Origin of the sequence: uncultured Bacteroides sp. (assembly GCF_902491285.1) — a bacterium.
Classification (GTDB): Bacteria; Bacteroidota; Bacteroidia; order Bacteroidales; family Bacteroidaceae; genus Bacteroides.
In genome coordinates this window covers 1-43,621 of sequence record NZ_CABUHK010000051.1, presented here as the reverse complement: position 1 = coordinate 43,621, position 43,621 = coordinate 1, and the positions used below count along the sequence as shown (strand labels likewise).

The 43,621-nt window shown below is 43.6% G+C and carries 36 protein-coding genes and 1 tRNA gene; 14 read left to right on the top strand and 23 right to left on the bottom strand.

From position 1 onward, the window contains the following. Positions 1-1,418: 1,418 nt before the first annotated feature. The 4 genes from RDN93_RS13875 to RDN93_RS13860 all read left to right on the top strand — a co-directional run bounded on the left by RDN93_RS13875 (position 1,419) and on the right by RDN93_RS13860 (position 5,606). Positions 1,419-3,236, top strand: coding sequence for a DUF3945 domain-containing protein (locus RDN93_RS13875; RefSeq protein WP_308746056.1), 1,818 nt, complete (start codon positions 1,419-1,421; stop codon positions 3,234-3,236). A 46-nt stretch (positions 3,237-3,282) separates the two neighbouring features. Then, on the top strand, positions 3,283-3,558 hold the full coding sequence (locus tag RDN93_RS13870; RefSeq protein WP_308746055.1) for a DUF4099 domain-containing protein: 276 nt from the start codon (positions 3,283-3,285) through the stop codon (positions 3,556-3,558). Between the two features lie 94 nt (positions 3,559-3,652). Then, on the top strand, positions 3,653-5,413 hold the full coding sequence (locus RDN93_RS13865; RefSeq protein WP_308746054.1) for a DNA topoisomerase: 1,761 nt from the start codon (positions 3,653-3,655) through the stop codon (positions 5,411-5,413). 22 nt (positions 5,414-5,435) lie between these two features. Next, entirely contained in the window at positions 5,436-5,606 is a 171-nt protein-coding gene (locus tag RDN93_RS13860) for a hypothetical protein (RefSeq protein WP_308746053.1), read from the top strand. Between the two features lie 72 nt (positions 5,607-5,678). On the opposite strand, the gene RDN93_RS13855 is transcribed toward RDN93_RS13860, so the two are convergent. Beyond that, complete coding sequence (locus tag RDN93_RS13855) at positions 5,679-5,894, bottom strand: hypothetical protein (protein WP_308746052.1); 216 nt, start codon at positions 5,892-5,894, stop codon at positions 5,679-5,681. A gap of 36 nt (positions 5,895-5,930) precedes the next feature. Between RDN93_RS13855 and RDN93_RS13850 the strand changes: the two genes are divergently transcribed. Genes RDN93_RS13850 through RDN93_RS13825 form a run of 6 tightly spaced genes read left to right on the top strand, consistent with a single transcriptional unit; the run spans position 5,931 to position 10,144 of the window. Beyond that, on the top strand, positions 5,931-6,140 hold the full coding sequence (locus RDN93_RS13850; protein WP_004323219.1) for a hypothetical protein: 210 nt from the start codon (positions 5,931-5,933) through the stop codon (positions 6,138-6,140). Between the two features lie 19 nt (positions 6,141-6,159). After that, a complete protein-coding gene (locus RDN93_RS13845; RefSeq protein ID WP_308746051.1) occupies positions 6,160-7,242 on the top strand; it encodes a PRTRC system protein E in 1,083 nt (360 codons plus the stop codon). Positions 7,243-7,263: 21 nt separating this feature from the next. Continuing rightward, on the top strand, positions 7,264-7,485 hold the full coding sequence (locus tag RDN93_RS13840; RefSeq protein ID WP_004323222.1) for a PRTRC system protein C: 222 nt from the start codon (positions 7,264-7,266) through the stop codon (positions 7,483-7,485). Positions 7,486-7,529: 44 nt separating this feature from the next. Then, positions 7,530-8,636, top strand: a complete 1,107-nt coding sequence (locus RDN93_RS13835) for a hypothetical protein (protein ID WP_308746050.1) — start codon at positions 7,530-7,532, stop codon at positions 8,634-8,636. A 12-nt stretch (positions 8,637-8,648) separates the two neighbouring features. Continuing rightward, a complete protein-coding gene (locus RDN93_RS13830) occupies positions 8,649-9,350 on the top strand; it encodes a prokaryotic E2 ligase family D protein (RefSeq protein ID WP_308746049.1) in 702 nt (233 codons plus the stop codon). Then, positions 9,347-10,144, top strand: coding sequence for a PRTRC system ThiF family protein (locus tag RDN93_RS13825; protein WP_308746048.1), 798 nt, complete (start codon positions 9,347-9,349; stop codon positions 10,142-10,144). The genes RDN93_RS13830 and RDN93_RS13825 overlap by 4 nt, the downstream gene beginning before the upstream one ends. Positions 10,145-10,479: 335 nt before the next feature. Here the strand turns inward: RDN93_RS13825 and RDN93_RS13820 are convergent, their stop codons facing one another. Then, a complete protein-coding gene (locus tag RDN93_RS13820) occupies positions 10,480-10,782 on the bottom strand; it encodes a helix-turn-helix domain-containing protein (protein WP_113748226.1) in 303 nt (100 codons plus the stop codon). Between the two features lie 347 nt (positions 10,783-11,129). On the opposite strand from RDN93_RS13820, the gene RDN93_RS13815 reads away from it, so the two are divergent. Continuing rightward, the gene (locus RDN93_RS13815; protein WP_308746047.1) at positions 11,130-11,417 is read left to right on the top strand and encodes a helix-turn-helix domain-containing protein; all 288 of its coding nucleotides are present in this window, start codon (positions 11,130-11,132) and stop codon (positions 11,415-11,417) included. A 10-nt stretch (positions 11,418-11,427) separates the two neighbouring features. Continuing rightward, positions 11,428-11,721, top strand: a complete 294-nt coding sequence (locus tag RDN93_RS13810; protein WP_004323236.1) for a helix-turn-helix domain-containing protein — start codon at positions 11,428-11,430, stop codon at positions 11,719-11,721. A gap of 587 nt (positions 11,722-12,308) precedes the next feature. Here RDN93_RS13810 and RDN93_RS13805 read toward each other — a convergent pair. The 10 genes from RDN93_RS13805 to RDN93_RS13760 all read right to left on the bottom strand — a co-directional run bounded on the left by RDN93_RS13805 (position 12,309) and on the right by RDN93_RS13760 (position 31,757). After that, the gene (locus tag RDN93_RS13805) at positions 12,309-14,369 is read right to left on the bottom strand and encodes a SusF/SusE family outer membrane protein (protein WP_308746046.1); all 2,061 of its coding nucleotides are present in this window, start codon (positions 14,367-14,369) and stop codon (positions 12,309-12,311) included. Between the two features lie 57 nt (positions 14,370-14,426). Then, a complete protein-coding gene (locus tag RDN93_RS13800) occupies positions 14,427-15,608 on the bottom strand; it encodes a metallophosphoesterase (RefSeq protein ID WP_308746045.1) in 1,182 nt (393 codons plus the stop codon). 16 nt (positions 15,609-15,624) lie between these two features. Continuing rightward, positions 15,625-18,774, bottom strand: coding sequence for a beta-glucosidase BglX (bglX, locus tag RDN93_RS13795; protein WP_308746044.1), 3,150 nt, complete (start codon positions 18,772-18,774; stop codon positions 15,625-15,627). Positions 18,775-18,793: 19 nt separating this feature from the next. Continuing rightward, a complete protein-coding gene (locus tag RDN93_RS13790; RefSeq protein WP_308746043.1) occupies positions 18,794-21,457 on the bottom strand; it encodes a RagB/SusD family nutrient uptake outer membrane protein in 2,664 nt (887 codons plus the stop codon). Between the two features lie 26 nt (positions 21,458-21,483). Beyond that, positions 21,484-24,312: a SusC/RagA family TonB-linked outer membrane protein gene (locus tag RDN93_RS13785; protein WP_308746042.1), complete on the bottom strand. Its 2,829-nt coding sequence runs from the start codon at positions 24,310-24,312 to the stop codon at positions 21,484-21,486. 29 nt (positions 24,313-24,341) lie between these two features. Then, positions 24,342-26,099, bottom strand: coding sequence for a RagB/SusD family nutrient uptake outer membrane protein (locus RDN93_RS13780; RefSeq protein ID WP_308746041.1), 1,758 nt, complete (start codon positions 26,097-26,099; stop codon positions 24,342-24,344). 5 nt (positions 26,100-26,104) lie between these two features. Then, a complete protein-coding gene (locus tag RDN93_RS13775) occupies positions 26,105-29,527 on the bottom strand; it encodes a TonB-dependent receptor (RefSeq protein ID WP_308746040.1) in 3,423 nt (1,140 codons plus the stop codon). A 148-nt stretch (positions 29,528-29,675) separates the two neighbouring features. Then, entirely contained in the window at positions 29,676-30,848 is a 1,173-nt protein-coding gene (locus RDN93_RS13770; protein WP_308746039.1) for a FecR domain-containing protein, read from the bottom strand. Positions 30,849-30,910: 62 nt separating this feature from the next. Next, positions 30,911-31,456, bottom strand: a complete 546-nt coding sequence (locus RDN93_RS13765) for a sigma-70 family RNA polymerase sigma factor (protein WP_308746038.1) — start codon at positions 31,454-31,456, stop codon at positions 30,911-30,913. Positions 31,457-31,526: 70 nt separating this feature from the next. Beyond that, the gene (locus RDN93_RS13760; RefSeq protein WP_308746037.1) at positions 31,527-31,757 is read right to left on the bottom strand and encodes a hypothetical protein; all 231 of its coding nucleotides are present in this window, start codon (positions 31,755-31,757) and stop codon (positions 31,527-31,529) included. A gap of 521 nt (positions 31,758-32,278) precedes the next feature. Here RDN93_RS13760 and RDN93_RS13755 point away from each other — a divergent pair. Continuing rightward, positions 32,279-32,351: transfer RNA gene (locus tag RDN93_RS13755), tRNA-Pro, on the top strand. A 108-nt stretch (positions 32,352-32,459) separates the two neighbouring features. Further along, positions 32,460-34,097 (top strand): alpha-galactosidase, encoded by a 1,638-nt coding sequence (locus tag RDN93_RS13750; RefSeq protein WP_308746036.1) that lies wholly within the window; start codon positions 32,460-32,462, stop codon positions 34,095-34,097. Between the two features lie 82 nt (positions 34,098-34,179). On the opposite strand, the gene RDN93_RS13745 is transcribed toward RDN93_RS13750, so the two are convergent. From RDN93_RS13745 to RDN93_RS13695, 11 genes are all read right to left on the bottom strand, one after another. Then, entirely contained in the window at positions 34,180-34,983 is an 804-nt protein-coding gene (locus RDN93_RS13745) for a hypothetical protein (protein ID WP_308746035.1), read from the bottom strand. Between the two features lie 13 nt (positions 34,984-34,996). Next, positions 34,997-35,365, bottom strand: a complete 369-nt coding sequence (locus tag RDN93_RS13740) for a GntR family transcriptional regulator (protein ID WP_308746034.1) — start codon at positions 35,363-35,365, stop codon at positions 34,997-34,999. 10 nt (positions 35,366-35,375) lie between these two features. Next, positions 35,376-36,206 (bottom strand): hypothetical protein, encoded by an 831-nt coding sequence (locus tag RDN93_RS13735; protein WP_308746033.1) that lies wholly within the window; start codon positions 36,204-36,206, stop codon positions 35,376-35,378. Positions 36,207-36,212: 6 nt separating this feature from the next. Then, on the bottom strand, positions 36,213-37,058 hold the full coding sequence (locus tag RDN93_RS13730; RefSeq protein WP_308746032.1) for an ATP-binding cassette domain-containing protein: 846 nt from the start codon (positions 37,056-37,058) through the stop codon (positions 36,213-36,215). A gap of 172 nt (positions 37,059-37,230) precedes the next feature. Further along, on the bottom strand, positions 37,231-38,697 hold the full coding sequence (locus RDN93_RS13725) for a tetratricopeptide repeat protein (protein WP_308746031.1): 1,467 nt from the start codon (positions 38,695-38,697) through the stop codon (positions 37,231-37,233). 21 nt (positions 38,698-38,718) lie between these two features. Further along, positions 38,719-39,666, bottom strand: coding sequence for a substrate-binding domain-containing protein (locus RDN93_RS13720; RefSeq protein ID WP_308746030.1), 948 nt, complete (start codon positions 39,664-39,666; stop codon positions 38,719-38,721). 4 nt (positions 39,667-39,670) lie between these two features. Then, positions 39,671-40,486, bottom strand: coding sequence for a TonB family protein (locus tag RDN93_RS13715; RefSeq protein ID WP_308746029.1), 816 nt, complete (start codon positions 40,484-40,486; stop codon positions 39,671-39,673). A 26-nt stretch (positions 40,487-40,512) separates the two neighbouring features. Continuing rightward, positions 40,513-41,166, bottom strand: coding sequence for a biopolymer transporter ExbD (locus tag RDN93_RS13710; protein WP_308746028.1), 654 nt, complete (start codon positions 41,164-41,166; stop codon positions 40,513-40,515). Positions 41,167-41,181: 15 nt separating this feature from the next. Continuing rightward, positions 41,182-41,787 (bottom strand): biopolymer transporter ExbD, encoded by a 606-nt coding sequence (locus RDN93_RS13705; RefSeq protein WP_308746027.1) that lies wholly within the window; start codon positions 41,785-41,787, stop codon positions 41,182-41,184. A gap of 29 nt (positions 41,788-41,816) precedes the next feature. Further along, positions 41,817-42,620 (bottom strand): MotA/TolQ/ExbB proton channel family protein, encoded by an 804-nt coding sequence (locus RDN93_RS13700; RefSeq protein ID WP_308746026.1) that lies wholly within the window; start codon positions 42,618-42,620, stop codon positions 41,817-41,819. 163 nt (positions 42,621-42,783) lie between these two features. Continuing rightward, positions 42,784-43,224, bottom strand: a complete 441-nt coding sequence (locus tag RDN93_RS13695) for a hypothetical protein (RefSeq protein WP_308746025.1) — start codon at positions 43,222-43,224, stop codon at positions 42,784-42,786. Positions 43,225-43,621 lie beyond the last annotated feature (397 nt).

Here is a 43,621-nt window from a genome sequence, read left to right as displayed (position 1 = left end):
AAATTTCAAAATGACAAAGAACGATTCGGACCAAATGGGCCAAGTTTATTTAATGCGTCCCAATTTTAATGGGACACTAATGGATCCAAATATAGTATAAATTCGATATAGTTCAAAAAAGAACAAGTTATCGGTCCTTGATAAAACATACATTAATGGCAGACTTCTTTTCAAAGAAATAAATCGCAATAGCAGAGAGTATTGGCAATAAGGTTGTTGAATGAAAAATGTCTAGAATGTTCAATCTGTAGGAGTAATGACCATCTTCATTCTAAATATTAAAAAGAATACTCAAACTAAGATAAGACAGCCCTCAGTCCATCTTACCTTTAAAATAAAAAGCCTTTCTAGTCCAATAGATAATTCCTAACCACCAGCATAGAAAATGTTACATATGTATAAAATCTATCATACTATATGCACCTTTGAAGGACTAATTCATAAAACGATAGAGTAACAAAAAAAGAAACCTTTTCAGTGCCCTCATGACAATTCCACATAGTGGTTGCAGGATACACAATGAGGGAAAAGTAGAATCAAAAGCTGCAGGCATATTCCTTATAATAATGTTTAAAATACCTAAATTTACCCGAATGTAACAAGACAAGGATGCTATTATTTCGGTATCACTCATATGGTTTGATTTGTTCAAATAATTATGAGTACTATCTTCGACCATATATTTCTTCTGTTGCAATGTAAATACCTTGCAGAAATTATCTACCATATAATAAATCTCTGTAAATTTAGTACTTGAGAACATAACGGTAATCATTTAAGTGTTATAAATTTAATATTTTTATAACTATGTTCCCGATTATTTTATCGACTTTAGCCGTCTGATAAACATCAGGTAATATTATTACAATTACATTTCTTTTTGAATAACACTGTTATTCCCCATAATAAAGATAAATCAAAAACGTCTTGTCTCCACGTTCCGGCTTACGTTTTTCAAAGAAGTTTTCTTCGCGACTTCGTCGGAGAAAATTCCTTTGAAAAAAACGCTCCGACCACGTTTTTGATTTAATGGAAGGATTATAGGGACTAACTGCGACCGACGTGACGCATAGATCACATTTCCACCATTCCCTTTCTTTTTACCAACATCTCTACAATATTACACAAACTAACTACACAGTTCCCAAAGTAAATTCATAATTAAAGAAAAACTGTCCCCAATAAAGACAGGGACTCCGGCTCCCTCTGTTCTACATAAATTTCTCTCACTTTATTAACCGGCCTGTGTATTTCTTTTCTTCCTTATTCCCCTTTTTCCACCATCATCCTTTTTTGATTGACATCTGCTGACATCTAACGACACGTGATGTCACCGTTTTGAGAATCAGCATTTTATTCAATCTCAGCCACTATTTTTGAGCTGTCAAACGAAAACATTAATCTCAAAATGATGGATCATGGCACAAGAAAAAGAAGTGAAAGAAAAACCGAAGCGGACGCGCAAAACGCAGAAATCCGCCAAAGAAAAGCCCTATGTGGAACAAATCAACGAACTACTGTTTGTCCACAACAAGGAGGACCCCAAAGCCGGTGTGCAAGCCGTCAGCGAAATTAACGGGGAAGGAAAGGCCAGAACGGTTCCCGCCGAGGAAAAGAACGAAAACTCCTTTCTGAAATTCGAGAAAAACTCCAGTATCCTCGAAAACTTCATCAGGAACTTCTGGAGCCAGCTCAAGGAACCGACACATTTCAGGCTCATACGAATGACCATCCATGATTACAAGCAGAACAGGCAGGCAATCAGGGATTTGTCACAAGGTAAGGAAACGGACGCAGTAAAAAAGTTCCTCAAACGCTACGAAATCCGGCCGAGAGAAAACAAGGAACAGAGTAAAAACGAAAAAGAAACAGAAACGATGGCAAAGAAACAAAAACAAAACCCGCAGGAACAGGTACCACAGCAGGCACCACAACCGACAGTTTCAACAGGACAACCACAGGAACAGCAGGCACCACGCTACCGTTATGACGAGAACATGGTAAACTGGGACGCACTGGAAAAGATGGGCGTCTCCAAAACTTCCCTCGAACAACAGGGACTGCTGGATTCCATGCTGAAAGGATACAAAACCAACAAACTGGTTCCCCTGACACTGACGCTGACAGGTGCCAGGGTCAAACTGGACGCACGCCTCTCATTCATCACCATGCCGGACGGGCAGATCGGTCTGGGTATCCACGGCATCCGCAAGGAACCGGAGTTGGAAAGGCCCTATTTCGGACACATTTTCACGGAAGAGGACAAGAAGAACCTCCGTGAGACAGGAAACATGGGACGGGTGGCGGAACTGAACCTGAACGGGGGATCCTATACACCCTGTCTCATCTCCATTGACAAGAATACCAACGAGCTGGTTGCCGTACGGCAGGAAAACGTGTACATACCAAGTGAAGTGAAAGGCATCAGGCTGACAGCGGATGAAATAAACGCGCTGAAGGAAGGACAACCGGTATATGTGGACGGAATGACCTCAAAAAACGGAAAGCCGTTCGACGCCACACTCCAATACAGCGCGGAACGCAGAGGACTGGAATTCATCTATCCGGAAAGTAAGGGATTCAACCAGCAGAGCCTGGGAGGCGTACAACTTTCACCCAACCAGATCAAAATGCTCAGCGAAGGACATACCATCCTTGTAGAGGATATGAAACGCACCGACGGAGCGCTGTTCTCCTCTTTCGTCACGCTGGACAAGGTGACCGGCCGACCGCAATATACACGACATAATCCGGAGAACGGGGAAATATACATCCCGAAGGAAATCTGCAACGTGCTACTGACTCCCGAGGACAAGGAGGCGCTGCGCAAGGGACAACCCGTCTTCCTTGAAAACATGATCAACCGCAAGGGGGAAGAGTTCTCCTCCTTCGTCAAACTGGACATGAATACGGGCAGGCCGCAATACTCGCGTACACCGGACGGTTTCAGCGAGCGCCAGGTGCCGGTCGTTCCGGCGGAAGTATACGGGCATGTATTCACGGCACAGGAACGGGCCAACCTGCAGGACGGAAAAGCCATACTCGTATCGGACCTGAAAAGCGCCAACAACAAGACATTCAGTTCCTACCTGAAAGTGAACGCAAATTCCGGACAGCTGCAATACTTCCAGGAAAATCCCGACATACGCCGCAATACGGCCCGGCGTGCCGCACAGGCGGACGACACGCAAAACCGGCAGCAGGAACAGAAGAAAGGAAGCAGACAGGCCGTATAAAAAGAATACAAAAAAGAATCATTAACCATTCATCAGAAAAAAAGACATGAATCAGAATGACAACCGGATATTCAGAAAGGAAGACCTTGACTGGAAAGAACTGGAGAACATCGGTATCCACAAAGAAGAACTGGAAAAAAGCGGGGACATGGAACTGCTCCTGCAAGGGGAGGAAACGGAAACCGTCCCATTGAAAATCCGCACTTCCGCACTCCGCTTAACAATGGACGCCACCCTCAGGATCACGGTGGGGACGGACGGAAAGCCGGTAATGGAAATCAACGGGATCAGTCCCGAAGCGGAAAGCGAAGCCGGCGGATAATCCCTGCCCCATACAGACAGAATCAAAAGTATACACAATTTCCCCGTACCGGTTTTATTGCGAAGGTACGGGGAACATCAAATGGAAAAAGAACATGATTGCGATATTGACAGACAAGCCCAATGTGGGAAAAGAGATAGCAAGAATTCTGGGAGCACATACCAGAGAGGACGGATACATGAGCGGGAACGGGTACATGGTAACATGGACCTTCGGCAACATGCTTTCGCTGGCCATGCCGAAGGATTACGGGATGGACCGCCCGGAACGCGGGGACTTCCCGATAAATCCCGCCCCCTTCAGACTGATGGTAAAACACATCAAGACCGATACGGGATGGATACCGGACATCAACGCAGTCCTCCAGCTGAAAGTGATCGAGAAAGTATTCGCCGCCTGCGAGAGCATTATTGCGGCCACCGACGCCTCCCGGGAGGGAGAAATGGTGTTCAGGTACCTTTACCAGTATTTGGAATGCAGGAAACCCTACCGTCGTCTATGGATCTCGTCACTTACGGACGAAGCCGTACTGGAGGGAATGGTCAACCTCAGGCCCGGCAGCCTGTATGACCGCATGTTTCTGGCAGCGGACAGCCGCAACAAGGCGGACTGGGTACTGGGACTCAACGCCAGCTATGCCCTCTGCCAGGCGACCGGAACGGGAAACAACTCACTGGGACGGGTGCAGACGCCCGTACTGGCAGTCATAAGCAGCCGTTACCGTGAACGTGAGAACCACATTGCCACGGACACCTTTCCGGTTTTTATCAGCCTGTGCAAAAATAACACCCTGCTCAAAATGCGCTGTACGGAAGAATTCACAGACCGGGAGGCGGCTGCACGGCTTTACAGTGACTGCAAACTGGCCGGACATGCACGCGTCACCGCTGTCAGCAGACAGGTCAGGGAGATAGAGCCTCCAGCCCTCTACAACCTGACCGAACTCCAGAAAGACGCCAACAACTATTACGGAATGACTGCCGGAAAATCGCTTGAAATCGCACAGAAACTTTATGAGAAGAAACTGATTTCCTATCCGCGAACTGCCGGACGTTTCCTTCCACGGGACGTTTACGACAAACTGCCCCGTATCATGGAGAAAATCCTGAACAGGAAGGAATTCCGACCGTATGTCAGAAGCATGGGGATCAACATATTCGACCTGCCGGACAAGGTTGTCGACGAAGGACAGGCGGCGGAACACCACGCCATCATCATTACCGATACATATCCGGAAGGATTAAACCGGGAGGAGATGCAGCTGTACATGATGATTATCGGACGGATGCTGGAAGCCTTCATGCCCGCATGCAGGGCGGAATACACCACTGTGGATGCCGTATGTGCCGCACGAAATTTCCGGTGTCATGCATGCCGCATCATTGAAAAGGGATGGTTCGGCATATTCGAAAGGGAAAGCGTCATTGCAAGAAGGGAATACGGCTTCTCCCCCATCCCGCAACTGGAAAACGGGGAGACGGCCGCTGTTACCGGATGCAGCCTGATACACAGGAAGGACCTGCCCGTATCCGCATATACCGACGCGGAACTGATCACCTACATGGACACTGCCGGACTGGGAACGCCGGCCACGCGTACAGGAATCCTGCAGACCCTGATTGACCGCAAATATGTACGTTATTCAGGCAAATACATCATCCCCACACGAAAGGGGCTTTACATATATGAGACGGTACGGAACATGAAAATAGCGGGAACCGCACTGACTTCGGGCTGGGAAGCGCAACTGGCACGAATGGAAAGAGGAAAACTTACACAGGAAGAATTCATGAAGGGGGTACTCAAACTCTCGGGAGAGGTAACGGAAGATATCTTCCGGAAATGTGAAAGATAGAAGCTATATATAGGAACGGGAAATGCAGGCTGAAAAGTCTGCATTTTTTATTTATCAGGCATCTGTTATGCCGCTTTTAGGCGGCAAAGGTACCGGATTACCCCGTATTCGTGTCAAGGCAGCCCTGCGGGCCGGTCGGCTGAAAGAAAATCATCCTCGCTACGCTCCGGTATTTTCTTTCGCCAAGCCTTGACACAAAAGGGCAATCCGGGAAACGAAGGCCTGTAAAATCGGGAAAACAGATCCCGAAGGGATAATCATACACTCATAAAAACAACAAGGACATGAAACAGAAATCCATCGCAAGCATCTGCAAGCCGGCGGTCACACTGCTGGCAGCCGCAGCAATACTCCTGCTATGCCGCAAAGGCATAATTCCGGTACATACCATCCTGTTACTGACAATGGCGGAAGGCATAATCCGTATTTTGCTAAGGTTCCTCCCGTTCCTGGCGACAATTCTCACCATTCTGATCCTCATCGGAATGATATTATAAACCCTTAAATAACAAATGAAATGGAAACAAGAAAATTCACCCCGTCAGCTCCGGTCGCACCCGCACTGTGGCCGACAACGCGCAGCATCAGGCCTGCAAAGAGAAGATTTCCCAATACGGTTGATGAGCCCAGAAACATCGGGTATTATCTCAAGCCACTGCTTGACATCACGAAGCGACCGGACAGAGACGAAATTCTGAAGACATATCTCAAGGAAACCTATGTATAACAATAAAAAAACAACCATTATGTTTTTCCAATCAATTTATCAGATAATGTCGGCAGGCACAGACCTGAACATCAACATCAGGAGAACGGACGGAAAACTGTCCGTAGCGGTAATGCCCAGACGTACAACACTCAAGGATGAAGCCGGACAGGCCATCGTGCCGCTCATACTCAACGGCACCCCCATGGAACTGGACGGACAATTCCTGCAAATCATCACCACACCGCTGCAGAAAGCGCAGGGAATCCTCACCAACCTTGAAACCTTCGAGCAGCAGGCACGGCTCGCCGCAACACAAGACAAGGCGGCCGGAACCGCCAACGACAAGAAGACAAAAGAGGCACGTGAAAAACAGGAAAAGATGGAAAAACTCCTCAAACGTGCGGAGGAGGCGTTCACGGCAGGAAGATACTCGGAAGCGACAACCTGCTTCAGGCAGGCCAAGGTACTCGCAGATACGGACAGACAGAAACAGATAGAGGCAAGGATACAGGAAGTGCAGAAGGAGTCGTCACAGGGCTGCCTGTTTCCTGAAACGGATACACAGCCGCTCCCACAACAGCCGCCCGCAAACGGTACGGCGAACGGAAACCGGCCTGACGGACAAATGCGGATGTTCACGTCACAACCTCCACAACAGCCTGTACAGCAAGCAATCCCGCAACCGGTACAACAACCGATGCCCCGACCGCAGATAGTACAGCCGCAGCCCGTACCACAATATTATCCGGGAACACCGCAACCACAGCCAATGTACGAAGGATACTGCCGGAATCCCGCAAACGGCAGTCCGCAACAAACAGCGGAACAACCCCAAACGTACTTCCGCCAGCCCGGCGGACAGTACCCACAGACACAATCATGGCAACAGCCGCAACCCGTTCCCCTGCAGCCGCAGGCAACCGTCATACAGACAGCCCGGGAAAATACGGGCAGGGAATACCAGTCATCGCCACAACCGGCCACAGAAGCGCTCACTTTTGACAAGGACGATGAAAGTGACAGGGAACTGTTGCGCGAAGACCCGTATGCGGAATACATAGACTTCCCGCAGGAATGCCGCATGAAGGACGAGACACAGGCGGAGCTTATATGTTGTTAAACCATTAAAACTTTAAATAATATGGCACTTGATATCAAAGGACTCAAAAGAGTATTCATCCTGAAAAAAGGAAATGACACCCTGACACTGGAAGATCCGGACAGCAGAATGTCCCTTTCCGAAGTGACGGACTTCTATTCCATGAACTATCCGGAACTGACCACGGCAACCCTGCACGGGCCGGAACTCGAAGAGGACCGCGCGGTATACCGGTTCAAAACCACCATAGGAACGAAAGGATAAGCTATGGCAAAGAAAACAAACCCTAAGAAAAAGGAGGAGACAACATGCAGACAGTTATCGGAACTACAAACGGAAGCCCTGGCACGACTTATTATCAGCGAGGCCGGATGCACAGACATCAGCCGGGGAACCGGCAGCAGAAAGAAAAGAAGGCTGCCGCCGGCAGGAACCGTAATGATTTTCTAACGGGGAGAATTCTCCCCGTTACCCCCGATTACTGTATGGAGATCCGCGCGGGAGAGAAAGTCAATCTTACGACAAGGGAGAATTTTGATTTCCTGTACCGATCGGCACTCAGATACAGCGCACTTGTCGACCTCAGGCTTCCTTTCCGTCCGACCGGGAAATCACCGAGGATGAACATCGTCAAACTGTACCGGGCAATGGACACCATACTCCCGGAGCATGTCAACCTGGAAGAGGAGAACGGAAGGCTGTACTTCTGCCTCTACCGGTTCCATGAGTGGCCGGAATATAAACTGTTCTGGATACCGCTGGAATTCACGGAGAGACTGCCGGAGAAACTCGGAAAGATAGCACTGGAATTTATCCGGCAGCTCGCCCGGCACCATGGCATACCCAAAAGCACGGATACCAGCTACTACGAAATGGCACACGATTACCTGGAAGACTACAGGCTCTACGACGAAGAGGCGACGGCAGGAGAGATCAGACGCAAGGCCGCACTTGCCAGACTGTATGAAAAAGGGAAGGCGCACCGTATACTGGAGAGAATGGACAATCCAAAGGGATTTCTTGCGGATCTGGAGGGGGAAATACGGAAATACCATACGAAGAAGAACAATGAGCGGGCATTGCTGGAACTGCTCACGGAAGGTACGGCATACATTTCACACGGCAACCCGAGCATCATGCAATACTCCTACGACTGGGCATACGAGGAGGCAGCAGATTTCAGGCCGGTGGGACTGGATACACAGCTCATGGTCACCTGGTCGGTAAAGGACGCCATGAACGACGAAATGGAAAACTATTTCAACTCGGACTATCAGGAATCATATGTGATCACACCTGTCACGACATTCCACCTGACACCGGACACGGAAAAGCCTTTCTCCATGGATGACTTTCCGGAGCGGTTTTCCCAATGGCTCACATGCTTCATCAAACTCATTACAAATAACTTCTAATAAAACAGGAAAATGAATGAACTGACAAAACAGATGCAGCAAATCATGCATCCCAGAGCGGTACTTGTCGCCTATGAATGCGAAACGACAGATTACTCAACCCCGCGAAGTTATCTCGAACTCAGGCCCGTCAATGAGAAAGGACGGATGGGGGCCGGCATTCCGGTAACCTATGAGTTCATGAACTCACTGGTGGAATCATACACGGAAAGCATGAGCGGAATCCCGCACGGACGCATCCCCGGGAACATGCTCCTGTGCGACTCCAGAAAAGGGCGCGAAAGGTACATATGGTACAATCCGCCACAGAAGAGAAAAATGTACTTTCAGGACGGGCTGCACATTACAGACGGGACATTCAACGTACCGGGCGTCATCTACATGGTGGAAAGGGAATGCATGGACATACACGCCTTCAAGGGAGCAATCCCCGAAGAGCGGACAGAACTGTATCTGGCGCCGTTCTTCAATGTAACCGGGGCGAACGTCTGCCTGGGCAGTTCATCGCTAAAGAAACCGCAGGACATGGATTTTCTGGAATTTCAGGAATACTGGGAAAAGCGTTTCTGGATGAGCGAGTTCTCACATTTGGGAGGTAACAGGAACCCGACCCGCAGCAATCTGGTTTCCGTAACGGAACATGCCCGGAACAATCCGTTTGATTACAGCGAGTTACAACAATCCGGAAAGAAACTTAAAGACATACTGGCATGAAAAAGATTCATTACACGGACAGCTACCTGCTGAAACCTTACCATCCCGTCACTATCCATGTTGCGGGTGCAGGGGGCACGGGATCACAGGTCATAACCAACCTGGCACGCATGAACGTCGCGTTGCAGGCACTGGGACATCCGGGACTGCACGTCACCGTATTCGATCCCGACATTATCACAGAAGCCAATATAGGACGCCAGCTCTTCAGTGAGACGGAACTGGGGCAATGCAAGGCGACGGCGGCCGTCACACGCGTCAACCGTTTTTTCGGAACAACATGGACGGCGGAAAACTGCCGCTATCCCGTACGGAAAACACAGGAAAACGGGGATGACAGGACAAGGCCGGCGAATATCATCATCACCTGCACGGACAATACCCGCTCACGACTGGAACTGTGGAGATTCCTGAAAAAATACAGGGAGGCCTCCGTAAACAATGAAAGGGCGGTTTATTACTGGATGGATTTCGGGAATGCGCAAACCACCGGACAAGTCGTCATAGGCACTGTCCGCAACAAGATACGGCAGCCGACATCAAAAGAATTCATGCCGGTACCCGGAATGAATGTCATCACCGAGGAGGTGAACTATTCCACAATAGAAGAGAAGGACTCCGGACCGAGCTGCTCACTGGCGGAAGCACTGGAAAGACAGGACCTGTACATCAACTCCATACTGGCACAAGTCGGCTGTGACATCCTATGGAGGATGTTCAAGGAAGGAAGAACCCTGTACCGGGGGGCATATATCAATTTGGACACACTCCGGGTTAATCCGATACCAATATAGACTATGTGAAACAGACAGTTTTCCTTGCCGAAGCTACAGCTGTCGGCAAGGGAAGCATCTGCAATTTTCTTCCAATCCGTATAAAACCGGAACCGGATTCAGGATTTAATCCGCATTAATCCGGACCCCCTTCCCTGTTTTAACCAGTTTCCATTTGTAACAACAGAAAATAAGCCTATAATACTCACACAATAGTAGTCTCATAACAGGATACGAACCAGGTTACATTTCATCTTAAAAAGCATTCTCTATGTCAATCATAATTACAAAAAATAGATATTTTTCATACCAGTTCCTTCAGATACAAAGAATATCACAGACCCTTGCCTGACAGATCACTGAGCTGATTTTTTCTTTCCCCTCTGTCGCAGAAATTCCTGTATTTCCGAACTACGATAAAAGTTCTTTCCATTCTCATCCGTCTGATAGTAACGGATGAGTCCCTTTTCACGATAACGGGCGATGGTCCGTTGCGTCACGCCCAGAAGCTGCGCAAGGTCACAGTTATCCAGCAAGGTGTCGCCGTCCAGGCAGTCTTTCAGGCGGTTCATACGATCAAGTTTCTTTTCAAGGCGATTAAAACCTTCCACCATAGTCATTATCATTTTCTCAAGTACCTCATTATCTATATACATCATGGCATATCCTCCATTGTTTTAAAAAGTGATTACCTGAATACTCTTCCTGTGCGCACTACAAGAGTATATTACACTATAATGAAAATTACATGCCGGATTCAAAAAAACGAATCCATCTTTTTACATAACATTCTAATTCACAAAGAAATATAAAATAGAAAATTACAAAAAGCACTGTAAAATGTAATCCCGGATGTTGTAAAGTTCGGGTACAAATTGTAAATACGATTTACAATTTGACCAACTATCCGTGAAATCTGACGACATCTGCTGACACCTGTAGTCAGAGACTTGGAAACAAACTTACCGGCAGCATACCTTTGCATCGGACAAAAAATCAAAAGCTTATGGAAGTGATCAGTATCGAAGCCACAACATTTGAAGAAATGAAGCAGGCGTTAAGCTCAATCATCCGGGATATCCGGACAGGAAGAGGAATACGGCAGGAGGAAAGACTGACGGAATGGATGGATAATCAGGAAGCATGCATTATGATGGATATCTCTCCAAGGAAGTTGCTTACTTTGCGCAGCACGGGAAAAATCCCGTACAGCAGGATAGACAGGAAAATCTATTACCGGAAAAAAGACATCGTCACATACATGGAAGGAGTGTTACAAAAAGGAAACAATTAAACAAAGAAATATGGCACATGACTTACTGACAAGGGAAAGTCCAGAAATTATCCGGTTCTTTCAGGACATTGGACACATCACTGAACTCTTAAGAAGCGAACCGGACAGATACAGACCTGTCCTGAACGGTGACAGGTACATCACCGAAGCTGAACTGTCCGAATCACTGAAGATAACACGCCGGACACTGGTTGAACACAGGACAACCGGGCTTATCCCCTATTACCGGCTGGGAGGCAGGATACTTTATAAAGAGAAGGATATTATAAAACTGCTGGATGAAAACAGGCTGGAAGCTTTTTAAAAGCCGGCAGTATAGAAGAGAACGTCTTCGGAAATTTTCCTAAAGACGTTCTCTTCATATATATGCCATTCATTCCAGCATAAATGAATACATTATAAAGTTTTCTGTAATTTTATGCCAATACTATTTGGAGGAATCGAACCTTTTCCATATCTTTGCACCGTCAAAAAAATGACAGCGATAAAGATTGAAATAATTGAAATTAGGAATATGGCTAATTCAATGGTTTTGATTTTAACGATATAAGATTTAGTGCTGTTTATCAGGACTTTAAAAACAAAGAACTTTAAATGTTCGATTCCTGGTGGCACCACTTTAAAGAAAAGCAAAAAACAGTAAAATCCTGATTTCCAAATGAAATCGGGATTTTTTGTTTTCCGGCGGAACGCAAAAAACGGCAGAACAGGAACCGGAACGCAACAGGAAGCTGCATGAGATATCCGGAAAATTGATGAACCGGGTAGAAAATAGCTAAAACGTAAAAAACGCTAATCATAGAATAAAAAAAAATTACAGTTGTTTGCCAAATAAAAGGAAATCCGGCAAACAACTGTTAGAAAATGAATATAATATTGAAGCAGATCAGGCTAAGGAACTACTATTGTTCCTTTCGCTGCCCTGAAATCAAGGGTTATTATAGTATTGGCAGCCCATACATAATCTTTGTTCGGTTCATTCATGCCCTCTTTGCGCAAATAGATTTCAAGAGTCTCCGGATTAACAGCATATTCGCGTTTCCAAGCGCCAAATGAAGGATTAAGATTATCAAAAGCAGGAATATAAGGATTTATTCTGAAACGTCCTTCATTAGGTAAAGTAACAGAAAATGTTTTCCCGTCGCTACTTTCCGTAAAAGGTAAGATCTTCTCGTTGTTTCCTCCGGCTGCCGTTCCGTAACCATAGATTACAGGCTTTTGAATGGAAATGGTCTTCGAACCTAAATTAACGAAAATGATATAAGTACCACTCTGGGGGATAACCACTAGCCCTTCGTCAGAGATTTCGAAGCCCACATTATTAGTCAGTCCGGTAAACTCTCCATCACCAAATATCTTGGATGTAGAGAAACGAATTTTAGTTCCGGCATTGAAATAATTAATATGTATCCATCGGTCGGCACTGTTCCAAACCTTATCCAATGAGATGACCCCATCCGAACCCCAATTCATGTTTCCAAATTCATCGCCAACCATGTAAATAGCTTTCGCTGTTGAGGGGACATCACTCGGAGAGGCAAAAGTTACAGCGATTTTACCTTTATCTTGAGAGAATTCAAGTTCTATTGGTATATTAGAAGTAACAGGAACCGATTCCAGTGCAGCACCTACACCACGATAATAGATTTGTCCATTATAGATGTTGAATTCCATACTGTTCCAGTCTCTATTGTTATAGTCGGAAGTTGCATACATCTGAAGGTTACCTTTTGTAGTAGTGACAGCAGAGAATTTCTGCCCGGAAAGCTCGAATGATACTTCTTGCCCGTCAAAGCACTCACCTATTCCATAGACGGCAGGTTTCTCAAAAGCTATGAGATTACGGTTCATATCTACATATACCAAATACAGGCCGCTTGTTTCTACCATCGCTCTTCCGTTACTGCCTACAACATAATTGATATTTGTACCCAAAGAGGCAAAACTTTCCGCATCAGATTTTTCCGATGCCCATTTGATTCCCTGCCCAGCATTGAAATACTTGATAGTCCAAAATGCACCATTGCCAAGCTGTCCCACAGGAACCATCTCTACCACATTTGTCGAACTCCAGTTCCAGTTTCCAAATTCATCGCCAATCATATACAATTTCTCCGGATACCCCTCCGGTTCGGGTTCTATGATCTCATTACCCGTCATCTTCGCAAAGAATCTTCCTGTCAAGACTTCATATTGAAGTGTAACTTTATACTCACCTTTGTTCTTTAGATTGAGTTGCACTTGCGACTGGTTGGTTAGTTCAGCATATTCTTCAGTTAAAACATTCATTTTTATACTTCCTCCCGTTCCGGTGTACATAGAAGAGAATGTATATTTCTCCGTATCCGTCTCCTTCACATCAAAAGATGTATTATCGGTATAATTAAACGAAAACTCTGCCGGCAATATAACTTCTAACTTGTCACTAGACACCCAGGTAACCACATGATTAATATGATCGTAAAACGGTTTTTGAAGAAAGAGTTCGTTTTCACCGTCTTCTGTCAGTTCGAATTTACTCGTCAAACGGAATTTGAATGGGACGATATTAACCTGTTTCAATAAGGGATTCACAATTATCTGATACAATCCATCTTCCATTACTCTGAAACCGCCGGCTCCAGAAGCCAAAGAATAAGTTGATATCTCACTGTCGTCGTTTTGTAAAAGCGCTCCCTGTCCATAATAAACAGGTTGTCCATCCGGTCCGACTAAAGAGATATGAAAATCCCCGCTGGATGTCAGCCATGTGTTCAATGCGACCAAAGTGCCCTCTTTTATCACGTTCATCTTACCATTGATTGCCTCTACCGAGAATTGGGATGCGCTTCCCGTCAGATAGATACCTTCGGGAACATTGATTTCCCGTTCATAGTGTATCCCGTTGTCGGCACAACGACAGAAGATAAGTGGCAACGAAAATACAAATAATAATTTTATTATAGTCTTCATCTTCATGATTACATTAAATTATAAATAACTATACTATTGGAATCTAATGGTATCTGACTAAAATTTCACATCAAACTGATGTTGTTTCTTATCTTTTCCATTCGTTCCTACCACATCAATCACCATTTTTCCATCTTTTATCTTACAAAGCAAATAACTGTTATTATCATTGACAAGGATGGGAAAGTTGGCTTTATCGGGTTCTGATTTACGGAAATAATATTTATGAGTGTGTCCGGATAACATCAAATCAATTCCAGCCGTATTTAAAACGGGCAACAAGGTTTGCTGTAAATGATAGTTTCCATGCCAGTTGCCTATCGTCGGCGGGATGTGCAGGAATGCGACCCGAAGGGATGATTGCTTAAAATCGTTTTCTTCCACCACACTCTGCAACCATCGGGTTTCTTCTTCCCGATAATTGTCATAGTCGGCGATACCGGCATACTCCAAATCCGAATCCGGCTTATCCTCACCGGAATCAAGAACAAGAAAACAAGCTTTACCTATATTGAAACGATAATAGAAAGTTCCGGCAGACGTAGGAAAATACTTTATCAACGCATCGGAATAAACTCCACGTGTTTCATGGTTTCCCCGATTGAAAACAATAGGCACCTCGGACGCAAACAATTCGACACAAACATCAATATAATCCTTACATATCTGCTCCTGCCCCTCTACCCATGACGACATATCTCCATTAAGCAAAACGAAATCAAGGGATTTGAAATCTACTTCCCGGCACAGGGACTTCATATAGTCACTCCGCCCGTGAATATCATTTAATACCAGAAAGGAAATCTCCTTCTTCCTGTCGTTGAAGGTTCTAAACCTGAAAGGTTCTTGCTTGTATACATTTGAAGCAGCAATCGATCCATAAGTCACCCAGTCGCTCGAAGGCCAGGAGACAACTTCTCTCGAAAAGATCCGGTATCTGTATTCCTTGCCGGGTTCCAAATGCTTGATGCGTACACGGTGGATTGTATCATTGGCCCGCTTACGTCCGGACTCCGTATCGTAAAACCTCGGACGTTCCTTCCCATAGAAATGATCTTCACCGGTAGGCGCCACTTCCACCCACGAAAGAGCAGGTTTGTTTGTAATCCATACCACTGTCACGCCATCGGTACTCATATCACACAGATAAGGACCATGTGTGATCTTTATATTGTCACCATCATGTGCGGAAAGCCGGGCGGCAAAGATGACAAAAAATACAATTATCCAATTTCTCATAGAACGGTTCCTCCTTCTAATTTATTAGTTTAACCGATATGGCTTGTAAATCATTACTATTACAGCCAGTCATAATTTCAAATTCACCGGGTTCTACCACGTAGTTCATGGCAGCATCATAAAAGCCTAAAGCTAAAGGAGAAATGTCAAACTGAATGGTCTTTGACTCTCCCGCTTTCAAGAATATTTTCTTGAATGCCTTCAATTCCTTTACAGGACGCACAACAGAAGCAACTTTATCATTCACATATAGTTGCACAGTCTCTTCACCATCTCTGTCTCCGGTATTGGTTACTGTCACCAAAACGGAGATAGTCTCCTGTCGCGTATATTCCTTTTGGGTACTCCGTGGAGCTGAATAACTGAATGTGGTATAACTCAAACCGTATCCGAAAGGATAGAGCGGAGCATTCGGGACATCAATATGCCGGGTGGTTGAGGAATGGGGCATATCTCCCGGACGTCCGGATTTCTTATAGTTATAGTAAACCGGTACTTGTCCCTCCACCCGTGGAAAAGAAATGGTCAATCTTCCGGAAGGATTATAATCACCAAACAGTATATCAGCGATAGCAGTTCCTGCAGAAGTACCTAAAAACCAAGTTTCGAGAATGGCCGATACGTTCTTGTCCACCCATTCGATAGATAGCGGACGCCCATTCATCAATACGACGACAACGGGTTTCCCTGTGGCAACAAGTTCTTTTATCAATTCTTCCTGCACACCCGGCAAATCCAGTTGGGCACGGCTTCTCGATTCACCACTCATCAAAGCTTTTTCACCGACAACAGCAATCACCATATCACTTTTGGAAGCCAATCTCACCGCTTCTTTGAATCCTGACTTATCTTCTCCGTCAAAATCGCAACCACGAGCATATCCAATTTTCGTATTGTTATTGGCAATTTTATTCTTTATTCCCTGCAACACAGTCGTCACATGGCGCTCTTCACCTCTTGCTCTCCACGAACCCAGCAGTTCAGTCTGATTATCAGCCAGCGGACCTACCACCGCAATGGAACGGACATTTTTTGCCAGCGGTAATATGTGATTGTCATTCTTCAACAGGACAGCCGATTTATGAGCCATGTCCAGTGCCGCATCCAGAAATTCTTTTTTCATGATTGTCTGCGATTCGTATTCTTCATTACAGAATCTATATGGATCAGCAAACAGTCCCAAAGCATATTTGATATGAAGAATCCGACTGACGGAATTATCCACATCTTCCATGCTGATTTTGCCGGCTTCTATCAGTTCTTTCATGTATTTATTATAGAGTCCATCCGTCATATCCATGTCTATGCCGGAATTGAAAGCCAGGCGGACAGCATCTTTATCGTCTTCCGCCACTCCCTGCGCCACCAGTTGTTTCACAGCTTCCCAATCACTTACCACAAAACCATTGAAATTCCATTGCCCTCTCAATAAGTCTTTGAGCAGAAACGGATGTGCGGATGCAGGAATACCATTTATATCATTGAAAGCACTCATAAAAGTAAGTACCCCCGCATCAATGCAAGCCTTAAAAGGAGGCAGATAGATATCAAACAAAGTCCGTTCTGACATATCCACCGGAGCATAATCTCTTCCAGCCTGAGGAAGTCCGTAAGCTACCCAATGCTTTGCACACGCCAATACTGAATTATTCTCCCAAAGATTCCACTGAAAACCATTTACTCTTGCTTTAGCTATTTCGCTTCCCAGATAGGTGTCTTCTCCTGCTCCTTCCACCACCCTGCCCCAACGGGCGTCTCTTGCGATGTCGACCATAGGAGCGAACGTCCAATGTAGTCCGGCTGCCGAGGATTCAATCGCAGCAATCTTGGCAGCACGTTCGATCGCTGCTAAATCCCAACTACACGATTCCGCCAAAGGAGTCGGAAAGATTGTCTTATATCCATGAATCACGTCCATACCGAACAGAATCGGTATCTTTATCCGGGAATGACGCATATTCTTTTCCTGCAAATCACGCAATGTCTTTGCACCGGATATATTCAAAACAGACCCTACAAGTCCGCGTGCTATCAATGAATCGTTCAAATATTCTGATTCAGGACCGGTTAAAAGCGTACGGCCTACGTATTGGGATAACTGGCCGATCTTCTCTTCCACAGTCATCCGTGAGAGCAAATCCTTAACAAAAGAATCCGCTTCCGGAGTGTAAGGTAATTTACTATTTCCGACAATCCGGGTATGCGGATCGCGAACATAGACCCTTACCCAGTCAATATCAAAATCAAATTGCTGCAATTCCTCCGCAGGATAGCCAACGTCCAACTTGTCAAATGCTCCTACCTGCCCGGTGATAGCAATATCCCAAACTCTGTCCAGCCGTTTCTCATTACGAGCTTTAGTGATAAAATCAGTATATGCATCTCCCAACTGTGTACGGGTATGTATCTGGTAGTTGACTTTATTATCTATCAAAAACGTAATGATAGCATGATTGTTATCAACAGGATCAGGATCTATCTGAACCGCATATACATGGAAATTATCTCCCGGCTTATCGTCTCCGATTTCAGTATATCGTATCTGGCCTTTGGGTAGATTGATTCCCAACTTTTGCGTTTCCGAATTAAACAAATGCAAGGTTTGATTCGCTTTGGCCGGATAGGGATTCTCCCCGAAAGCTTTGGTGAAAAACTCCAGTATATCTATTTCGGCCACTCCAGCTCCTTTATAATGCCTCAGCCAAAGTGCATTCCAAAGCCCATATAAATATGGGACTTTGGCTTTGATCTCTATGCGGCAAAAAAGCGGATAATATTTCTCTGCATCGGCATCCCTGCTGGACAATGCTCCCGACCACCATCCCGTCTTATTCTTTACACTGGAATGAACGGGACTGGGCGCATCTTTACTTTTGAATGAGCGAATTCGACAAATCTTCTCTCCTGTAGGAAGGGTTTCGATAAAGACCTGATCCGGACGGTATGTCTGAAGCATGGCTTTATTTTTCTGATTATAGGTGGGGCGCCCCACTTTTGGGGAACCATATATTCCCCAATACCGGGAGTCGATCGCATCTCCATTAAACTCATCTCCATCGTAGTAAATCCATCCGGGAGAGATTTCTGATGAAGGAGGAATAACGGCTTGAGCCTTCACCGCCCCGATACAGCAAAATATGATTATTAGAATCTTTATTCTCAACATGATATTTCTTTTTAATAATTTACCAACCGGGATTCTGTTTCCAGTTCTTCAACTGCAGAATCTCACTTTCAGGTATGGGATACCAATACATTTTTGAATCAAACACTCTCTTTTCTACCACAGCACGAGAGTAATAAAACTTCTCGACGGGATATTCCGGTTTTTCAGGAATCTCCGGTTCTATTTCATCCCGGGTAAATACACGCACCCAGTCTACATCCATCGAAACGTTTCTCAAATTGGCATTCCTGTCTTCGGGATAACCGATACCATTTTCATTCTTTCCTCCGATCTGTCCGGTTATCGCAATGTCCCAGGTCCGTTTTTCTCTTCCCTCTGCTATTGCTTTGGTTATAAATGTATTATATCTGTCATCATAATCAATCGTCTTGAATGTATTGGTTACTTTACCATCCAACAGGTAGCTGATGATAGCATGCTTATCCGGAGAAACCGGGTCTGGATCTACCTGAACGCCATACGTATGGAAGTCCGATCCCGGATCAAAATCAAGCACTGTATGCCGTCCGTAACCATTCACGTTGACTCCCAGATTACCTGTTTTATTATCATGCAAGTGTAAAGCCTGGCTAAGCCGCCGGGGTGAAACCGTATTCTCAAATTCCTTGACGAAAAACTCTTCGATGTCAAGTTCCGCAACACTGGCTCCTGCATAATGACGGCACCATGGTCCCATCCATATACCATATATATAAGGTATCTTTGCACGAATCTCAATACGGGAATGCAGAGGATAATATTTCCCCTGATAGCCATATTTGTCGGTATCCCGACTGGATAAAGCTCCCGACCACCATCCTTCTCTCGTACTGGCGGTACTTAATGCCGGAGCCGGTGGATTGTCATCCTTGGTGGCTGCTATCCGGGCAAAGCTCAATCCACCACTCCCTTTCTCAATCGTAATCTGTTTTCTACGATAAGTCTGGATATTCCCGGTGGGTTGCCCATACTGAGAGTTTCCTACTGGAGTGTCGCTTCCATACTGCCCCCAATATGAGTTATTTATGACCAAATCATTGAATTCATCTCCATCATAATAATGCCATCCTTCCGGAATTTCGTTAGCCGGTATTATAGAATTTCGGGTAACAGCTCTTCGAGCCTGACTCTTACGGGTGATTTCAAGCCCTAGCAAATCTCCTCCGAGTGTTTCTTGCGCAATCTTCCACCGTCTTACATCCCACGAACGATGTTCCTCAAATGCCAGTTCGACACGACGTTCACGCCGGATGCGCTCACGCATTTCGTCCTGCGTCAATCCGGAAGGCAGATTAGGCTGTCCGGCACGGCTGCGCACTCGATTGACGTACTCTGCTATATCCGAATTTTCGGGATCACATTCATTCAAGGCTTCCGCATAATTCAGATAAATCTCCGCTAAACGAAACAACGGCCAGATATGTCCCTGACTTCCTCCACCGGTTTGGATATTCACATCTTCATTGAGGTACTTTTTCAGATAGAATCCGGTTTTTGTTGCATTGGTAACGCCCAAACCGTCTTTTCCACCGTCCCAGTTCTCTACCACTGTGCTTTTCCAAGCGGAATCATTCAGCAGAATAGTAGCATTCAACCTGTCATCCCGGTAGAATTGCGGACGAAGAGCATTTTCCTCATTCTCCCAACAAAAATAGCTACCATCTTTCATCTCATAAGAGTCTACCAGATTCAACGAGGGATTGATGCCGCCTATCCCACCATAACTGACAGGAAAGTTATATTTTTCAAAATCGGAACTGTTTCCGTAACGACGCATCAGAATAAACTCGGAATTCTGAAAGTTATTCTTGAATAAGGTGGCATAATTTCCATACAACGAATATACACCCAGATCGATTACGTCTTTCGCAGCTTGTGCTGCAGCTTTCCATTTCTCCATATCGGAAGGAAGATAGCTTTCCGAAAGATTCTGCCAGTCCAAATACAAGGGACTGGCCGCATACAATAAGACTCTGCTTTTCAAAGCCAATGCGGCTCCTTTCGTTGCACGTCCCAAATCCGAATCGATTCCTCGTCCTGGAGTTAAATCAAGTACTTCGGCTACCTTATCACATTCACTGGAGATGAATGAAATACAATCGTCCATCAACGGACGTGGAGTCTCCGAATAATCTGCATTGACAGATAGTGTAGAAGTAATTACAGGTACAGGTCCGAAACGCTTCACCAGTTCAAAATGAAAAAACGCTCTTAAAAAACGGGCTTCATATTTCCATGTTTTCAGGTCATTCAGACGGTTTTGATATTCATTCTGATTATCCGGATCAAGTCTGTATTTATCCAGATTCACCCTGCCTACATTTTCTATAAATTCATTCGCAATGCGAATTCCTGCGTAATACTTATTCCACAAATCATCCGGATTGGACCTTGAATTCCAGGCACCGGTGTTGAAATGTTGGATGTTGCAGGAGGCATTAGCATGCTCGGCATCATCGGTAGCGGCATCCAGCATAGCTTCAGAACCGATACGGTTGAAACCATCGGGCAGATACCGATAAGCATTGACTAGAAATTTGCTTGTACGTTCATAAGAAGTAAAGGTCATCTCGTTGTCAATAAACGAATCATACTCTCTGTCCAGATAATCACTGCATCCGGACAATATGCTGATAGCAGCAAGAGCATTCAATATGATAGATAAACCTACTGGGTATTTCATAATTATTATATTTTTGTTCTTACCTATTAAAAATCAATTTTTATTCCCAAATTGTAGGAACGTGTCAATGGATATGTAATCAAAGAACTGCTTTCCGGGTCGGCCAATCCGTCAAGATGACTCACGGTAAGAAGATTGTTTGCGTTAGCATATACATACAGTCCGGACAGCTTTAACGCTCTTGCTATTGACTGGGGGAAGGTATATCCAATCCGGATATTCTTCATTCTGAAGTAGTTCCCGTTTCTCTTCCAATATGTAGATGTCCGGTAATTGTTTTCAAACGTCCGGGTAGACAAACGGGGATAAGAAGCATTGGGATTCTCCGGTGTCCAACTGTCAAGTGCCAGCTTTGAAGCGGAGCCATTGTCGGTAAAGGAATAAGCCAACGGCCCGCTCAAATAGATGTCTCTATTAGCAACGCCATGGAATAAAGCCTCAACATCTACTCCTTTCCATTCAAAGCCTATTTTCAAAGCATAATTCCACTCCGGAATATTAGAATATCCCACAGGATAGGAATCATTGGAATCGATTACCCCATCACCATTTTTATCAATATATTTTATATCACCAGGTTTTATTTCTCCAAACTGTGGTACCGGTAAATGTGATTTCAAACTTCCATTCGAATCGAAATCACTCTCTTGATACAGTCCGTCAGCAACAAGCACGAAAGGAGTATTCACGGAATGCCCTTTACGATATTGATAATCGTAGAGTTTCACTTCTTCCGCCATATCGACAATTTCGTTCTTTGCATACCACGCTGATGTTTCAACGTAATAGTTAAAGTTGTCTTTAAGGCTGCTTTCGTACCTGATTGTACCCTCGAAACCTTGATTCTTTACTTTTCCTACATTCATATAAGGCAATATGTCGCCATAAGAGGCTCCAACAAATCCGGGAATGGTGGAATACGGCTGCGACAAGATATCATATCTTTCTTTATGGAAATAATCAAATTCTACCGACAGACCTCTCAGTAAAACTGCATCCATTCCAATATTGAATACACGCTCCTTCTCCCAACTAATATCGGGATTGGCAATCATATTTGCACGAAACCCGCCTGTTGATGACGATCCTGTGCCTAAAAAATAAGAGCCGTTACTACTATAAGTCTGGTCGAACAGATAACGTCCATTCTCATTCTGATTGTTTCCAACCAGTCCGATAGATGCTCTTAGCTTCAAATATTCAACCCAATTAATATCTTTCATGAAGTTTTCTTTCGACAATATCCATCCGACGGAGAAAGCGGGAAAGAACCCATATCTTTTTCCGGGAGCATAATCATCACAACCTGTATATGAAGCCGCAAATTCTCCTATGTATTTTTGATTGTAAGAGTAAGTTATCCGCCCCGCATAATTCAAGTATTTAATGTCATCACGACTTCCATATTTCTGATATAAATCAGACAGGAAAAAGATACTGGCAGTGAGTTGATGTTGCTTGAAAATGCGATCATAATCCACCTGTGCCTTAAAGTTCAGACGACTCCAGTCTGTACGGAATCCTTCATCGGATTCCAAAGGAGAATCAGCACCGTAAGGTGTATATAACACCTCTCCCCCTGCTCCTTTAGAAAGAGAATAACGGGCATAATTCTGATCCTTTATAGATGAATCCGCCATGTAGTTATTGTAAGCAATACCGGCACTCACACTTAATCCCTTTGTCAGTTTCTCCAAGTCGTATTTAGGCATAAAAATCAACTGGAAAGTCCGACTGTTTTCTTTATAAAGTCCTCTGCTGACGATATTACCGACCGGGTTAGTAAAAGCGGCATTTCCTCCATACGATCCGTCAGGGTTGTACACCGGAAATGCATTCGGTGCTGTTCTCCATATCGCTCCCAAAAGTCCGTTGGCAGAACTACTGCCTCCGGGAATAGAGCGATTACCCACATTCCCGCTAAAATTAAGGCCGGTAGACAGGTGTTTGCTTATCTGAATATTCAAATTAGACCTGAAATTAAAGCTCGCATAATAGGCATTCGAGTTCTCCCTGCGTTTTTTATCGGTATTTTTGTAGAAACCGATGTTCTGCAAAAGATTCATCATTACATAGTATTGCACAACATCTCCCCCTCCTTTAAAACTTAAATCAGCCATACTTAAAGGAGCTGTATTATTCAATATGGCCTTTTTCCAATTGACATTGGGGTAAAAGTAAGGATCGGTATTGTTCTGATAGGCATTCAATTCCTCTGGAGTGTATAAGCGGGGCAATCCGTCATTCATACGCGCCTGATTGTATAAGGTGGCATAATCATACGCATTGATAGGATCGGGAACACCCAACGGTTGTTGTATTCCCGTTTGCAAACGGATACTGACTTGCGGAGCAGAAACGCATCCTTTCTTGGTAGTCACCAATAAAACACCATTTGCACCACGCATACCATACAAAGCCAAAGCCGAAGCGTCTTTCAATAATGTTACAGACTCGATTTCCGCAGTTGACAGACTTTCAATCGGGGCTTCGAAACCGTCAACATATACCAGCATCTTTTGTCCGTTTGCATAGGATGTACGTCCCCGGAGGTAGAGATTCGCAATAGAGAAATCATAGCCGGGTTCTCCGCTTTGTTGCATCAATGTTAGTCCGGGAAGCTGTCCTTGCAGACTGTTTCCCAAACTTGCGGAAGTGGTTTTCATCAGATCTTCTCCATGTATAGAAGAAATGGCACTTGTTCGCCTCCATTCCGGTTGTTGTCCATAGGCAACTTCTACAAATGCAGAGTCAACTATGTGTTGAGCAAACAAAACGGGAGCATAAAAAGTGAGAATAGTAGTCAAAAGTATAGCATAACGCTTCCCTTTGTATATACTGTTTATTATTGTCATACCTTTTATTTTTAGTTGATTGAACATATTTACCATCCCGGATTCTGAAGCATATACCCTTTATCTATTTCGGTCTGCTTGATAGGATGTAAATAAGAACGGTCACTCCATAATCTGTTTTCAAAGACATAAGGTTTGTAATGTACTTTATCCGGTGCTCCTGTAACAGCGGAGAGCTGCAATCCATACATAGCACCTTTCATTACACCTTCATCATCGGCTATCAGCCAACGTCTTATATCCCAAAAACGATGATCTTCATAAGCCAGTTCCACGGCTCGTTCCCTTCGCAGTTTCTCCCTGAATTGCTCTTTATTCAAAGTGGAAGGAAACCCTGGCATTCCGGAGCGTTCACGAACTTTCAGGACTGCATCGAATGCTTCTTTCGGGGGAGTTTCATAATATTCATTCAAAGCTTCCGCATAATTCAGATAGAGTTCGGCTACCCGGAAAACAATCCAGTCCATGTTAGTGGAGTTGCGCGGAGCCGTTGCTCTTAGTACGCGAGGTACCCATTTGCGAACCAGGTGTTTCGTTTTATCATAGGCTACATTGTGAGCTCCACCAGGCAGAAAATTAAGAATTCCAATTTCTGTATTCCAGTTAGCTCCATGCGCTGCAATGGTTTGCGCAAAACGAGGATCCAGTTCATCGTACTTTTCAAGCAGATCATCGCCACCATCCATATTCCATGTTTGTTGGTTCCCGTCTTTTTTCTCATAGAAACGCACAAAATTAAAGGTTGCAAAAAGCCCGCCATCGCTCCAACTACTTCCTGCCCATGCCGGTATATTGCTCGTTATGGGATGGCTACTTGTTGTGAAATTCCGGTATTTCTTGTTGGCCAAGATAATTTCTTTGTTATCGGGAGCAGTCCACACATGTTCGTAATTTGTTTCAGGTATTCCCTCATCGTACAAGTCGTAATAACCTGAAGACTCTACAGCAGTAATAGCCGCCTTGGCTGCTTTGACAGCCTCATTCCAGCGTTCTTTACTATAGTTTCCATATCCTATCAGGTCATTATTTCCGCTAAAAGGAAGATACGGATCATCGGTATTGAACAAGGGACTCGCCGCATACAGGAGTACTCTGGATTTAAGGGCTAAGGCGGCTATCCTGTTTGCCCGTCCCACTAATATCGAATTCGTATAATAATCCGGTAATATGGAAGCAGCCCGGTCACAATCGATAAGAATAGAATCTACACAATCGGAAAAAGTGTTCCGGGGTAGTTTACCATCTTCCGACGGATTTATCCTACGGTGTATTATAGGCAGTCCACCATATCTATATACTCCTTCCCAAAAGACCAAAGCTCGCATAAAATAGGCTTCGCCTTTGGAACGTTTCTTAAAATCAATGTCTCCCGGATCATCGGGCACTTCATCAATACGTTCAAGCACGATATTGCATTTTCGCAATGTCTGCCAACGGGTGTTGTGACGGGGGTCTTCATCCCAGTCTATGCTGCTGTTGTTATGATTGTCCACGTTCCACGAAGCATTGCCTTTCCCCCAGTTTGCACCTTGTTCAGCTTCATCACACGCACCTGCCAAGGTTGAGGTTGCACACAGTTTACGGTCGATCCCGCTACTTCCCATCGAGAATCCCAACGGCATACCCTCTGCATAAATGCCCGTTATGTATTGTTCTGTCAAAGTCCTGTCGGCAAAGACACCGTCTTCATCTAAATCGACAGAGGGCGGAGCTTCCAAATAGTCACTACACGAAAACATCAATACAGACGACAGAAGTATTGCACATATATATGTTATTCTTTTCATGATTATCAAAAATTTATATTAAGACCAATATTATATACTTTCTGCAACGGATATGTATTGATTTCAACATTCCCGCTTCTCGAAGGTGCTTCGGGGTCAAGATCTACCACATCTGTCCACGTAAATAAATTGGAACCGTTGAAATAAAATCTTACACTATTCAGGTTAAGTCGTTTGACAAAACCTCCGGTAAATGTATATCCCACTTCGAGGTTTTTCAATCGCAAATAACTGGCATCCCGTATCCAAAGAGTAGAAGGACGATAGTTGTGATCGGTTTCTCCGTTAGGATTCAGAGACAAACGAGGAAAGGTTATCTTTTCTCCCGCCTCATACCGTTCCTGTGTCCAACGTTCTTTTATCAAAGATTTCGCACTCTCCTCTCCTTTCGCGAAGGGCCACATTGACCGACCGAAATATTTAATGGATACATTGTCGGCTCCCTGAAATAAGATGGAAAAATCAAATCCTTTATATTGCGCTCCGAATGAGAAACCGTAAATAATCTCCGGTACGGGAGTATATCCTATCGGAACCATGTCGTAATCATCAATCACTCCATCCTGATTGACGTCTACATATTTGACGTCTCCCGGTTGCAACTGATTCCCGCTCCATGAACTTTTAGGACGGTCCAATGCATTGATTTCTTCCCACGAGTTATAGTATCCGTCAAAGATCAGTCCAAAAAACTGGTTCTTTCTTCTCCCGGTACTCATCTGATAATCATATCTCTTCTGCACTTCATCCATGTATATGATTTCATTCCTTGCAAATGAATAATTGAAGCGTGCCCAATAATGGAAATCTTGTATATGATGTCTAAAATTAAGGTCCATTTCCCAACCGCGATTTTCCATTTCTCCAAAATTATATGCAGGAAGATTAGCACCTATGATCATGGGGGATGTTGATCTGTTGGCTAAAATATTATTTCGTTTTTCTTTAAATATATCAAATGAAGCTGTCAGACAGTTATTGAACAGATTAATATCTACACCGGCATTCATCTTTTTCGCTTTTTCCCAAGTCAGCTCAGGATTGCCGATTTTATTTTCAACAATCATCAGTGAAGTATACGGATTGGAAGCCAAACCGAAATTATACTTGTTCACACCCGAATCAGTCGCTGTTCCATAAGAAGACGGTAGATACAAAAATCGATCACCACCTATCTGATCGTTTCCTACCTCTCCGTAGGAGCCTCTCACCTTTAAATATTTAACGATATTGTTTTTCGGAAAAAACTTTTCTTCACTGACGACCCAACCTAGTGAAACAGCTGGAAAAAATCCGAACCGTTTACCTTTGGCAAAATTCTCGGTTCCGTTGTATCCCATATTGAATTCTGCCAAATAACGGGAGGCATATTCATAGGTCAATCGTCCTACCAGCCCTTGATAAGCATTAGGTACATAATATTGAAGGGAGGGAGAATAGTATTTACTCTGATTATACAGAATAAGCGCTGTCGTTTTATGAAGCCCGAAAGTTCTATTATAATCAATTCCGAACTCCATATATACTTTCCGGTTCTTGTCCCATCCGGTACTTACGGACCAGATACTCTCTTCTGATTGGGGGATCAGATAGATATAATCCGGATCTTCCGTATCACGGCGCGCAAAATAGTAAGGAAAGGTTTTCGAATATTTCTTACGGCTATAATAATAGCTATCATACGCGATACTCCCGTGTACAGACAAACCTTTGGTCAAAGATGATAAATCATAATTCAGACGTAACGTTGTATTGACGTTATTCCTGTTATCTTTCTGATAGCCGTTGCTCAATAAGGTTTGCCAGGGATTGACGCTTCCCAGACCATCCTGTATGCGGACAATTTTATTGTCCACCAATCCCGGAGAGCTCAAAGGATTGGCAAAAGAAATAGCTTGCCAAATTCCACTGTTACCGGAACCTGGAGTAATTACCCTGCCTATCTGAGCAGCCATTTGAACGGTTGCCGAAAAGTCCCGCGTTATCTGAAAATCAAAATTAGTTCTGAAGTTATAACGGGTATTACGGGGATTCACGTCATGATCCGAATCTATCTTGGTATGTTTATAGATACCGGTCTGATCGAAATAGCTTCCTGATATAAAGTATTTCACACGTTCTGTACCACCCGAAAGGTTGATGTTGTGTTGGGTGCGGGTAGAAAACGTTCTAAGGAAATCATCTATCCAGTTAGTGTTCGGATGCAAGATTGGATCAAAGCCATTTCTGTACAATTCAATATCTTTATCCGTGAATTTCGGTTGGTAGGTAGACCCCGAAACCCGGGAGTCATTTTCTAAAGCTTCATTGTATAAAGTTGCATAATCAGCACTATTCAGATAACTGGGGAGCTGAGTTGCTTGCTGCAAAGCAAAATTACCCGAATAACTCAACCGAGGACGGCCTCTTTCCCCTTTACGGGTAGTAATTAATACGACGCCGTTAGCTCCCTTTACTCCATAGATCGCTGTTGCCGAAGCATCTTTAAGTATGTTCAATGATTCAATTTCATTCGGATCTATACCATCAAAGTTAGTTCGTTCGATGCCATCGATCATTATCAAAGGAGCCGTGTTGTCTGTAAATGTACTGACACCTCTAATTAACAGACTGGAAGCGTCTTCGCCTGGAGCACCACTTCTTTGAAAAGCAATCAATCCCGGCATTCGTCCTACCAGCATGTTACTAATATTGGATTGTTGTGTCTGTACCAATTCTTTCCTCGAAATAGAAGCGATAGATGCTGTCACACTTTCTTTCTTCTGCTTTCCGTAACCGACAATAACGACCTCCTCCAGACTTTGCTCGGCTTCTTTTATCTCAATAGAAAGTACTTTATTGTCTTTTACAGGTACTGTCGCCGTGACATAACCGATATAACTGATTTCCAAAACCGCATTCGGTTTTACAGATAAGGCAAAACGCCCGTTTATATCGGAAATTACACCGTTAAATGTACCGACTTCCTTGATATTGGCACCGATAATCGGTTCTCCTTTTGTATCGGTAATAGTACCGGTTATTCTCCGAGGTTCCTGCTGGTGTGAAGAAAGATTCTTTTTCACTGCCGCTTTTCTCTTTACAACAATCTGTTTTCCATTTATTTCATATACCAGATTTGTTTTTTCAAATAAGGCTGACAATTTTTCTGTGATTGTCTTCTTCCTGGATAGGTCTACACTGACAACTTGATTTAAACTAGGTCGGATGTCTTTTGAATAGATGAAAACGTAGCCTGTTGCTTTCTCTATATCTTTCAAATATTCCAGTAGAGTCCCTTTCTTTATATCATAAAGTTCGCTCGTTCTATTTCCATTAGCGAGAGTTACATTCGCCATAAATAGAAAAATAACAAAGAATTTCACAAACAGATATGATTTACAAAGAAAATATACCCTATTTGCATGATTGTAATAGGAATTTTCCATATTTTTGCGTATCAATTTTTAGGTTTTTCATAAGTAATTGAAAAATTTAAATCTCACGGGTTCGGAAGAGTTGCCTCTCTTCCGAACTTCTTTTTTACAAAGGCTTCATTTCTGTAGTTTATTCATAAGCATTAAATTTTTGGGGTTATTACTCGATTTTTATACTTCCCGCTTCAATTGTATACTTGACATCGTACAGCAACGAGAAGGTTTTCATGACTTGTTCTATATCATCAAATAAAATAAGTTTTCCCATTGTACACTTTTGCGCAACTTCCGGCGTACATGTTATAGTTACATTATAGTAACGACTTAACCGTTGGATGATATCTTTCATTGTCTCACCCCGGAACTGAAGCACACCATCTTTCCATGAAATATAATCGTAAGCATTTACTTCATCAATGCCGGATATTCCACCACTCAACTTAAAACGCTGATTAGGCAAAAGGACAAAATCTTCATTGAAGTTTGCTTTTACATTTACTTTTCCTTCTACCAACACAACAGACTGCAATGCATCATCAGCATAGGCAGACACATTAAACTTTGTTCCCAATACATTAACCGTCAGTTGGGGTGTCTCTACATAAAAAGGCCGGGAAGTATCTTTGGCAACTTCTATATAAATCTCTCCTTCTACTTTTATCCTCCGTTCGTCCGGAGCAAAAGAAGAGGGGAAACGTAATTTACTTCCCGAATTAATCCATACTTTCGACCCGTCTGCCAATACAATGGATGTATGGCTGCCATAAGGAACTAACAATGTATTTTGTTTTCCGGATTGAGCCTCTCCCTCTTTGATTATCTCCGTTTCCTTACCATCGGATTGAATAGTAATATCACCATCATAAGTAATGACGGCATTATCCTCTATCTGAATCGCTTCCGCATCATCTCTTATCAGCATTACTTTCTGATACAGAGTATCTGCTTTCACATTAACAAGCAAATCATCATCAGTTCCGGACATCCGAAAAGAATGGAGCAACCAGAAAGAAACAATACCTAATAATAGTACACAAGCGGCAGCATAACGGGTAAATAAGATAAAACGGTGCCTCTTATCACGACGCTCCATGCTTGTCTCTATACGCGTCCATAATCTTTCTGATTCTTCGGGTAACCGCTGAACCGGATTCAACCGGGCAGACAACATAATTTTGCGGGCTTCCTGTAAGGATGCCTGATCTTCGGGATGCTCTTTTTGATAATTACCCCACCATTCTTCCGATTCCTGGGTAGGAGCCAGACACCACAATATGAAGTCTTCATTTTGTAGCCATTGTTTTGTCGATTCAGGTATTCGTTCTGAATGCATACGCGTTCTTTTTATTGTTTCACTTTAAAAACACGCAAAGAACAAAAATACCCCCATGAAAATTAAAGAAAATAACCGAAAAGAAAAAAATAAATAATTTGAGGCTGAATTTTACGCATTTGTTCGATAGCCCGATACACTAATTTTTGCGCTGCTTTAGGTTGTATTCCCATCAATTTCCCGATTTCTTCATAGCTAAGTCCTTGGGTATAACGAAGGTATACAGCCTCCCGTTGTCGGTCTGTAAGGCTATCCAGCATTTTTTTCAACTGTTTTTGCATAGCAGCTCTTTCTTTTTCTTCATTTATGAGTTCAAAGCCGTTCACTTCAATAAGGAAACTATAGTTGTCAGAACCTTCTTCCAGGAATTCGGTATTCATTTCTTTTTTCTTAATGGTCCGAATTCGGTTTTTTAAGCAGTTCAACAGATAGAACTTCATATTCTGACTTTCCAAAAGTTTATGCTCACGTTCATATAAATACAAAAAGACATCCTGAATGGCATCTTCCAAAAGTTCTTTACTAATGCCAAAAGCAATGCCGTATGAAAACAAATCGTTCTCATATGTCTCATATAACCATTTATATAAGGATTGCTTATTCTTCATACCATCTTCACAAAAAGTTAGAATCCTATCTTCTAAAGAATATTGAAATAATAATTATCGCCAACCTGTCTCATCCCATCCGACAACATAACACATTATAAAATTTATCTTCCACAGACTGTATCCCCTCTGTCATTTTCACCCAATAGCCCTCTGTGACAAAGCTACGAAGAAAATTGTCATCTGCTATATAAACTAAGCACTGAACGTAATAAGATTCTCTTTCATCATCGCCATTATGACAAGCGACTACCAGCATAGCTAAACACACAAACAAGGAGAAAATTTTTATCTTTTTCATTAGATTTCAAGTTTATTACGAGACAAAGATAAAAAATATGAGAAACAAAGCTCTATCTCTTAATAATATTAACAATTTAACTATTGCTTATGACTCTTCCGATTTCGATGCGATAAATCATATCTTACCAATATTACATCATGACATTTTTCCTTGTAGTAGAACGGACATGACAGGTTACGGCAGGATACTATATAAAAAGAAGGATATTATAAAACTACTGGATGAAAACAGACTAAAGTTTTTTAAAAGCCGACAGTATAGAAATTCCAGTATAAATGAATACATTAGAAAGTTTTCTGTAATTTTATCCCAATAGTATTTGGAGGAATCGAACCTTTTCCATATCTTTGCACCGTCAAAAAAATGACAGCGATAAAGATTGAAATAATTGAAATTAGGAATATGGCTAATTCAATGGTTTTGATTTTAACGATATAAGATTTAGTGCTGTTTATCAGGGACTTAGAAATAAAAAACTTTAAATATCCGATTCCTGGTGGCACCACTTCTTAAGCAATCGGAATGTAGCGCAGTTGGTAGCGCACTACGTTCGGGACGTAGGGGTCGGGCGTTCGAGTCGCCTCATTCCGACAAGACAAAGGGTAGCTTTCTGGAATACAGCAAGTTACCCTTTATTATTTTCAAGCTGCCGGGACGAAATCGGGACAGCCGGACTCAAATCTATCAACCTATTATATCATGAAAAACAGATTCTGCATTTTGACGGCAACCGCCCTCTTCCTGCTTTGTTTCAGTTGCACAAAGACTCAAGTGACTCATTCTGAGAATGAGAAGACAATCACTCCGCCTATCATGGGATGGAGTTCATGGAATGCTTTCCGAGTAGATATCAGCGAAGACATTATTAAACACCAGGCCGACCTTATGGTAGAAAAAGGCTTGAAGGACGCAGGCTACCACTACATCAATGTAGACGACGGTTTCTTCGGCAGACGGGATGACAACGGAGTCATGCAGACCAACGAGAAACGTTTCCCGAACGGCATGAAACCAATAGCCGACCACATACACGGACTGGGAATGAAAGCCGGCATCTATACCGATGCAGGCAACAACACCTGCGGCTCCATCTGGGACAATGACGCAGCAGGAGTAGGCGCAGGCATTTACGGGCATGAGCCGCAGGACGCCCAATTATACTTCGGCGACTGGGGATTCGACTTTATCAAAATAGACTATTGCGGCGGAGATGTACTGGGACTGGAAGAGCAAGAACGCTATACCTCTATCCGCAACAGCATAGACAAGGTAAACAAGGACGTTTCCGTGAATATCTGCCGATGGGCTTTCCCCGGCACTTGGGCGAAAGACGTGGCAACTTCCTGGCGTATCAGCGGAGATATTAATGCACATTGGAACTCACTGAAATATGTAGTCGGAAAGAATCTCTACCTGTCCGCCTATGCCGGAAACGGACACTACAATGATATGGACATGATGGTAATCGGATTTCGCGACGACAGCAAAGTAGGCGGGAAAGGACTTACCCCGGCAGAAGAAGAAGCACATTTCGGTCTGTGGTGTATCATGAGCTCGCCTTTGCTTATCGGCTGCAATCTGGAAAACCTGCCGGAATCTTCTCTCGAATTGCTGAAAAACAAAGAATTGATTGCGCTCAACCAAGACCCGCTGGGATTGCAGGCTTATGTAGCACAACACGAAAACGACGGCTATGTACTGGTGAAAGACATCGAACAGAAACGTGGCAATGTACGCGCTGTGGCATTATACAATCCCTCCGATACAGTATGCAGTTTCTCCGTTCCATTCTCTTCCCTGGAATTTGCTGGGAACGTGAAAGTTCGTGATTTAGTAAAGCATAGCGATTTAGGCAGTTTCTACGGCAACTTTGAACAGACTCTGCCCGCACACAGTGCCATGTTCCTTCGTATGGAAGGCGAAACGCGCCTGGAACCGACATTGTATGAAGCAGAATGGGCATACCTACCTCTTTTCAACGACTTAGGCAAGAACCCGAAAGGCATTATTTACACCAACGACAAGGAAGCATCCGGCAAAATGAAAGTGGGATTCCTCGGCGGACAACCGGAAAACTATGCTGAATGGCGCGAAGTGTACAGTGGAGACGGCGGACGTTACAACATGACCATTTACTATTCATTCGGCAAAGGACGACAATTGGAAGTAGACGTCAACGGCATTATCACAAAAATCAATTCATTGGGAGAAGACGAAACACACAATCAAATCTCCATTCCTGTAGAATTGAAAGCAGGATATAATACCATCCGCATGGGAAACAGCTATAACTGGGCACCGGACATTGACTGCTTCACCCTGACCAAAGCGCTGTAACATTACAACCGATATATAAAAAGGAGCAATAATGAATCTATTTCATTTTGCTCCTTTTCTGTCTAGCCATGTCTAGTTTCTATTACGGATTCACTATTATTTCCGCTTTCTCCCGAAGCGTCATTTGTAATTGGGCATCTTTATCCAATGGAGTCCATACAACACGGTTGCATTCTCCTACCTGTAAGGCGTTATGATGTTTTTTAGTACCTCTAAGATACTCTGTACCTATTTCGCAACTTTCAATCTTCCAGTTCCATGTACTATTCAGGTTCAGATAGAAATTTTCAATCTTACTATCCTTTGCCTTAAATCTCAAATCTTCTCCATCAATACTAAAAGAACGGAACTGGCAAGAATCAAGCAATACTTCCTGATGAAGCACATGTACAAACAAAGAATCCATTTTTACCTCCTTCAAGTTCATCTTTAAACCTTGCGTATAAAAAAGAAGACTGCTTAACGAATCCACAGACAACTGTACATCCATCCCTACCGCATAAATATTGTCTCTATCACGAAACTTGGCAGGAATATTACCATTATTAAAATCAAGTTCCATCAGTAACGTATCATTTACCTGGCTTACTTTTAGATACTGATTCTTTGGATAAACAATCTTTCTTTCTCCTGCCGTAGAAGAGCTTGTCACTGTCACATCACCATTCACATAAATCCACCTATCTTCACCATCCTTATCCCGGTTAATAAACATCTTCACTGCATGTACATTGTCCAAATCCATTTCTACCCGTTCATCTCCTCCTACAAAAAGGCCATTTTGTTTGTATGATTTCCCGGTTGTAGCCACTAAAGCAATAGAGACAACAATAATAATCAACCCGGAGACGATAAGACCTATTAATATATAAGTAGTACGTTTCATAATATTTCGTTTTTTATTTCTGCTTTTTTATAAACTCACGATACATCGCTTCTATCTCCTTCATCGGAATATCCAGTGTATATAACTGGCGAAAAAAATAGTCCAACTCTTCTTTCAAAAAGATTTCTTTGCGAAGAGAACGAATCAATTCCTTAGCTCCCAATGCTACAAAATACCCTATACCGCGTTTATTATAAATAATATTCTGTACCTGGAGATAATCGAAAGAACGCATCACCGTGTTGGCATTCACCTCTACAATAGCAGCATATTCCCTGACAGAAGGAACGCGTTCTTCTTCCGGATATTGTCCCAGCAATATCTCATCACAGATCCTATCTGCAATTTGTAAATAAATGGCTTTACTTTCTTTAAAATTCATAAGCTAAGGATTACATTCGGTTAATAATTTCAGACTCCTTGAAACGGAAATAAGCAAGTATCCAGTTAAACAGAGTAAAGAATATGCAGACAGCAATAAATAATCCCCATATAGCTTCATCAGACATTATAATATTACCCGGGAAAGAATAATTCATATTACTCTGCAACAACATTTTACTCATAAAAGCCCCCACCAAGAAATAAACTATCCCAATACCCATTCCCGATGCAAATGTTTTCAAGAATGAGTTTTTAGGCCATATAGTACTACCTAATATAAATAAAGATTGAACGAAGAAATATCCGGCTATCAATGCTCCGAACTCCCATCCTGTCCTGCACAATGTATAATAACGTTTTCCCTTGCCGACCAAATGAGACAAATCAACAGGAGCTATAAAGTCCTTTTCAGGATAAGCCAGCGAATAAACCATCACCCGCGTATAGTCCGCCAATTTATAGGTAATCAGAAAAACCACCAGGAATACCACCGTAAACACAAACCAGCGTGAAAAGAATCTCTCAAAAGGAGTTACCGGGGTCATTAATGTAGACATGCGACTCGTTTTTGTTTTCATCTTCTCCATCGTGAACGAAGCACTCAAACAGCCGAATACCCATAAAGACCAAATAAACACAACCAAAAGAAATGACCATGCCGGGTCATTCGAACTTTCATAGTCATGCCTATATTCAAAATATCCATTCCAAATTACCACCACCGCCATCACTCCATAAAGCAACACAATACGAAGCACATTCGATTTCCAACTCTCCACCATCTCCTTGCGGCAAAGATTCATAAAACGAGGCAAACTGAAAAAAGTATCTTTTATCATCGTCTTTTATTTTTGAGCGTGAAACAATCGGGCTATCTCTTCAGGAGCAGCCAACGTAGCATTAAACAGAAGTTCCAGGTTAATCTCCGATTCTTCTTTCTCTACATTGGGAAGTATCAGATGGTTACCTTGAATGGTAGGAATCGCAAAGAGAGCACTCTTCGCCAGTTCGCGGTCGTCACTCTCCACAAAGTAAAGTCTGTCGCAGATAGAACTTGTCGATTCATCCAACAGCACACGACTCTCATCCATAATCAGCACATGGTCGAGCACCTTATCTATATCACGTACCTGATGCGTGGAAATCACAATCGTCTTATCATCCGACATACCCGATGCGATAAATTTGCGGAACTGGCTTTTTCCGGGAATGTCCAAACCATTGGTCGGTTCGTCCATCAACAAAAACGAAGTATTCGTAGCAAGCGCGAAACTCATGAAAACTTTCTTCTTCTGTCCCATAGACAGCGATCCGAGATCAATATCAATATTCATCTCAAAACAATGAAGATACTTAATCATCTCCTCCTTACTAAAACGAGGATAGAAAGGACTGTTCAGCTCCACATAGCTGACCAAAGAGACCGAAGGCAATTCAAATTCCTCCGGAACCAGAAACATATCCTGCAAAGTGACCGGCAACCGGCGACGAACGTCCGTATCATGGAACATCACCCTGCCGCTTTTAGGCGTCAACAACCCGGACATCAAATAAAGAAGAGTGGACTTTCCGGCACCATTCTTCCCCAGCAGTCCATATACCCTGCCAGACTCAAAAGAAAGAGAGAAGTCCCGGAGCACCTCACGCTTCGATTTACGATAAGCAAATGAAAGATTTTCTACTGCAATCATAGTACTTTTGTTTAATGAATTAGTTAATTCTAGTGTATTAGTATAATAGTACACTGCAAAAGTAGACAATCTTTTGAATAAAGCAATAGAAAAGCTGAAAAAAGTACAAAAAAAGGAGAAGCTAAGATCACTCTCCACTCCTCCTGTCACGACAAACAACTAAAATTATTCACTATTTGATGCCGTCCAATGCCCTTTTAGCAGTAGCATTAGCGGGGTCTATAGCCAAAATTTTGCTCCAGTATTCCCGTGATGTATCCTTGTTCGCTTTCGCTTCAGCTTTCAATGCCGGGTTTTCGATAGCCAACAGATAATAATATCCGAGATAACTGTAACATTCCACCAGGGCAGCATTGTAATGGGGATCGTTTTTACTTTCCAATAAAGCAGCCACTTCCTCATAGAAAGGCTTCGCCAGTCCCTGAGTCGTTTCGGGGTCAAGTGCGGAATTGGCACGTGCCCGCCAGAAATTGCCCAGATAGCTGTCCGGTGCCGCCACTGCGATAACCTGGAAAACAGAATCGGCAGATGCCAAAGCCTGTTTACGCTCTTCTACAGTGATGGTTAACGAATCAGGTTGTGTACCCGCTCCATAATAAAGCCTGCCAAACTGGAATTGTAAATCCGGAGTTTGTTTTTCTTTATCAAGAGACGAATAATATTTTTGGTAAGCGCTGATCGCTTTCTTATAATCATTCTTCTGCTCGTAAGCAGCAGAGATATTCTTGTACAAATCCGTCTTTGTCGGATCCATTTCAACCGCCTTTTCGTATTGTACTACTGCATCGTCATACTTCTTCAAATTCTCCAGCAAATGCCCGTAATACATATAATCCAAATAAGAATAGTCGGCCTTGTCGCACTCATTAAAGAAGACATCCGCAGCCTTTATCGCTTCGTCAAAACGTTTCAGGTCAGTATAATTATACATTGCCAGCCGGTTGAACGCAGCATGACGGGGATTCTTCTGCAAACCCATGTCAGCCACTTCGAGCGACTTCGCAAAATCATGGTTCAGGAATAAGGCAAACGCATATTTCACCAAATCCTCTTCAGTCGCAGCCGGCCCCGTAGCAAAACGCGAATAGGCGTCCGCTGCTTTACTGAAATCATTCTTTAAATAATAAATCTCTGCCAGTTTTTTGTCTACTGCCGTGTTGGACGGTTCCAGTGCTTTCAACTGGTTCAGCTTTTCGATGGCAAGGCTTGCGCTCGCCGACTTATAAATATCCGCATACTTCAGATAAGCATCCGCACATTTCGGGTCGAAGTAAATAGCCTCTTCATACTTCTGAGAAGCAAGACCCGCATTTTTCTGTTTTACGGCAATATCCCCTTCCAATACGGAAGCCATAGCCGACTTGCCATCCGCTTTCCTCGCAAGGGCAGCATACTCCTGCGCTTCGGTAAGTTTGCCGGCATCCAGATAAGCATCACCGACAGCCACCAGAAGTTCCACATTCTTCTTGTTCTTTCCTTTTATCAGATGTTCAGCTTCTTCGGCAGCCTGTGCCGGGTTCGTCTGAATAGTTTCCTTCAATTTTGCAACGCCTGCCCGCCATTCGGCATCGGGCGATTGCGCGTAGAGCGACCCAACTGCTATAAACGCTCCAGCTAAAAACATTTGTACTCGTTTCATGATAGTCTCTAATTTTAGTTATTATTCGTCTTTCACATGGACAATACGCACCGGCTGAGTAGCCGGAACAAGCCCGGATTTCAATATAATCCGCTGCCCCTTGTCGGATGTCATAAAAGAAGTGAATCCCCAGGGCAGCCCATTGCGGGGATCATTCAGAATTGCGTAAATCGGACGCGCCAACGGATAGTTGCCATAATACAGATAAGCCTGATAAGGTTTATAACTGTTTTCGGGAGTCGCCACATCCTCGGCACTCACCGCCATCACTCTGATTTCTTCCTTGAAAGAAAGATTGGTAGTATCACTGCGGTTGCCCAGCCAGTTTACCCCAATCACACCTATCGCTTCGGGATTCTCCGCTACAAAATCTATCACCTGCTGATTCGTATTCAAGGCACTCACATTCTCCGTAGCCAGCGGTTTTCCGCCACAAACGGAATCCATAGCAAAGCGTACGGTACTCGAATTCTTATTGTCGAATACCACCAGGATATCCTTCAAGCCGGAGCGGGGATTCACCTGTTTCCAGTTTTTCGCTTCTCCCGTCAGGATACGGCGGAAGTCCCGTACACTCAACAAAGAATCCGGATTCGCACGATTCACAATCAATGCCAGTGCATCGGTAGCCAACTTAATCTCGCGGGGATAGAACTTACGGCTGTGGAACGAATTCATCTCTTCCTCAGTCAGCGTCCGGGTTGCGATTGCCAACCGGACACTGTCTTTCAGAAGTAAGTTAATCGCTTCCACTTCCGTTGTATAGCGAGGGACAATCCCGGCCAAAGGATACAGGCTCTCGAATACATCGATTTCTTCCTGTACAATGGGCTCGAAACTTTCATCCGCCGCAATAGCTATCACACCGGACGAATACGTATCCGTCGGTCCCTCTTTCGATTTAGAGCGGCAAGCACTTAATGCCGCCAGCAAAACGATTCCTATCAGCCAAAATTGTCTCTTCATCATCTTTCTATTGTAACCTGAACATTACCGGAACGGTGAACTTCACACGTACCGCCTTACCATTCTGCTTACCCGGAATCCACTTCGGCATACTCTTCACCACGCGTACAGCTTCCTTATCCAGATAAGGATCCACGCCACGGGCGACACGCACGTCCGAGATAGAACCGTCGCGCTCCACCACAAACTGAATGATGACACGCCCCTGCGTTCCATTCTCCTGGGCGATAGTCGGATATTTGATATTCTTGCCCAGATAAGACATCAATTCCTGTTGTCCGCCGGGGAAAGCAGGCATCTGCTCTACCATATCGAATACCTTTTCCGGCTCCGGTGCAGCCTGTGTCACCACCTGCTTCAAGTCCGCGATATCCTTACCGTTGGCTTCGTCATTACCTTTCACGTCGGCAATGGAGATAGCCACCTTCGTAGAAGTCAGCTCTTCCTGACTCTTGATCTCATTATCCTCATGCACCTCCTCATCCTTCTTGATGACAGGAGCCGTAAACTTGATAGAACTCTTCAATGCAGGCGGGGGAGGCGCTACCGGTTCCACCCGTTTCATCTCTTCCTGTTTGATTTCCGGCTCTTCCAGTTTCGACAGAGTAGTGACCTCCGTCATTACTTCTTTCTGTTTCGGAGTTGCCAACTTCACCAGCGTAGGAATCGTAAACCCGATCAATGCGATGACCAATACAGCCAGCATTGCCAGATTGTGCCGTTTCGTAGAATTGGCGCGCATCTTGTAAGCGCCATACGCTTGATTCTTGCCTTCAAAAATCAGTTGACACCATTCCGAAGAAGTTAAATCTATTTTTGCCATTTTACTTTTCTTTTTTAGGTGTTACATCATTTATCGGCAAGGTTCTGTGACAATGCTCCCTTAGCATCGAAATTCTTAATCAAGAACTCGTCCGCCTCGGCAATGTCCGTAATCACATACTTACCTATATTACATATCTGCATTTCGTCCAGCGCATCAATCAGATTCATATAAGAAGCATCATCCGTCGCCTTGATAATCACGGTCGGCGTGTCTTTTCCGCTCTTAATTTCGGAAACCTGCTTGCGGTATTCCTCCTCTGAAATCTTCAGGTCCAGCTTCTGCTGCTTCAAAGCCCTCACTTTGTTCACGGCAGCCGCATTCTTCTGAAGAAGTACGGCACGTATTCCGTCCGGAGTGTAACTAGTCTCTTTCAACGAAGTATAATCCTTGTAATTCGGTTCCCCTTCGTAGTAATAGAGCTTGTTATCCGCTCCCAGCAATAATGTAATTGCCTGCGAAGCCTTCACCATACTCTTCTGTTGTTCAGTAATATTCTTGTCATTGCTCGGCATGCTAATCTCCATCGTCTGAGGTTTGCTCAGGGTGGTACAAAGCATGAAGAAAGTAATCAGCAACATATTCATATCCACCATCGGGGTAAAGTCCACCCTTACGGCAAATTTCTTCTGCTTGCTCTTTCCGTTTTTTCCGCCGCTCTCTTGTACTTCAGCACTCATTCTGTTTCCTCCTTTTTATTCTTCAGATTCCGTTTTGAGAGAAGTAATCAGATTATACCGATTCTCCCGCAAATCCTGAAGTGAGTTCATAACGTTCTTTATCACTGAGTATGGAGTCGAAGCATCCGCCTTGATAGCGATACGCAAGTCAGCATTGGCAAGACGTGCATTACGCACCCATGACTTGAACTGATTGTCGGTACTATCGCAGGGAATCCCTTCATTTTTGAGAATCTTGTCCCGTTGTTCTTCAGGCAGATCCAGGTATTTCTGCATACTTCTGATAGGCACTCCGAAAGTTGAAGCCAGTGTAAACCGCTTCTCCTGTTCGGGAGTAAACTTGATGCCATACTCTTCCCCCATGCTCTCCAAAACAGCCTGCATATCCTGCTGTTTGTCGAGGCTCATAAATATTTTCCCATCCGGATCTACCAGAATCTGAAGCACATTTGTCTCCGGAATCTTAATTTCCGATACGGAAGCCGGAGTGTTGACCTGCACCGGTTCTTTCTTCACAAATGTTGAAGTCAACATAAAGAAAGTCAGCAACAATACGGTCACGTCACTCATAGCAGTCATATCTATGAACGTACTTTTCTTTTTAATTTGCGCTCTACCCATGATTAATAGATTTTAAAGGGTTCGCAGAATTAGTGAGTAGCAGCAAAAGTCTGCACGATAGAGAATCCGACCTCGTCAAGTCCGTAAGTCAGTTTATCAATTTTGTTAGTGTAGTAGTTGTAAGAGATAACAGCCAGAGCACCGGTCAAGATACCGAAAGCAGTGTTAATCAAAGCCTCGGAAATACCTTGCGACAAGGCCATGGAGTCGGCACCACCACCGGCGGACAGGGCGGCAAACGAACGGATCATACCGATTACAGTACCGAGCAGCCCCATCAATGTACCCAATGTGGTGATGGTAGCGATAATCGGAAGATTCTGCTGCATCATAGGCATTTCCAGTGCGGTAGCTTCTTCCAGTTCTTTTTGGATAGCCAGCAGTTTTTGTTCCTTAGGCAAAGCTGTGTTCTTTTCCATTTCTTCATACTTGCGTAAAGTAGAAGTGACGACATTAGCCACAGAACCCTGTTGCTTGTCACAGATTTCCTGTGCCTTCTTAATATCTCCGGCAGCCAGGGCAGCTTTGATATTGGCAACGAATTTAGCTAATGAACCTTTTCCGAAAGCAGAACGGAGAGCAAAATAGCGTTCGATACTCAATGCGAGCACGGTCAACAACAGTGTCTGAATGACAGGCACAATAATACCACCTTTGTAGATAGTCCCCAGAAAGTTTCCGGGCAACGGATGGTTGTTCGGATCATTGTTCATAAAGTTGGACGGATTTCCCAATAGGAAATGGTAAATACACACTGCTAGAATAAAACAGCAGATAATTACGATACCGGCATTCTTTATACCTACAACTTGAGTTTTTTTAGTAGTTTCCATAATAAGTTTTTTGTTAAGATATTAATTTTAGTTATTTAGAAAATTTCAATTGATTAGATACACTGCGCTACAGACCCTGCGACTTTTTAAACACACAAAAAAGGCGCACAGTTCATACAGAAGTACGAAAAGTAAATTAATACGAGTAAAAACGGGAGAAATACTAAATAAGGATACGTCTTAGAGCGAACACATAGTAGTCGCTGCAGATAATGGAATAATGTGGATCCTTATCCGAATAATAAGATTTACTTCGATCTAATACAAGTGAGTTTTCTCTTAACAAGAAGAACTTATGTATAATGTCCTTTAAAGAGTCATTTATTTCAATGATTCTACGCAGACGGTAATTATTAGCATTTGATTCAGTAATCGGTTTAAAGCCCAATTCTACGTCCGAAATAGACAAAGACTGAGAGTGATTATAGCCCACAGAATGACTATTGACAGACGAGCTTTGATTAGTCACGGAAGTTGCTTCAGAGAATTGACAAGAAGAAGCGCAAGCTGAAATACAAGAAGATGAATTCCCGGCAATTCCACTTATGCTAAAGGATAGCATCAGCAGAAAAAAAGCTAATATGAATTTCGGGGAAACTTTCATTGTATTTTAGTTGTTATATTGTCCTTGTTTATATCCGGCAACAAATGTAAGCAATAAAAGCGTACGTTTGTTGTTGTTCACATCATTTAAACTATAAAGTTTAACTCTATTATTAGAACAAGCTACAAAGAGGATTGTTCTTTAAGAAAGCAATTTTATGTCTTAAAAAACATTTAAAAAGTTGTCCGGCCGTTATTATTCAACGATCGGACTGAGCCTTTTTAATCTATATCCGGTTTCATGGGACAGCATAGTATGTTATTTTGGAAAGTTATAGAGAAGCGGTATAAGTGTATAAAAACAGAAATCCCCTTGACTCTTAATGAATCAAGGGGACTCTTCAAAAACGGCGGCTACCTACTCTCCCACTGTTACGCAGTACCATCGGCGTGACGAG

What these genes read in the sequence shown, in the direction of transcription:
- RDN93_RS13875 (WP_308746056.1), top strand. Translation starts at nt 1,419, where the DNA reads ATGGCACAAGAAAAAGAAGTGAAAGAAAAACCGAAGCGGACGCGCAAA.
- RDN93_RS13790 (WP_308746043.1), bottom strand. Translation starts at nt 21,457, where the DNA reads ATGAAATACCCAGTAGGTTTATCTATCATATTGAATGCTCTTGCTGCT.
- RDN93_RS13860 (WP_308746053.1), top strand. Translation starts at nt 5,436, where the DNA reads ATGCAGGCTGAAAAGTCTGCATTTTTTATTTATCAGGCATCTGTTATG.
- RDN93_RS13840 (WP_004323222.1), top strand. Translation starts at nt 7,264, where the DNA reads ATGGCACTTGATATCAAAGGACTCAAAAGAGTATTCATCCTGAAAAAA.
- RDN93_RS13705 (WP_308746027.1), bottom strand. Translation starts at nt 41,787, where the DNA reads ATGGGTAGAGCGCAAATTAAAAAGAAAAGTACGTTCATAGATATGACT.
- RDN93_RS13740 (WP_308746034.1), bottom strand. Translation starts at nt 35,365, where the DNA reads ATGAATTTTAAAGAAAGTAAAGCCATTTATTTACAAATTGCAGATAGG.
- RDN93_RS13700 (WP_308746026.1), bottom strand. Translation starts at nt 42,620, where the DNA reads ATGGAAACTACTAAAAAAACTCAAGTTGTAGGTATAAAGAATGCCGGT.
- RDN93_RS13820 (WP_113748226.1), bottom strand. Translation starts at nt 10,782, where the DNA reads ATGATGTATATAGATAATGAGGTACTTGAGAAAATGATAATGACTATG.
- RDN93_RS13810 (WP_004323236.1), top strand. Translation starts at nt 11,428, where the DNA reads ATGGCACATGACTTACTGACAAGGGAAAGTCCAGAAATTATCCGGTTC.
- RDN93_RS13720 (WP_308746030.1), bottom strand. Translation starts at nt 39,666, where the DNA reads ATGATGAAGAGACAATTTTGGCTGATAGGAATCGTTTTGCTGGCGGCA.
- RDN93_RS13815 (WP_308746047.1), top strand. Translation starts at nt 11,130, where the DNA reads ATGGAAGTGATCAGTATCGAAGCCACAACATTTGAAGAAATGAAGCAG.
- RDN93_RS13780 (WP_308746041.1), bottom strand. Translation starts at nt 26,099, where the DNA reads ATGAAAAGAATAACATATATATGTGCAATACTTCTGTCGTCTGTATTG.
- RDN93_RS13695 (WP_308746025.1), bottom strand. Translation starts at nt 43,224, where the DNA reads ATGAAAGTTTCCCCGAAATTCATATTAGCTTTTTTTCTGCTGATGCTA.
- RDN93_RS13710 (WP_308746028.1), bottom strand. Translation starts at nt 41,166, where the DNA reads ATGAGTGCTGAAGTACAAGAGAGCGGCGGAAAAAACGGAAAGAGCAAG.
- bglX (WP_308746044.1), bottom strand. Translation starts at nt 18,774, where the DNA reads ATGTTGAGAATAAAGATTCTAATAATCATATTTTGCTGTATCGGGGCG.
- RDN93_RS13855 (WP_308746052.1), bottom strand. Translation starts at nt 5,894, where the DNA reads ATGAGGATCAGAATGGTGAGAATTGTCGCCAGGAACGGGAGGAACCTT.
- RDN93_RS13785 (WP_308746042.1), bottom strand. Translation starts at nt 24,312, where the DNA reads ATGACAATAATAAACAGTATATACAAAGGGAAGCGTTATGCTATACTT.
- RDN93_RS13800 (WP_308746045.1), bottom strand. Translation starts at nt 15,608, where the DNA reads ATGAGAAATTGGATAATTGTATTTTTTGTCATCTTTGCCGCCCGGCTT.
- RDN93_RS13825 (WP_308746048.1), top strand. Translation starts at nt 9,347, where the DNA reads ATGAAAAAGATTCATTACACGGACAGCTACCTGCTGAAACCTTACCAT.
- RDN93_RS13725 (WP_308746031.1), bottom strand. Translation starts at nt 38,697, where the DNA reads ATGAAACGAGTACAAATGTTTTTAGCTGGAGCGTTTATAGCAGTTGGG.
- RDN93_RS13715 (WP_308746029.1), bottom strand. Translation starts at nt 40,486, where the DNA reads ATGGCAAAAATAGATTTAACTTCTTCGGAATGGTGTCAACTGATTTTT.
- RDN93_RS13770 (WP_308746039.1), bottom strand. Translation starts at nt 30,848, where the DNA reads ATGCATTCAGAACGAATACCTGAATCGACAAAACAATGGCTACAAAAT.
- RDN93_RS13805 (WP_308746046.1), bottom strand. Translation starts at nt 14,369, where the DNA reads ATGAAGACTATAATAAAATTATTATTTGTATTTTCGTTGCCACTTATC.
- RDN93_RS13750 (WP_308746036.1), top strand. Translation starts at nt 32,460, where the DNA reads ATGAAAAACAGATTCTGCATTTTGACGGCAACCGCCCTCTTCCTGCTT.
- RDN93_RS13775 (WP_308746040.1), bottom strand. Translation starts at nt 29,527, where the DNA reads ATGGAAAATTCCTATTACAATCATGCAAATAGGGTATATTTTCTTTGT.
- RDN93_RS13845 (WP_308746051.1), top strand. Translation starts at nt 6,160, where the DNA reads ATGTTTTTCCAATCAATTTATCAGATAATGTCGGCAGGCACAGACCTG.
- RDN93_RS13735 (WP_308746033.1), bottom strand. Translation starts at nt 36,206, where the DNA reads ATGATAAAAGATACTTTTTTCAGTTTGCCTCGTTTTATGAATCTTTGC.
- RDN93_RS13870 (WP_308746055.1), top strand. Translation starts at nt 3,283, where the DNA reads ATGAATCAGAATGACAACCGGATATTCAGAAAGGAAGACCTTGACTGG.
- RDN93_RS13850 (WP_004323219.1), top strand. Translation starts at nt 5,931, where the DNA reads ATGGAAACAAGAAAATTCACCCCGTCAGCTCCGGTCGCACCCGCACTG.
- RDN93_RS13745 (WP_308746035.1), bottom strand. Translation starts at nt 34,983, where the DNA reads ATGAAACGTACTACTTATATATTAATAGGTCTTATCGTCTCCGGGTTG.
- RDN93_RS13865 (WP_308746054.1), top strand. Translation starts at nt 3,653, where the DNA reads ATGATTGCGATATTGACAGACAAGCCCAATGTGGGAAAAGAGATAGCA.
- RDN93_RS13765 (WP_308746038.1), bottom strand. Translation starts at nt 31,456, where the DNA reads ATGAAGAATAAGCAATCCTTATATAAATGGTTATATGAGACATATGAG.
- RDN93_RS13760 (WP_308746037.1), bottom strand. Translation starts at nt 31,757, where the DNA reads ATGAAAAAGATAAAAATTTTCTCCTTGTTTGTGTGTTTAGCTATGCTG.
- RDN93_RS13730 (WP_308746032.1), bottom strand. Translation starts at nt 37,058, where the DNA reads ATGATTGCAGTAGAAAATCTTTCATTTGCTTATCGTAAATCGAAGCGT.
- RDN93_RS13830 (WP_308746049.1), top strand. Translation starts at nt 8,649, where the DNA reads ATGAATGAACTGACAAAACAGATGCAGCAAATCATGCATCCCAGAGCG.
- RDN93_RS13835 (WP_308746050.1), top strand. Translation starts at nt 7,530, where the DNA reads ATGCAGACAGTTATCGGAACTACAAACGGAAGCCCTGGCACGACTTAT.